The 57,671-nt window shown below is 31.7% G+C and carries 51 protein-coding genes and 2 tRNA genes (2 of these 53 running past the window's edge); 11 read left to right on the forward strand and 42 right to left on the reverse strand.

Annotated features, from left to right (window positions below; all coding sequences use genetic code 11):
• The 5 genes from ABNT22_RS16015 to ABNT22_RS16035 form a co-directional block, all read left to right on the forward strand.
• Nucleotides 1-332, forward strand: partial view of a hypothetical protein gene (locus ABNT22_RS16015; protein WP_348717666.1) — the end only. The gene continues 406 nt to the left of window position 1, outside the view; only the last 332 of its 738 coding nucleotides appear in the window; the start codon falls outside the window, past its left edge; it ends in the stop codon at nucleotides 330-332.
• Complete coding sequence (gene secG, locus ABNT22_RS16020) at nucleotides 333-674, forward strand: preprotein translocase subunit SecG (RefSeq protein ID WP_348717665.1); 342 nt, start codon at nucleotides 333-335, stop codon at nucleotides 672-674.
• 167 nt (nucleotides 675-841) lie between these two features.
• Nucleotides 842-1,117 carry a co-chaperone GroES gene (groES, locus tag ABNT22_RS16025; RefSeq protein ID WP_299107720.1) on the forward strand — a complete coding sequence of 92 codons (276 nt, stop codon included), beginning with the start codon at nucleotides 842-844 and terminating at the stop codon, nucleotides 1,115-1,117.
• A 35-nt stretch (nucleotides 1,118-1,152) separates the two neighbouring features.
• Nucleotides 1,153-2,790, forward strand: coding sequence for a chaperonin GroEL (gene groL, locus ABNT22_RS16030; protein ID WP_348717664.1), 1,638 nt, complete (start codon nucleotides 1,153-1,155; stop codon nucleotides 2,788-2,790).
• Nucleotides 2,791-2,886: 96 nt separating this feature from the next.
• Entirely contained in the window at nucleotides 2,887-5,205 is a 2,319-nt protein-coding gene (locus tag ABNT22_RS16035; protein WP_348717663.1) for a hypothetical protein, read from the forward strand.
• Between the two features lie 44 nt (nucleotides 5,206-5,249).
• Here the strand turns inward: ABNT22_RS16035 and ABNT22_RS16040 are convergent, their stop codons facing one another.
• From ABNT22_RS16040 to ABNT22_RS16050, 3 genes are all read right to left on the reverse strand, one after another.
• Nucleotides 5,250-6,356 (reverse strand): DUF3179 domain-containing protein, encoded by a 1,107-nt coding sequence (locus ABNT22_RS16040; protein WP_348717662.1) that lies wholly within the window; start codon nucleotides 6,354-6,356, stop codon nucleotides 5,250-5,252.
• Nucleotide 6,357: 1 nt separating this feature from the next.
• Complete coding sequence (locus ABNT22_RS16045; RefSeq protein WP_348717661.1) at nucleotides 6,358-7,209, reverse strand: hypothetical protein; 852 nt, start codon at nucleotides 7,207-7,209, stop codon at nucleotides 6,358-6,360.
• 152 nt (nucleotides 7,210-7,361) lie between these two features.
• Entirely contained in the window at nucleotides 7,362-8,339 is a 978-nt protein-coding gene (locus tag ABNT22_RS16050; protein ID WP_348717660.1) for a polyprenyl synthetase family protein, read from the reverse strand.
• Between the two features lie 59 nt (nucleotides 8,340-8,398).
• On the opposite strand from ABNT22_RS16050, the gene ABNT22_RS16055 reads away from it, so the two are divergent.
• Nucleotides 8,399-8,953, forward strand: a complete 555-nt coding sequence (locus tag ABNT22_RS16055) for a hypothetical protein (RefSeq protein WP_348717659.1) — start codon at nucleotides 8,399-8,401, stop codon at nucleotides 8,951-8,953.
• A 12-nt stretch (nucleotides 8,954-8,965) separates the two neighbouring features.
• Here the strand turns inward: ABNT22_RS16055 and rlmN are convergent, their stop codons facing one another.
• The 38 genes from rlmN to ABNT22_RS16245 form a co-directional block, all read right to left on the reverse strand.
• The gene (gene rlmN, locus ABNT22_RS16060; protein WP_348717658.1) at nucleotides 8,966-10,006 is read right to left on the reverse strand and encodes a 23S rRNA (adenine(2503)-C(2))-methyltransferase RlmN; all 1,041 of its coding nucleotides are present in this window, start codon (nucleotides 10,004-10,006) and stop codon (nucleotides 8,966-8,968) included.
• Between the two features lie 78 nt (nucleotides 10,007-10,084).
• Nucleotides 10,085-11,134 (reverse strand): tRNA preQ1(34) S-adenosylmethionine ribosyltransferase-isomerase QueA, encoded by a 1,050-nt coding sequence (gene queA, locus ABNT22_RS16065; RefSeq protein WP_348717657.1) that lies wholly within the window; start codon nucleotides 11,132-11,134, stop codon nucleotides 10,085-10,087.
• 66 nt (nucleotides 11,135-11,200) lie between these two features.
• Entirely contained in the window at nucleotides 11,201-12,430 is a 1,230-nt protein-coding gene (locus tag ABNT22_RS16070) for a 3-phosphoshikimate 1-carboxyvinyltransferase (protein ID WP_412766895.1), read from the reverse strand.
• A gap of 137 nt (nucleotides 12,431-12,567) precedes the next feature.
• On the reverse strand, nucleotides 12,568-13,116 hold the full coding sequence (gene rfbC / locus ABNT22_RS16075; RefSeq protein ID WP_348717655.1) for a dTDP-4-dehydrorhamnose 3,5-epimerase: 549 nt from the start codon (nucleotides 13,114-13,116) through the stop codon (nucleotides 12,568-12,570).
• Nucleotides 13,117-13,153: 37 nt separating this feature from the next.
• The gene (locus ABNT22_RS16080; RefSeq protein ID WP_348717654.1) at nucleotides 13,154-14,287 is read right to left on the reverse strand and encodes a DegT/DnrJ/EryC1/StrS family aminotransferase; all 1,134 of its coding nucleotides are present in this window, start codon (nucleotides 14,285-14,287) and stop codon (nucleotides 13,154-13,156) included.
• Nucleotides 14,280-14,912 carry an acetyltransferase gene (locus tag ABNT22_RS16085; protein ID WP_348717653.1) on the reverse strand — a complete coding sequence of 211 codons (633 nt, stop codon included), beginning with the start codon at nucleotides 14,910-14,912 and terminating at the stop codon, nucleotides 14,280-14,282. Before ABNT22_RS16085 ends, ABNT22_RS16080 begins: the two co-directional genes overlap by 8 nt.
• A complete protein-coding gene (locus tag ABNT22_RS16090) occupies nucleotides 14,905-15,510 on the reverse strand; it encodes a sugar transferase (protein WP_348717954.1) in 606 nt (201 codons plus the stop codon). Before ABNT22_RS16090 ends, ABNT22_RS16085 begins: the two co-directional genes overlap by 8 nt.
• Nucleotides 15,503-16,669, reverse strand: coding sequence for a glycosyltransferase family 4 protein (locus tag ABNT22_RS16095; RefSeq protein WP_348717652.1), 1,167 nt, complete (start codon nucleotides 16,667-16,669; stop codon nucleotides 15,503-15,505). The genes ABNT22_RS16090 and ABNT22_RS16095 overlap by 8 nt, the downstream gene beginning before the upstream one ends.
• Nucleotides 16,659-17,765, reverse strand: a complete 1,107-nt coding sequence (locus ABNT22_RS16100) for a glycosyltransferase (protein WP_348717651.1) — start codon at nucleotides 17,763-17,765, stop codon at nucleotides 16,659-16,661. The genes ABNT22_RS16095 and ABNT22_RS16100 overlap by 11 nt, the downstream gene beginning before the upstream one ends.
• Nucleotides 17,766-17,824: 59 nt before the next feature.
• Nucleotides 17,825-18,712: a glycosyltransferase family 2 protein gene (locus ABNT22_RS16105; protein WP_348717650.1), complete on the reverse strand. Its 888-nt coding sequence runs from the start codon at nucleotides 18,710-18,712 to the stop codon at nucleotides 17,825-17,827.
• Between the two features lies 1 nt (nucleotide 18,713).
• A complete protein-coding gene (locus ABNT22_RS16110) occupies nucleotides 18,714-19,823 on the reverse strand; it encodes an EpsG family protein (protein WP_348717649.1) in 1,110 nt (369 codons plus the stop codon).
• A gap of 2 nt (nucleotides 19,824-19,825) precedes the next feature.
• Nucleotides 19,826-20,926: a glycosyltransferase gene (locus tag ABNT22_RS16115; RefSeq protein ID WP_348717648.1), complete on the reverse strand. Its 1,101-nt coding sequence runs from the start codon at nucleotides 20,924-20,926 to the stop codon at nucleotides 19,826-19,828.
• Nucleotides 20,927-20,929: 3 nt separating this feature from the next.
• A complete protein-coding gene (locus tag ABNT22_RS16120; protein ID WP_348717647.1) occupies nucleotides 20,930-21,652 on the reverse strand; it encodes a glycosyltransferase family 32 protein in 723 nt (240 codons plus the stop codon).
• A gap of 1 nt (nucleotide 21,653) precedes the next feature.
• Entirely contained in the window at nucleotides 21,654-22,775 is a 1,122-nt protein-coding gene (wecB, locus tag ABNT22_RS16125; protein WP_348717646.1) for a non-hydrolyzing UDP-N-acetylglucosamine 2-epimerase, read from the reverse strand.
• A gap of 15 nt (nucleotides 22,776-22,790) precedes the next feature.
• Complete coding sequence (locus tag ABNT22_RS16130; protein WP_348717645.1) at nucleotides 22,791-23,780, reverse strand: nitroreductase family protein; 990 nt, start codon at nucleotides 23,778-23,780, stop codon at nucleotides 22,791-22,793.
• 6 nt (nucleotides 23,781-23,786) lie between these two features.
• Nucleotides 23,787-24,887, reverse strand: a complete 1,101-nt coding sequence (locus ABNT22_RS16135) for a polysaccharide pyruvyl transferase family protein (RefSeq protein WP_348717644.1) — start codon at nucleotides 24,885-24,887, stop codon at nucleotides 23,787-23,789.
• The gene (locus ABNT22_RS16140; protein WP_348717643.1) at nucleotides 24,884-26,383 is read right to left on the reverse strand and encodes a lipopolysaccharide biosynthesis protein; all 1,500 of its coding nucleotides are present in this window, start codon (nucleotides 26,381-26,383) and stop codon (nucleotides 24,884-24,886) included. Before ABNT22_RS16140 ends, ABNT22_RS16135 begins: the two co-directional genes overlap by 4 nt.
• Before the next feature lie 15 nt (nucleotides 26,384-26,398).
• Nucleotides 26,399-27,784: an ArnT family glycosyltransferase gene (locus ABNT22_RS16145; protein ID WP_348717642.1), complete on the reverse strand. Its 1,386-nt coding sequence runs from the start codon at nucleotides 27,782-27,784 to the stop codon at nucleotides 26,399-26,401.
• A gap of 14 nt (nucleotides 27,785-27,798) precedes the next feature.
• Nucleotides 27,799-28,923 (reverse strand): dTDP-4-amino-4,6-dideoxygalactose transaminase, encoded by a 1,125-nt coding sequence (gene rffA / locus ABNT22_RS16150; RefSeq protein ID WP_348717641.1) that lies wholly within the window; start codon nucleotides 28,921-28,923, stop codon nucleotides 27,799-27,801.
• Nucleotides 28,920-29,549, reverse strand: a complete 630-nt coding sequence (locus tag ABNT22_RS16155) for an acetyltransferase (RefSeq protein WP_348717640.1) — start codon at nucleotides 29,547-29,549, stop codon at nucleotides 28,920-28,922. Before ABNT22_RS16155 ends, rffA begins: the two co-directional genes overlap by 4 nt.
• A gap of 5 nt (nucleotides 29,550-29,554) precedes the next feature.
• Nucleotides 29,555-30,478, reverse strand: coding sequence for a glycosyltransferase family 2 protein (locus ABNT22_RS16160; RefSeq protein WP_348717639.1), 924 nt, complete (start codon nucleotides 30,476-30,478; stop codon nucleotides 29,555-29,557).
• Between the two features lie 6 nt (nucleotides 30,479-30,484).
• Nucleotides 30,485-31,609: an ATP-grasp domain-containing protein gene (locus ABNT22_RS16165; protein WP_348717638.1), complete on the reverse strand. Its 1,125-nt coding sequence runs from the start codon at nucleotides 31,607-31,609 to the stop codon at nucleotides 30,485-30,487.
• 3 nt (nucleotides 31,610-31,612) lie between these two features.
• The gene (locus ABNT22_RS16170) at nucleotides 31,613-32,740 is read right to left on the reverse strand and encodes an acyltransferase (RefSeq protein WP_348717637.1); all 1,128 of its coding nucleotides are present in this window, start codon (nucleotides 32,738-32,740) and stop codon (nucleotides 31,613-31,615) included.
• Between the two features lie 7 nt (nucleotides 32,741-32,747).
• The gene (rfbA, locus tag ABNT22_RS16175) at nucleotides 32,748-33,617 is read right to left on the reverse strand and encodes a glucose-1-phosphate thymidylyltransferase RfbA (protein WP_348717636.1); all 870 of its coding nucleotides are present in this window, start codon (nucleotides 33,615-33,617) and stop codon (nucleotides 32,748-32,750) included.
• Nucleotides 33,618-33,629: 12 nt separating this feature from the next.
• The gene (gene rfbB, locus ABNT22_RS16180) at nucleotides 33,630-34,688 is read right to left on the reverse strand and encodes a dTDP-glucose 4,6-dehydratase (protein WP_348717635.1); all 1,059 of its coding nucleotides are present in this window, start codon (nucleotides 34,686-34,688) and stop codon (nucleotides 33,630-33,632) included.
• 209 nt (nucleotides 34,689-34,897) lie between these two features.
• Complete coding sequence (locus tag ABNT22_RS16185) at nucleotides 34,898-35,329, reverse strand: adenylyltransferase/cytidyltransferase family protein (protein ID WP_348717634.1); 432 nt, start codon at nucleotides 35,327-35,329, stop codon at nucleotides 34,898-34,900.
• A 63-nt stretch (nucleotides 35,330-35,392) separates the two neighbouring features.
• Nucleotides 35,393-36,676 carry a nucleotide sugar dehydrogenase gene (locus tag ABNT22_RS16190; RefSeq protein ID WP_348717633.1) on the reverse strand — a complete coding sequence of 428 codons (1,284 nt, stop codon included), beginning with the start codon at nucleotides 36,674-36,676 and terminating at the stop codon, nucleotides 35,393-35,395.
• Between the two features lie 81 nt (nucleotides 36,677-36,757).
• Nucleotides 36,758-36,832, reverse strand: a tRNA-Val gene (locus tag ABNT22_RS16195).
• Nucleotides 36,833-36,858: 26 nt separating this feature from the next.
• Nucleotides 36,859-36,933: transfer RNA gene (locus tag ABNT22_RS16200), tRNA-Val, on the reverse strand.
• Between the two features lie 70 nt (nucleotides 36,934-37,003).
• Nucleotides 37,004-38,212, reverse strand: coding sequence for a folylpolyglutamate synthase/dihydrofolate synthase family protein (locus ABNT22_RS16205; protein WP_348717632.1), 1,209 nt, complete (start codon nucleotides 38,210-38,212; stop codon nucleotides 37,004-37,006).
• A gap of 4 nt (nucleotides 38,213-38,216) precedes the next feature.
• Entirely contained in the window at nucleotides 38,217-39,227 is a 1,011-nt protein-coding gene (locus ABNT22_RS16210; RefSeq protein WP_348717631.1) for an NAD-dependent epimerase, read from the reverse strand.
• A gap of 4 nt (nucleotides 39,228-39,231) precedes the next feature.
• Nucleotides 39,232-40,557: a UDP-glucose/GDP-mannose dehydrogenase family protein gene (locus ABNT22_RS16215; protein ID WP_348717630.1), complete on the reverse strand. Its 1,326-nt coding sequence runs from the start codon at nucleotides 40,555-40,557 to the stop codon at nucleotides 39,232-39,234.
• Between the two features lie 73 nt (nucleotides 40,558-40,630).
• The gene (locus tag ABNT22_RS16220; RefSeq protein WP_348717629.1) at nucleotides 40,631-41,458 is read right to left on the reverse strand and encodes an energy transducer TonB; all 828 of its coding nucleotides are present in this window, start codon (nucleotides 41,456-41,458) and stop codon (nucleotides 40,631-40,633) included.
• A gap of 1 nt (nucleotide 41,459) precedes the next feature.
• On the reverse strand, nucleotides 41,460-41,852 hold the full coding sequence (locus tag ABNT22_RS16225) for a biopolymer transporter ExbD (RefSeq protein ID WP_348717628.1): 393 nt from the start codon (nucleotides 41,850-41,852) through the stop codon (nucleotides 41,460-41,462).
• Nucleotides 41,852-42,535 carry a MotA/TolQ/ExbB proton channel family protein gene (locus ABNT22_RS16230; protein WP_348717627.1) on the reverse strand — a complete coding sequence of 228 codons (684 nt, stop codon included), beginning with the start codon at nucleotides 42,533-42,535 and terminating at the stop codon, nucleotides 41,852-41,854. The genes ABNT22_RS16225 and ABNT22_RS16230 overlap by 1 nt, the downstream gene beginning before the upstream one ends.
• Nucleotides 42,536-42,678: 143 nt before the next feature.
• Nucleotides 42,679-44,073 carry a sodium:proton antiporter NhaD gene (gene nhaD / locus ABNT22_RS16235; RefSeq protein WP_348717626.1) on the reverse strand — a complete coding sequence of 465 codons (1,395 nt, stop codon included), beginning with the start codon at nucleotides 44,071-44,073 and terminating at the stop codon, nucleotides 42,679-42,681.
• A gap of 4 nt (nucleotides 44,074-44,077) precedes the next feature.
• The gene (locus tag ABNT22_RS16240; RefSeq protein ID WP_348717625.1) at nucleotides 44,078-45,304 is read right to left on the reverse strand and encodes a Glu/Leu/Phe/Val dehydrogenase dimerization domain-containing protein; all 1,227 of its coding nucleotides are present in this window, start codon (nucleotides 45,302-45,304) and stop codon (nucleotides 44,078-44,080) included.
• 177 nt (nucleotides 45,305-45,481) lie between these two features.
• Nucleotides 45,482-46,546 (reverse strand): anhydro-N-acetylmuramic acid kinase, encoded by a 1,065-nt coding sequence (locus ABNT22_RS16245; protein WP_348717624.1) that lies wholly within the window; start codon nucleotides 46,544-46,546, stop codon nucleotides 45,482-45,484.
• A gap of 88 nt (nucleotides 46,547-46,634) precedes the next feature.
• On the opposite strand from ABNT22_RS16245, the gene ABNT22_RS16250 reads away from it, so the two are divergent.
• Nucleotides 46,635-47,777: an acyl-CoA dehydrogenase gene (locus ABNT22_RS16250; RefSeq protein WP_348717623.1), complete on the forward strand. Its 1,143-nt coding sequence runs from the start codon at nucleotides 46,635-46,637 to the stop codon at nucleotides 47,775-47,777.
• Nucleotides 47,778-47,893: 116 nt separating this feature from the next.
• Here the strand turns inward: ABNT22_RS16250 and ABNT22_RS16255 are convergent, their stop codons facing one another.
• Nucleotides 47,894-48,694: a tRNA pseudouridine(38-40) synthase TruA gene (locus ABNT22_RS16255; protein ID WP_348717622.1), complete on the reverse strand. Its 801-nt coding sequence runs from the start codon at nucleotides 48,692-48,694 to the stop codon at nucleotides 47,894-47,896.
• Nucleotides 48,695-49,149: 455 nt separating this feature from the next.
• Between ABNT22_RS16255 and ABNT22_RS16260 the strand changes: the two genes are divergently transcribed.
• The 4 genes from ABNT22_RS16260 to ABNT22_RS16275 form a co-directional block, all read left to right on the forward strand.
• Complete coding sequence (locus ABNT22_RS16260; protein ID WP_348717621.1) at nucleotides 49,150-50,427, forward strand: ammonium transporter; 1,278 nt, start codon at nucleotides 49,150-49,152, stop codon at nucleotides 50,425-50,427.
• An 85-nt stretch (nucleotides 50,428-50,512) separates the two neighbouring features.
• A complete protein-coding gene (gene gltB, locus ABNT22_RS16265; RefSeq protein ID WP_348717620.1) occupies nucleotides 50,513-55,024 on the forward strand; it encodes a glutamate synthase large subunit in 4,512 nt (1,503 codons plus the stop codon).
• Nucleotides 55,025-55,027: 3 nt separating this feature from the next.
• Nucleotides 55,028-56,485, forward strand: a complete 1,458-nt coding sequence (locus ABNT22_RS16270) for a glutamate synthase subunit beta (RefSeq protein WP_348717619.1) — start codon at nucleotides 55,028-55,030, stop codon at nucleotides 56,483-56,485.
• 91 nt (nucleotides 56,486-56,576) lie between these two features.
• Nucleotides 56,577-57,671: the beginning of a phosphoenolpyruvate carboxylase gene (locus tag ABNT22_RS16275; RefSeq protein ID WP_348717618.1), read on the forward strand. It continues 1,491 nt past the right edge of the window; the window shows 1,095 of its 2,586 coding nt (coding positions 1-1,095); its start codon is at nucleotides 56,577-56,579; its stop codon lies off the right edge, out of view.

Below are 57,671 nucleotides of genomic sequence, written 5' to 3' on the forward strand. Positions count from 1 at the left end.
AACCTATCAATAGAGATAACGTTTCAGAAGAAGCCACAGAAAATGAAGATGAGAAATCAAATGAGCAAGATGATATTATCAACCGTTTTATAGCAAACAGTCCGAAAATTCCTCGTCCTAATAAATCTACTCCTTTAGTTGAGATAAAAGCTAAAGAAACACAGGATTCTACTCAGTTAATGACAGAAACTTTAGCCAAAGTTTATCTCGAACAAAAGAAGTATGACAGTGCAATTCAAGCATATAAAATATTAAGTTTGAAATATCCAGAAAAAAGTGGTTTCTTTGCAGACCAGATTAAAAAAATACAAACATTACAAAATAATAAATAGATGACAACTTATACTTTACTTTTAGTACTTATCTTAATAGTTGCTATAGCTTTAATTTTAATCGTAATGGTTCAAAACCCTAAAGGTGGAGGATTATCTTCTTCTTTTGGAGGAGGAACTCAAAACATAGGAGGAGTACAAAACACAAATACATTTTTAGATCGTACTACTTGGACGTTGGCTATTACTATGTTTGCATTAATCTTATTAGCTAATTTTGCTATTCCTAGAGGAAATGCTTCAGATGCGCCTCAATTAGATAGTACTTTAGAAAATGTTGAAGCAACAACACCAGCTGAAACTCCAGCAACTACTGATACAACAAAAGACAGCGTTCAATAATTGAACCGAAAATATAATATTGAAAATGCCAGCGTAAATGACACGTTGGCATTTTTTTTTAATCAAAACATTCTTTGTTCGTAAATTTGACAGCATCCAAGTATTGGCACAATTTCTGACAAAATCAAACTGTAAAATTTAAAAATAAACTATACAAAACATATAAAATGGGATTAAACATTAAACCTTTAGCAGATAGAGTTCTTGTAGAACCTGCTGCAGCAGAAACTACTACAGCTTCAGGAATTATTATTCCAGACAACGCGAAAGAAAAACCACAAAAAGGAACTGTGGTAGCTGTTGGAAATGGTAAAAAAGATGAACCATTAACTGTAAAAGTTGGTGACACTGTTTTATACGGAAAATACTCTGGAACTGAATTAAAGTTAGAAGGAAAAGATTATTTAATGATGCGTGAGTCAGATATCATGGCAATCGTTTAATTCATTATTCATAAAAAATAAAAACATAGAATAACATGGCAAAAGATATAAAGTTTGATGTTGAAGCACGTGAAGGATTAAAACGTGGAGTAGATGCTTTAGCAAATGCGGTAAAAGTAACTTTAGGACCTAAAGGTCGTAACGTAATTATTTCTAAAGCATTTGGAGCACCACATGTAACAAAAGATGGTGTTTCTGTAGCAAAAGAAGTTGAGTTAGAAGACGAGTTAGAAAACATGGGAGCTCAAATGGTTAAAGAAGTAGCTTCTAAAACAAACGATTTAGCTGGTGATGGTACTACTACTGCAACTGTTTTAGCTCAAGCAATTGTAAAAGAAGGTTTAAAGAACGTTGCTGCCGGAGCTAACCCAATGGATTTAAAGCGTGGTATTGATAAAGCGGTTGCTGCGATTACTGAAGATTTAGCTAAACAAGCTAAAGAAGTTGGTGATTCTTCAGAAAAAATTAAACAAGTTGCTTCTATTTCTGCGAATAACGATGGTGTTATTGGTGATTTAATTGCTACTGCTTTTGGTAAAGTTGGTAAAGAAGGAGTTATTACTGTTGAAGAAGCTAAAGGAACTGATACCTATGTTGATGTTGTAGAAGGAATGCAATTTGACAGAGGGTATTTATCTCCTTACTTCGTTACAAACGCAGACAAAATGATTGCTGAATTAGAAAATCCATATATCTTATTATTTGATAAGAAGATTTCTAATTTACAAGAAATTTTACCAATCTTAGAACCAGTTGCTCAATCTGGTCGTCCTTTATTAATTATTGCAGAAGATGTAGATGGACAAGCCTTGGCTACTTTAGTAGTTAACAAGTTAAGAGGTGGTTTAAAAATTGCTGCTGTTAAAGCTCCTGGATTTGGAGATAGAAGGAAGGCAATGTTAGAAGATATTGCTATTTTAACAGGTGGTACTGTTATCTCTGAAGAAAGAGGTTTCTCTTTAGAAAATGCAACTTTAGATTTATTAGGAACTGCTGAAACTGTAACTATTGACAAAGACAATACTACTATTGTAAATGGTTCTGGTGATGAAGAGCAAATCAAAGCACGTGTAAACCAAATTAAAGCACAAATTGAAACGACTACTTCTGACTATGATCGTGAAAAGTTACAAGAGCGATTAGCTAAATTAGCTGGTGGTGTTGCTGTATTATATGTAGGTGCAGCTTCTGAAGTAGAAATGAAAGAAAAGAAAGATCGTGTTGATGACGCGTTACATGCTACTCGTGCAGCAGTAGAAGAAGGTATTGTTGCTGGTGGTGGTGTTGCTTTAGTTCGTGCGAAAAAAGTATTAGAGACAATTACTACTGATAACTTAGATGAAACTACTGGTATACAAATTGTAAATAGAGCTATTGAATCTCCATTAAGAACAATTGTAGAAAACGCAGGTGGAGAAGGATCTGTTGTTATTAACAAAGTTTTAGAGGGAGATAAAGATTTTGGATATGATGCTAAATCTGAAGCTTATGTAGACATGTTAGAAGCAGGAATTATTGATCCTAAGAAAGTAACTCGTGTTGCTTTAGAAAATGCAGCTTCTGTATCTGGAATGATTTTAACTACTGAATGTGCTTTAGTAGATATTAAAGAAGATACTCCTGCTGGTGGTGGAATGCCTCCAATGGGTGGTGGAATGCCAGGAATGATGTAATACTTATTTGGTATAACCATATATGAAATCCTTGAGAAAATTCTCGAGGATTTTTTTTGGCTTAATTCTTGATAAATTTTGAAGCTAAAAAACACTATGAAAAAAACTTTACTCTACTTAACAACACTGTTTATATTCTTTGCTGCTTACTCTCAAAATTCTTCCATAGAAAAGAATTATTCCAACTATTTCGAAAATATTAGAGAAGTTCCTTTTTTACATTTAAACAAAACTACATTCGTACAAGGGGAAGAACTTTGGTTTAAGGCTTATATATTAGAACAAAACTCAAACAACCTGAGTAAAAACACCACCAATTTATATTGTAGTATTTTTAAACAAGATGGAACTTTAAAAGAACAAAAATTACTTCGTGTTAAAAACGGAATGGCTATTGGAGACTTTAAAATTGACTCTACTTTTACAGATAACTCTTATTATCTCAAGGCTTCTACCAATTACATGAAGAACTTTAAAGAGGATCAATCTTTTATTCAAAAAATAACAATTGCTAATTATACCCCATCCAACAAAGCCTCTTCTTTAAAAAATAATTTAGATATTCAAATTTTACCCGAAGGAGGACATTTAGTGAGTAATACCATTAATTCTTTGGGTATTGTTTTAAAAAATGAAAACAACCATGGACTTCAATTTATAAAAGGAGCTATTATTGAAAATAATGAACCAATTACGTATTTCTCTACAAATCAATTAGGACTCGCTAAAATTAAGTTCTATATGGATTCTAACAAAAAATATGCTGTTCAATTCAACTTAAACAACACCTCAATTGTTAAACCACTCCAAAACATCAAACAAAACGGTATAACATTACAGGTAAATACTCATCATAAAGATTGGGTTGAGTTTGTTTTTTCAACAAACGATCAAACCTTAACGCAATTAATGGATCAGAAGTTTTACTTTCTCGTACATAATACAAGAAGCTATTTAAAAAGAAGTTTACTTTTCAAAAAAGGCGTAAAAAAAATTTCTTATCTTATTAACAAAAATGAGTTAAACAAAGGAACTAACATTATAACCTTATTTAGCCCCCAAAACAAACCTATTGCAGAAAGAGTATTTCTCAATTATAGTAAATCTTTATTTGCAAACCTTAGTGCTACTACTCAAATAAACAAAGATTCTTTAACACTAAACATTTTAAAAAAAGCTAAAGATTCAACGGCTTATTTTTTAAGTGCTTCTATTTTACCTTACGGTACTAAAAGCTACTCCCCTTCGGAGAGCATCATTTCTAAATATTTGTTAGCTCCTTATGTAAACGGAAATATTGAAAATCCGAACTATTATTTTATAGAAACTGACAATAAAAAATTATATAATTTAGATGTTTTATTACTTACACAAGGATGGTCTAGATATAAATGGTACGATATTTTTAATTCACCTCCTAAAGAACAATATAGTTTTGATAAAGGAATAACTATTAAAGGAAAAATACATTCCAAAACCTTTAAAGCACAAAATTTAATTTTTTTGACCTCTAATGAGAATGCACTTTATAAAGTACATCCTGTAAGTAATGGTTCTTTCGAAATCAACAACTTGTATTTAAAAGATAAGTCAGAATTTAATCTAGCCATTTTGAACTCGAAAAATAGGCTTAAAGCTCCTAAAACTTATATTTCCTATCACCCAAACAAGATTAATAGCACCTTAAAAAAACTCCCAACATTTAACCTATCTTATCATGTTAACAACAACCAACCAATTCTTTCACCCCTAATTTCGGAAGAGTATTCATTATTGAATGAAGTTCATATTAAGGGTAAAACCATCATGAAAAACATACCTTTACTTAAAGGAGGACTGAACGGGTTTGTTACGAAAAATTTAGCTCAAAAAAATCAAACAATTCTTGAATTCATTGGGTCAAGAGGTTTTATGGTGAACCAAACTCCTATAAACACTTCTATTATACGTAGTAGAGGAGGTTTCATAAGACAATCAATTATTGCAGATATTTTTCTTGATGATATTTCCATTCAATCTCAAAACTTCAACAACTTAAATCTCATTGCAGATTTAACTGTTAATGATTTTGAAGAAATTTATATTTCTAAAGGGCAAGCTCGTGTTTATTTATACTCAAAAAAAGATTCAGGAAACAAAAAACGTAAAAATAGCTTTGCTAAGTATACTTTACCTTTCGGATATTCGGTTGAAAAAGAATATTATCAACCTAAATATGTATCTACAGAAAGTACAACCTTTAGAGATTTTGGAACTGTTTTCTGGAAACCAAATATTGTGATAAACAATAAATCTGAAAGTTTAAAATTTAATCATTTAAACCAAAACAAAGTACTACTTGTGATTGAAGGAATTACGAATGAAGGTAAGCTCATTAGCTATAAGAAAGAACTTACTTTTAAAGAAGTATTATAAACTAAAAAGCCTCGATAAAATTATCGAGGCTTTTTAGTTTCATTTTAATCATCTAATATTGGTTCTGGAAAAAAGGCGGCCACAGCAAACCAAAAAGTCATTAATGATTTTTTGGGCCTTAAGATAGTTCCTTTTCGAGGCCCCTCTAGAGCTAATCCAAAAGGACTCCATTTATTTCCTTCATTATCTTTAAACATTACACCCTCTCCTTCCTCTGTATATTCAAAAACTAAATCTTCCTGACTTTCATTTAACTGAAAGCATGTGATTAAATCTTTATTTCCTACTATTAATAATTTCTCTCCTTTATACACATCTTTCTTTGCCAAACCTTCTCCAAATGATTCTCTTCTATAAACTTTAGAAGTAGCTCCAGTAATTACGGCAAAAACACGTTCTTTTTTTGGTAGACGGTCATTTATTGGAGAAACCGGAAACAACAATAAATCATCATCTTCCAAATACCCTCTATATGGGTATTTATCATATGGTTTACTAAACCCTTGTTCTTTACTCAAAACTTCTGAGTTTGGATAAAATTTTTTCCATTCTCCCAAAGTTGTTTCTATTACCTTTACACCAGTTGGTATTCTTCCTCTTAATTCTCCATTAGCACAAATTTCTCCCATTTGAAACCAATTACTATCAGTTTTTCTATCGTATAAAATTAAATTTGAATTATATAACAACCCCGAAACTCCAAAAGTGGTTACTTCTCCATTTATAATTCTACTCCAACCAAAAGACGTTCCTGTTAAGGGACAATGTGAAATAGTTAAATTACTACCTCCAACAATATCATTGACCACTTCATGATAGTTCAAAATTTTATACGGATAAGCTTTTGATTTTCCATTAATTGTAATACCTACAATTAAATCATCATCATTTAAATAAGACTGTGTATTGATATCTATAAACACAGGAGTATCTAACGAAGGAATACCATCTTTCCCAGGTCCGGCATCAATAATCTGGCTAACGGAAACAATCCATTGATTGGCCGTATTCCCAGAATTATTTCCTGAGTTGGTTCCAGATCCTGCTCCACTACCTGAGCCATTGTTCGAGTTATTATTCGGAGTAAATTCTTCATTGGAAGAAGAACAAGAACATATTAAAACTGTTAAAAACAATACTAAAAATCTCATATTATAATATTTTTTCTCTCTTTTTAAACTTATATATTATTCCAACATTAAATCGATATGTTGGAGTTAGTTGAATCCCTTTTAAATTAGCATATATTGGTACTTCAACACTTGAATTTAAAGCCATTCTATTTGTTAGCTCTAATGAAAACCTTGGAATTAAGAAAATCCAATCTCCTCCTGTATTTGGTATATCTCTACCATTGAGTAAATCTCTTTGTGCATTTCTATATTTGACACTTATACTTGGGTTAAAAATTTGCTTGAACAACAAAAACTGATCGGTAGCTCCTAAAAAAAACTGAAGTTCATTTCCAAATTTGTACCTATTCACTTCTTGATACTGATCATTTTCTCCTGTTACTCTATAAACAATCCTACTAAATACCGAAAAGCTTTCTCTGAAACTTGTTTTTAGATCTAAAGAAGACATCACTATATAGTCTAAAGTATTACTCCCTGGCTGAATATCAGCATTAAAAACAATACCATTAGAACTTGTAATATCTGATTTACCTGTGGGTAATTTTAAACCTATTCCTGAAGAAATGCTTAATGTCTTATTGTTTACAAACTTGTACCTACTTAAAACTACCCAATCTCCTATCCCAGTAGTTTCGCTTAAATTAACTCCAAAAGCAGAACTGATTTCTCTCTTTTGATTTACCCAGGTAAGTAAAACTTCGAAAGCCCAGTTATTTGTAATGTTATAGCTTAAATTTAAAAGGGCGGAATGGGTTATTCTTTTTCTAGTATTATCCCTTAAAGTATTGTTTCCTTCTTTTAAAGTATTTAAAAAATTGTAGTCATAACTAATTCCAAATTGGAAAACTCCTTTGTCTTCCATACTCATTCCTATGTTATTGGAAATAGGAACCCCACCCGAACAACATGTTTGAGAATAACACGTCTCAGAAAGAAAAACAATCAACAGTACTAAGAACCTTGTCGACATATAAACGTAATATTTATTACTATGTCGCTAAAATTCAATTTCCTTACAAATTAAATTTTTCTTTCAACCACATAATCAATCATTTGTAGTAAAGAACTCTTATATTCAGATTCTGGATAATTGTCTAAAATAGCCAATGCTTTATTCTTATAATCATGCATTTTCGTAACCGTATATTCCAGACCTCCATTAGCCTTTACAAAAGCTATCACTTCTTTCACCCTCTTTTTATTGGTATTATGTTTTTTAACAGAATTAATGAGCCAGCTCTTTTCTTTGGGTGAACAATTGTTTAATGTGTAGATTAAAGGAAGTGTCATTTTTTGTTCTTTAATGTCAATTCCCGTTGGTTTTCCGATTTTATCTTCTGTATAATCAAATAAATCGTCTTTTATTTGAAAAGCAATTCCAATATACTCTCCAAACTTTCTCATTTGTTGTACAGTTTCATTATTAGCTCCTACAGATGCCGCTCCAATACCACAACATGCAGCAATTAAGGTAGCCGTTTTTTGCCTAATAATTTCAAAATAAACTTCTTCCGTTATATCTAACTTACGAGCTTTTTCAATTTGTAACAGCTCTCCTTCACTCATTTCTCTTACCGCAATAGAAATAAGCTTTAGCAAGTCGAAATCTTCATTATCTATTGAAAGCAACAAACCTTTAGATAATAGAAAATCTCCAACTAACACTGCTATCTTATTTTTCCAAAGTGCATTAATTGAAAAAAAACCGCGACGCCTATTACTATCGTCTACGACATCATCATGTACTAAAGTAGCAGTATGAATTAATTCTACCACAGAAGCTCCTCTATAGGTACGCTCATCAAAGCCTCCATTAGAAACCATTTTTGCTACCAAAAACACAAACATTGGTCGCATTTGTTTTCCTTTACGGCGAACAATATAATAGGTTATTCTATTTAATAATGGAACTTTAGATAACATGGAATCCTTGAACTTTGTTTCAAAGAGTTCCATTTCTTTCGTTATGGGAAGTTTTATTTGCTCTACTGGCTTCATTTGAACATCAAAAGTAGAAAATAATTTTGGATTGGTTATATTTGAAAAAACAGTTTCTTATGAAAAATACAATCATTTTTTGCATTCTTTCAATTTTCTTCTTTATTGGATGTGAAACGACAACCAACTCTCATAAAAACGAACAAAAACCCACTGAAAAAGAACTGGTTTTCCCTGATGACTTTATAGGAGTTTATAAAGGATCTCTTCAAATAACAAACCCTAAAGGTTCTCAAGAAATTCCAATGGAATATCATTTACTAAAAACTGATTCCATACATAAATATGATTACAAATTAGTATACAATGGACAACCTAGAAATTATACACTAATAGTTAAAAATAAAGAGAAAGGTATTTTTGAAGTTGATGAAAACAATGGGATTATATTGCCTACTTTTTTAAATAACAACACGTTGCATAGTTTTTTTGAAGTACAAGGAAATCTACTAAGCTCAAGAGCACTATTTTCTCAAAACAAACTTGAATTTGAAATTTTATTCACTTCTTTAAAAAATAAGATTAAATCTGGAGGAACTTCTGAAGATATTCCAGAAGTTTTTGGGTATCCAATTACTGTTTTTCAAAAAGCTATTTTGGTTAAAGAAAACTAGCTTGAAGGAAGTTTAGCTTTTATTTGCTAATTGACCACAAGCTGCATCAATATCTTTCCCTCTAGAACGACGAACATTTACGGTTATATCGTGCATTTCTAAATTTGAAATGTAGTTATTTAAAGCACGTTCAGATGCCTGTTGAAACTCTCCATCATCAATAGGATTATATTCTATTAAATTTACTTTACAGGGTATGTAACCGCAAAACTTAATTAATGCATCTATGTCTTCTTTTCTATCATTAATACCATTCCATACCACATATTCATAAGTCACTTTTCTCTTGGTCTTTTCATACCAATACTCTAGTGCCTCCTTTAAATCTTCTAAAGGAAATGTAGCATTAAACGGCATAATAGATGTACGTACCTCATCTATTGCAGAATGCAAAGAAACTGCTAGATTAAAACGTACTTCATCATCGGCCATTTTCTTTATCATTTTAGGAACACCCGACGTAGACAATGTAATTCTTCGTGCTGCCATTCCTAAACCTTCTTCCGAAGTAATTTTTTCAATTGCTTTTATAACATTATTGTAGTTCATTAATGGCTCTCCCATTCCCATGAATACAATATTTGTTAATTTATGATTGTGATACAATCTACTTTGTTTATCTATTGCAACTACTTGATCATAGATTTCATCTGCATTTAAGTTACGCATTCTCTTTAAACGAGCTGTTGCACAAAACTTACAATCTAAACTACATCCTACTTGACTAGACACACAAGCTGTAGTCCTTTTTTCTGTTGGAATTAAAACAGATTCAACCACCAATCCATCATGCAATTTAATGGCATTTTTTATAGTACCATCATTACTTCTCTGCATGGTATCTACTTCAATATGATTGATTACAAAGTTTCTGTCTAACATTTCCCTTGTAGCCTTAGAAATATTAGTCATATCATCAAAAGAATGCGCCGCTTTATGCCAAAGCCACTCATACACTTGATTTCCTCTAAAAGCTTTATCACCATTATTCACAAAAAACTCTCGAAGTTGATCTTTAGTTAAAGCACGTATATCTTTTTTCTTTGTTGTCATCTGTTTCAAAAATACATAAAACCTCACAGCTTTAAAAAGCTAGTGAGGTTTGAGATTATTTATACTACAATTTTGTTCTTATAAGATCAGCATTGCATCACCGTAAGAATAAAATTTATATTTTTCTTTTACTGCTTCTTGGTAAGCTTCCATAATAAAATCATGTCCAGCAAATGCAGAAACCATCATTAATAATGTTGATTTAGGTGTATGGAAATTTGTTACCATACAATTTGCAATACTAAAGTCATATGGAGGGAAAATAAACTTGTTAGTCCATCCTTCATATGCATTTAATCTTTTAGAAGCGGATACTGAAGATTCTACCGTTCTCATTACTGTAGTTCCTACAGCACATACTTTACGTTTTGTTTCAATAGCGTTATTTACAACATCACATGAATTTTGCGGAATAACGATTTGCTCAGAATCCATTTTATGCTTTGATAAATCTTCTACTTCTACTGGATTAAAAGTTCCTAATCCTACGTGCAATGTCATTTCAGCAAAATCAATTCCTTTAATTTCTAAACGCTTCATTAAATGCTTAGAGAAATGTAATCCAGCTGTTGGAGCTGCTACTGCTCCTTCATTTTTAGCAAAAATCGTCTGATATCTTTGCTCATCTTCAGGTTCTACATCACGCTTGATATATTTTGGTAATGGAGTTTCTCCTAATTCTAATAATTTCTTACGAAACTCTTCATAAGACCCATCAAATAAGAAACGTAAAGTTCTACCTCTTGAAGTTGTATTATCAATTACCTCGGCTACTAGACTTTCGTCTTCTCCAAAGAATAATTTATTACCAATTCTAATTTTACGAGCAGGATCTACTAATACATCCCATAAACGATGTTCAGCATTTAATTCACGTAATAAAAATACTTCAATACGTGCTCCTGTTTTTTCTTTGTTACCAAACATTCTTGCAGGAAATACTTTCGTATTGTTTAACATCATTACATCTCCCTCATCAAAATAATTGATTAAATCTTTAAAAAGTTTATGCTCAATTTTTTGGGTATCTCTATGTAATACCATTAATCTCGCCTCATCTCTATGTTCTGATGGATACTCTGCCAATAACTCTGCTGGCAGTTCAAAATTAAAATTTGATAACTTCATGTTTTATTTTCTTAACGGTGGCAAATATACAATATCGGAATAGGGGTTGTCAAGCAATTGCGCTATTTATTTTACCTGCTCAATATTCATTCCTATCTTCTGCATATCATTCCAAAAGTTTCTATAAGATTTTGTTACTACCATTGCTTCTGAAATTCGAAGAGGCACTTTTAATGCTAGTGGAGCAAAAGCCATGGCCATTCTGTGATCTTCATAGGTTTTAACCGTTACATCTTTATTCATCTCATTAGAAGACTCCAAGTGTAAAGACTCATTTGTCACAGAAATTACTGCTCCAAATTTGGTTAACTCATCTTTTAATGCTTCTAACCTATCTGTCTCTTTAATTTTTAGAGTATGTAGTCCAAATAAATTACACGAAACTCCCAATCCAAAACAAGTAACTGCAATGGTTTGAGCAATATCTGGAGCATTCTTTAGATCTAACTCTAACGAAGTTGTTTTTACTTCTTTCTCTTTTGTAAGTATTATAGAATTCTCTTTAAAAGTGGTAGTTACCCCAAAATGCTCATAAATTGAAGCTAAACAACTATCTCCTTGTAAACTGTTTTGTTTATAAGCAGTTAATTCTATTGTAGAACCTAATTCACTCAATGCAACTAACGAATAAAAATAAGACGCAGAACTCCAATCTGATTCAACTATGATTGTTTTTTCTTCAAGCTCTTCTTTCGGATAAATACGAATCACATTACTTTCAAACGAATTTTTAACTCCTAACTCGTCTAGTAAACTAAGTGTCATATTTATATAAGGAACGGAAGTTATTTTCCCTATCAGTTCTATCTCCAACCCTTTATCTAAACTTGGCGCTACTAATGATAATGCCGATATATATTGACTACTTACATTTCCATTTATTTGAACCTTATTCTTTTTAAGCTTCTGTCCTGTAATCTTTAATGGTGGATACCCTTCTTTGGCTACATATTCTATAGTTGCTCCTAAACTTCTTAATGCATCAACTAGAATACCAATTGGTCTATTTTGCATTCTTTCAGAACCTGTTAACACAACTTCTTTACCTTCTTGACATGAAAAATAGGCCGTTAAAAACCGCATAGCTGTACCTGCATGACCAATATTAACTGTGTCATTATTAGACTGTAACGCTTCTAACAAATGATTTGAATCATCTGAATCAGATAGGTTTTCAATCTTTAAACTAGTAAATAGTTTTTGCAAAATCAGTAATCTATTCGACTCACTTTTTGAGCCTGAAATAGTAATATTTTCTTTTAAAGTTCTGTGTTGAGTAGTTAATTGTAAATCCACCTTAATAACGTTTTCTATGTTCATTTACATAATACGGTGCTAAGGTGGCGATTATTTTTTACAAGCAAAAGTTTTCCAGTACTCTTTATAGACAAATTATACGATTCTATGTCACAATTAAGTTCAGTCGTTTATTTCTAGAAAGGTGAATCGAATTCTTTTAGTGAACCTAAATTTTTATCCTTCTCTGATAAAATAATGTCCTTTTCTATTATTTTCCAATCTATATTCAAATCTGGATCATTCCATTGAATTCCTGTATCGTGCTTTGGTGCATACACGTTGTCTACTTTATAAGCAAAAAGGGCTTCCTCAGAAAGTACAATATAACCGTGAGCAAAACCTCTAGGAATGAAGACTTGTTTTTTGTTTTCTTCAGAAAGCAGCACTGAAACATACTTTCCATATGTAGGCGATTCCTTTCTCATATCTACTGCGACATCTAGAACTTCACCTTGAATACAGCGAACTAATTTTGCTTGTGTATAGGGTGGTTTTTGAAAGTGTAGCCCTCTTAAAACTCCTCTAGTTGATTTCGACTCATTGTCTTGAATAAAATCAACCCTCATTATATTTTCTTCGAAAATCTTTTGGTTAAATGACTCGAAAAAAAAACCACGTTCATCTTTAAAAACTCTTGGTTCTATAATGATAACATCAGGAATATCTGTTTTAACAAAATTCATTTATTTACGTTCTTAAATAAAATTGGACTATACTAGCTTATTTAGCCAATAGTTTACAAATTGCATCTTTAATTCTTTCTCTATCTGAATCGGTTAAGTTAGATCCAGAAGGCAAACATAATCCATCATTAAATAAATCTTCAGACACATTTCCTCCAAAATATTCACAATCTTTAAACACTGGTTGTAAATGCATCGGTTTCCATAAAGGACGAGACTCTATGTTATATTCTAACAAGGCTAGTCTCATATCTTCTCTTGAAAAACCAGTTACAGAACTATCTACCACAATAGAACTTAACCAATGGTTAGAGAAAAAGGTTTCGTTAGGCTCAGTAAATACTTTTATTCCTTGAACACCTTGAAAAAGTTCACTATAAAACTTATGGTTTGCTCTTCTTAATTCTATATGTTTATCTAACACTTCCATTTGTCCTCGACCAATACCTGCAACTATATTACTCATACGGTAATTATAACCTATTTGCGAGTGTTGATAATGTGGTGCATTATCTCTTGCTTGTGTTGCCAAGAAAATGGTTTTTTGTTTAGCTTCTTCTGTTTTGCAAACTAAAGCTCCTCCTCCAGAAGTTGTAATAATTTTATTTCCATTGAATGATAAAATACCAAAATCTCCAAAGGTTCCACACTTTTGTCCTTTGTATGTAGACCCAAGTGCTTCAGCAGCATCTTCAATAAGAGTTATTTCGTGTTTTTTACAAAGAGCCGAAATTTCATCCATCTTAGCAGGCATACCATATAAATGAACTACAATAACTGCTTTGGGTTTTTTATCTTTCGAGATTCCGTTTTCAATTGCTTTTTCTAAAGCTAAAGGGCACATATTCCATGTTTCCTTTTCACTATCTACAAAAATCGGCGTAGCTCCTTGATATTTTATTGGATTAGCCGATGCTGAAAAAGTCATGCTTTGACAAATTACCTCATCACCATTTTCAACATTTGCTAAAATCAATGCTAAATGTAAGGCTGATGTTCCAGAGGCCAAACATGCTACTTTAGCTTCTTCTCCAACATAGCTTTCTAAGTCTTGCTCAAAACCATTTACATTTGGTCCTAAAGGGGCCACCCAGTTCGTATCAAATGCTTCTTGTACATATTTCTGTTCACCTCCTCCCATGTGTGGTGAAGAAAGCCAAATTTTATCCATTTTCTATTTCTTTATATTTTATAACTCTTCCTGGGCAACCAACAACTACTGTATTATCAGGAACATCATTAATAACTACAGTCCCTGCTCCTATTGTAACATTTTCACCTATAACTACACCTTGAATAATACTTGCTCCAATTCCAATATGCGACATTGCTTTTACCTTTACATTTCCAGCTAAAGCAACATTGGGTGAAATATGCACAAAGTCTTCAATAACACAATCGTGATCAATACTTGCATTTGTATTAATTATACAGTGCTTTCCGATTGTTGTTTGAGCATTTACTACTGCTCCTCCCATTACAACTGTCCCTTCATCTATTGATGAACTTGGCGAAATTATAGATTTTTGATGAATTGCTTTTCCAAAAGAAACTTTTAATTCGTTCGATACTTTCTTTCTTATGATATTATTCCCTATTGAAATAATTATTGTATCATTTTGATCCCAATCATAAGTCAAAAACTTTCCCAGCACGGGAGTATTTAAAATACTATTTTGAACGCGCTCTCCATCATCAAAAAAACCTTCTACCTTTATATCTAAAGATTCAAGAATTTCTAAAATGACTTTACCATGTCCACTCGCTCCGTATAAAAAGTATTTTGATTTATTCATTCCCTGTAAAAGCTTCCATTGTTACACTTGTACCAGAAGAAATTCCTTCTGAAACAAAAACTTTTTTAATCGTTTTAAGTATTATTTTACAATCCAAAATAAAGCTCAGGTTTTGAACATACCATACATCATATTCAAACTTTTGCTGCCATGAAATTGTATTTCTTCCATTTATTTGTGCCCAACCAGTAATTCCTGGTCTTACATTATGTCTTTGCTTCTGCTCTTGATTATACAAAGGTAAATACTGCGGTAAAAGAGGTCTTGGACCAATCAAGCTCATATCTCCTTTAATAACGTTCAATAATTGAGGTATTTCATCTAGGGAAGTTTTTCTTACAAAATTTCCAACGGCCGTTAATCGATCTTTATCTGGTAACAATTGTCCTTCAGAATCTTTCTTATCATTCATCGTCTTGAACTTTATGATTTTAAAAATTCGTTCATTCTTTCCAGGTCTTGCTTGAAAGAAAAATGGTTTTCCTCCATTTACAATTGTTAAAAACAACGTTACTAAGATAAAAACCGGGCTTAAAATAATTAAAGCTACAAAAGATATGACAAAATCTATCACTCTCTTAATTCCTCTCTTATACAACATACTTATTCTTTTTTAACAAATCTTGATATTCATTTAGTAACGCATTCCAAACTACTTTTTGATCGTAACGACTTTCAATTAATACTCGAGTATTTTCTTTCAGTTTACAATATAGCTCATTATCACTATATAACTTCTGCATTGCTTCAAAAAGTACTTCTACTTCTTTTTTCTGAACAATCAAACCATTTTCTCTATTTATAATGATTTCATTAGCTCCATTTATATCTGTTACTATTGAAGGTAACCCCATTGCTCCGGCTTGAATCACAACATTTGGAAATCCTTCTCTATAACTAGGTAAAACCAACACGTTACTTATAGTCAAATAAGGGCGAATATCATTTTGATATCCAACACTAATAATTCTTTGGTTCCCCTTAATTATATCTAATGTTTCCTTCTTAAGAGGGTCAAGCTCAATCTCCATTGAACCTACTAACACCAATTTAACATTTGTATGCAGTAAACTTTGTTTATTAAAGGCTTCTACAAGTTCATTAACTCCTTTATCTTTAACAAGTCTCCCGACGAAAACAAAAACAAAATCACCTTCACCAATTTCTAATTGTTTTTTAAGGTTGTGTATTTCAGTTGAAGTTATCTTATTGGCATTGAAATGTTCTAAATCTACACCGTTGACATTTCCATTGGCCAACACTTTTAATTCTTTCTTAGTAATTTTACTTTTTACAAGATCATTCTTAACACCTTCTCCTTCAGGATATATATTTGTTGCACAAAAACACAATACTCTATCCATAAAAATAAGTATCCTTCTCAAAACACCTTCTTTTGAAGGGAAAATAAGCCCGGTAAATGTGTGCATTCTTATAGGGACTCTTGCCAAATAAGCTGCAATCATAGAAATTAGTCCTGCCTTTGGAGTAATTGAGTGTACAATTTGAGGTTTCTCTTTAATAAAAAGAATATACATTTTAATTAAAGACACTAAATCTTTGACCGGAGAAATGCTTCGTTCCATCGAAACAGTTTTAACCATTACTCCTTCTCTCTCCTTTACAATTTCAAGGTCTTTTCCTGGAGAAGAAACAGCAATTGTTTTAAACTTTTTATTTAAAAAATTCAACTGTCCTTTTAATAAAACATTTAAGGATATGGGTACTGTTGAAGTACGAATAAGCTTAACCTTCATATACCTTTTGATATAAATTTATATGCTTGTCCAACATCAATTTTATATCAAAATGCTTCGCTCTTTCTTGACATGATGTTGTTACTCTCTTATTCAAATCTTGGTTTTCAGTTAACTCTGATATTTTATCTACTAATTCTTGTACATTACCTCTTTCAAAAAGTACTCCGTAATTCTTCACTATTTCTCTTAATCCAGGCACATCAGAAGCTATAAATGGATTCCCTGAAGCTAATCCTTCAATAGAAGCTAAAGATAGTCCTTCGTAAAAACTAGACAACACTACTAAATCAGCACTTTTTAAAATCCTATTAACATCATCACGTTGTCCTAAAAAATAAACTCTTTCTTCTAGCTTCAATTCTTTCACTAAAGAAATATGTTCATCCATAGTTGTTCCGCCTCCAACAAGCAATAACTTGTACTTGTCATCTAATTCTTTAATGGCTTTTATCAATGTTTTTTGATCCTTTTGTGGTCTAAATGCTGAGACTTGAACAATTACCACATCTTCTTCTTTTAGTGATGTATTTAATTGATTCTTTTTTAAAGGAACAGCATTATAAATTCCTTCAAGATAAACACCATTATTAATCATGGCAATTTTATCTTCTTTAAAGCTCAAATATTCTTGATAAATATTTTTTATTTCATCACTAATACAAACCAATTTAACATACTTACTGTATATATACTTCTCTATTGATTTAAAAATTTTATTATTAATTCTTCGATTAGAAGTATTGTGCTCTGTAAAAATTAGTTTACACTTACTGCCCGTAAAAATATTAGCAAAAACTGTAAAATATTGAGCAGGAAAGAGGTGTACATGCGCTAAATCGTAGTTTTTTATAATCTTAGCAATTTTAAATATATTAAGCGGATTATATATAGACCTGGCGCTTTTGTTTTCATTAATTACGTAAACTTTACAGCAGTCAAGAGCTTTGAGTTTTTCTGTAAACATGCAATTATTGTCCCACAGTAAAAGGATGTCCATTTTTATCCCTCTTTCTACATACAAAGGAATGGTTTCTAACAACAATTTTTCTGCTCCTCCTGTATTTAATGAATTAATGATTTGTAAAACTCTCATCTTGTAACTTTATTAAATCCCTTTCTTTTATTCTTATTAAATCAACTGTAAAAGTAATATTAGCTTTTACTTATTTTCATTTTTATATAAAGATGAAAAAGCAGTCCTAGAGGCAAACAAATAAAAGTTAAAAACTTAGCTGGATTATCTTTAAAAAACTTATAATCTCCTATAAACAGTGTGGAAGAAATTAAGTGCAATGTTTTGATTATTCTTGCTTTTAAATTTTTTAAATATTTTAATTCAATTCTTCGAGAATATCTAAATCCTCTTGGATGTCGTTTATATTGTTTAAAAATATTTAAAGAAGAACCATCGGGCATATATTCTACAACACACAACGCTTCGTTTAAACAAGCCAGTTCATAATCTTGATCTATCATTAAATACAAAGTATGTAAGGGCACAAATCTTTCTTCTTTATAAATTGGATATTTTGGGTATTGATTTACAATCGCTGTTTTTAAAACTAACTTCTTATCTCCTTTTACATTGTATTTATAATACAAATCACTTAAAGTGGTACTTGTCAAGTTTTCAGGCAATTTTGTTCCTACCGTTTTATAATCTTTGTAAACATCATACCCTACAATACCAGCCAATCTTTCATCATCCTTTACTTCTGCCCATTTATCGATAATTAACTCTACCGCATTATCTGGCATAAAGTCATCTGAATCGATACACACATTAATTACAGTTTTAACGTTGGTGTAAGCTGTATTATGAGCACCATGCATACCCTGATTTTCTTGATAGATATACTCTAGATCAATAATATCATCTTCTTTCCATTGAGCAATTAATTCTTTCGTATTATCACTTGAACCATCATCTACTACAAGCCAACAAAAATCTTTTGATGTTTGCCTGCATAAACTTTCATAAATTTGGTGTAAGCAATATGCTCTGTTATATGTTGGTGTAAATACTGTTAATGTTTTCATATTAAGAAGTCATATAATAAGTAAAAGCAAAGTATAAAATTACTATAACTGCTAATCTTTTATTTTGATTGCGAAAAAATTTCTGTTTAAAGAATGGATAAAAAATAACAACTGCCATCATAAACCATGATAAGTAAGCAAATCTATTAGAAAAATTTGCTCTAATTACTAATATCCAAAAGGCATTAGCTACTGCATAAATGTTAAACAATTGATGATATACTTTATCATCAAATTTTTTCTTAAAAATAAAGTAATACCCTGCAAATATTGCGGAAAAACTATACAATACGAAATCCCATCTAAATCCTGTATACGCAAAATTTTCTCCGGTTATATTTCCCGCTGTTAAATAACTCAATCTCTTATCATTAAAACCTATAGATGCGAAAAGATTTTCCCAAAAGCTACCCAGCACGAGTGACAAAGGAATTGCTAAAAACCATCCATATAAATAATGTTTTGTTTTTTTATAAATAACCGATAATAAATATCCTCCAATTGGTATAATAACACTCATATGAGTCATTAGTCCTAAAGTAAAGCATAGGTATTTTTTTATCCAATTTTTATTACTATAAGAAAAACCTAGAAGCACTAACGACGTTGCTATCCCATTTCTAATCCCATTGGTTCCATAACTAAAAAAAGAAAAGGAAGCTATAAACATTAGAAAAGGAATATACATGTTTTCTTTAAACCATCTTTTACAAGCTATATAAATAGGAACTGTATAAATGATTGCGCATACTAGAAAAAAACTTGTAGAGGTCATAATTCCACTACAAAACTTCATAAACAAATGCCAAAAAACATCTTTTGTTTCGTAAACTCCTTCTCCTCTTGCATACTCTTCAAAACTAAAGTAATAATGTCCCATATCACCAAAGTGAACACTTAAAGGTCTAAACCCAATAAAAAGGAACAAAATTATTAATATTGTTATGGGTAATATATTCTTCTTTACCCTTGCATGATAAACTTGCTTTCTATTAGAAACTAGGTCTATTGAAACACCAACGGTTAAAAACAAAAGTACGTTATAAAAAACAACACCATAATATTGTGCAGGAATAACGCTATATAAAAAAAGACCTATTACATTTAACATAACTAAACTTTCTTTAACTTTTTATATAGGTCGACCCATTTGATCATCACTTTATCTTTCAAAAATTCTTTGCTCGTTTCAAATGCACCGATACTCAAATCTCCTCTCGCTTCTTCTTGTAAAATTATACTCTCTAGTTTTTGCGAAAAAGCTTTAATATTATCTCCTTGTACTAATATTCCCTCTTTTTGGCTACTTATAATATTTCTTGGTCCATTAGGACAATCGTAGCTTATAATAGGAACACCATTGGACATGGCTTCCAATAATACCATTGGAAAACATTCTGTTGAAGAAGTCATTGCATATAAAGAAGCTTTTTTCATTCTTTGATCTAAATCTGAAACAGCTCCTTTGAAATACAAGTTTTTAATTTCGTAATTCGACTGAATAGTTTGTAGTTGATTTTTTAATTCATCATCCCCCTCTCCGTAAATATGAATTTCCCATTCAGGAAATTTTTCAAAGATTAACTTCCACGCTTCTATCAAGTGATCAAATTGTTTTACAGGTGCAATTCTTCCTGCCGCAATAATAACCTTATCTCTATTAGAATAATCCGTAAATAACTCTTCCTCTCTTTTATCAATAAAATTAGGTATGATAAATGTATTTGGAAAAGGGTAATACTGTTGTTCGTCTTTATTTAATAAAACTAACGTTGTGTATTTTTTATATAAGTTAAACAACTTTCGTTTTAAGAAACCTAAATTTAGGCTCACTCCCGAGGAATGAAATTCTTTAATTTTAGGTGTCTTCTTTCTAATAAAGGGTAAAAAAAACTGATCTGGTGTTTGGCTAACTGATATAATTATATCTGGATCAATTTTTTTAAATGTACTTTTTAACTTAAAAAAATGCTGTATTGTTTTTAATAAGTTTACAGGATGGAAGAAACTTATTCCTTGAGTGTAATTTATATTAAGATCTAATTGATTTACTTTTGGCGATAAGGTATACACATTCTTTTTATTCCTTTGACCATTAGTAATCAAAAAAACATCATATCCAAAATCTTCAATCAATGAATTAATTTTTAATGAAACAATTTTTTCTGCTCCACCATGCAAATACATTTGATCCATTAAATAAACTACTCTCACCTTCTATTTCTTTATGAGGTCTATAACTTTTTGCACACGATGTGCCCCAAAAATATTCATTACTTTCATTTTGATAATGTTTCTCCATCTTCCCGTTGGAGATATCCAAGATTTAGCAAAATGATGAATACAGTATGAATTTTCAGTTAGCTCTATATTACCTGTTTTATAACTTTTAGGACAAAAGAAATCATTAGGATAAAATGCTATATAATCTTCAACTTCTTGAAAAGAATTATTCATAACAAATCCTTTTTCAATCATTAAATCAGTTATTATTTTAGTATTTGAAGTTGTATCTAATTCTCCATCTTCTTTTACAAAAGATCTTCCATCATAATATGCTAACATTTCAGTAACCCATACTCCATCTTTTTCACTTGCCATGATACCGGTAGGTACAAAATCATCATTTTCAAAACCAGAAAAAGCCTTCTTTTCTAAAAATGGATCTAAACCTCTTAAGACCTCAACATCAGTATCCATATAAACTCCTCCTATTTCTTTTAATGCATGTAATCGGCACACATCTGAAACAAAGGCAAACTTTCTATTTTCTAATGCTTCTTTAGCAAATGGATATTGTTCTAAATCAAAATTGCTTTCATTCCATTCAATTATTTCATATTCTGGAAGGTATTTCTTCCATGACGCTATACATTTAACAGCTAACGGCGGAAGAGGATTTCCTCCAAACCAACAATAATGAATTATCTTAGGTATCATTTTACAAATTTTCTTTTAAAAATTCTACAATCCTTTTGTTTGCCTTTCCATCTCCATAAGGGTTATGGGCTTTCGACATTGTATTATATAAGTTTTCGTCGTTTAGCAATTCAAAAGCACTTTCTGTTATCCTATCGTAGTTTGCTCCAACAAGCTTAACAGTACCCGCTTTTACTGCTTCCGGTCTTTCTGTTGTATCTCTCATTACCAAGACAGGTTTTCCTAAAGAAGGTGCTTCTTCTTGTACCCCTCCTGAATCTGTAATAATCAAGTGAGATTTTTTCATCATCCAAACAAACACAGGATAATCTAAAGGAGCAATTAAATGAATATTTTTATAGTTTGATAACAACTCATTTACTGGCTTTTGCACATTAGGATTTAAGTGCACAGGAAAAACAATCTCTACATCTTCACGTTCTGCTATAGTTACCATAGCTTTACAAATGTTTAAAAAACCATCTCCAAAGTTTTCTCTTCTATGGCCAGTTACTAAAATTACTTTTTTTGTAAAATCTATTTTCTCTTCTAAACTTGAAATTACCGAATTAGAATATCCTCCATCGATCTTATCTACCGTCCATAAAAGAGAATCTATTACTGTATTTCCAGTAATAGTTACATTATTTTCTTGTATCTTTTCTTCTAAAAGGTTTTGTTTAGATATCGTTGTTGGTGCAAAATGAAAATCTGCTATTCTACCTGTAATTTGTCTATTTAATTCTTCTGGAAAAGGAGAGAATTTATTGTGCGTTCTTAACCCTGCTTCAACATGTCCTACTTTAACTCCTTTATTAAAAGCTGCCCAACCACAAATACTTGAAGTAGTTGTATCTCCATGTACTAGCACCAAATCTGGATTGAAATCTGATATTATCGCATCCATTTTTAAAAAAATGCGTCCACTTAATTCATTCAATGTTTGATTAGCTTTCATGATATCTAAATCATAATCTGGGGTTACTTCAAAAAAATCAACTACTTGATCTAACATTTCTCTATGTTGAGCAGTAACACACACTTTAACATCATACAACGGTTCACTTTTCAATTCATGAACCAATGAACTCATTTTTATTGCTTCTGGTCTAGTACCAAAACAGACTAGTATCTTTTTTTTCATAAGATCTTTTTTATTCTATTTATGCTTAGTCTCTACTATATCTTTTGGCTGAATTCTATCTGATATAGCTACTTCAAAAGAGTCTTTATATTTCCCAATTCCAATCATCATGATTAACCTTTCTGAAGTTGGTATTTCTCCAACCATCTTCATCTTTTTTTCATCAACATAAGGTAAACATGTATTTAAACAACAAGAGGCGATTCCCAATGAATGTAATGATAAAAGTAGATTCATTGAAAACAATCCTCCATCCACAAAAACTTGGTTACTTTCAAGTTTTGTGAACTTCTTTGTATCTGTTGTAATAAGCAAAACTTTATTAATGGAATCGGTAAATCCATTATTTCCATTTTGCAATTTTAAAAGCTCCTTTTTTACTTTATCATCACTGTAAAAATGAACTTTCCAACTTTGTCTATTACAAACTGAAGGTGCGTATCTCGCCATTTCTACAGCCTGATAAATTTCATCTATTAAAACTTCCTCATCAGAAAAATTACGTACACTCGTTCTTGATTTAACAAATGAATCAAAATCAAAACTTGCAATATTATTTATATAATCTTTATCCAACTTCTTTAGACCTCCAATGTTATTTGAAGCAGAATTGGTACTGACAAAATTCTGTATTAAAACAAATAGTTCATTCTCCTCTTTCTCGAGATTTATATTCCTTTCTAAATATGAAGTTAACGTTTCTTTTATACCATCTATTAATCGATCAGAACCATATTGTTTAACATATTCATTCGCTTTTTCAATTAGCAAAATTATTTTTGGCTTTCCGAAATTTTGCCTTGGATTTGGCAATGCCAATCCTTTTTCGATAATATGGTATTGCTTTGTTAAAAAAGCGATATAATTCTCTTTGGTTTGAAGTTTATCTGTTCGAAAAGAATTTGACAAAAAGATCTTTAAATCATAGATTTTGTTTAAATACTCTCCAATATTCGTCTGCCAAAAGAAATAGGCATATAATTTTGCTTTTACTCTTCCTATCATCTTACATTATTCACTTAATGATTCTTTCAAAAACTTTTGAGACTCTAAGACTTTTACTCTTATTCTTTCTTTTACATCTGCATAATCTATTTCTAAATTATCAAATGATTTATATTCATGTTCTGCTAAATGAAAATCAGACAACCCTACATAGCTCATTATATCTCTCATCCTCGTGTTTATTTTTTCACTTCTATCTACCACAAAAAATGTTTTATTAAATAGTAATGAAAACGCAACTGCGTGAAACGAATTACTTATCACATATTCCGCTGAATTTATTAAAGACAAAAAGGTTTTTGGCCCTTCTAAATAGAAGTTCTTGTCTGAATACGTTACGTTGTCATTTACGGTAAAAATTTTAAGACCGTGTTTCTTAGCTGTGTATTCAGTAATTTTTTTAATATTTGGATTGCTATCGCAATCATAAACGAAAATATACTTTTCTTCAATTGGGGTTACAAAGCTTTCTTTCCATTCTTCTGGACTTAATAGAAAAACTGGATCCAAAACTTGCTGAGCATTTTTGACATCTAATCCTTCTAAAATTTTTAATCCTGAACTTTCCCTAACTGAAATATTATTTAAACGTTCTACATTTTCTTTAACGAATGGCTTTAAATCATCCTCAATCTCATCTATAGCAAAACTTGCAGCATAAGAAATTTTAAGTTTATTATCTGGGACAAAATTTAAATAAAATGCGGGATCTTTACCATTTTGAAAAAATGAATTCCAAATCTGATCACTTCCACAAATAAAAGCGTCTGCATCTGGCAAATCATTTTTTAATTCTGTATTATCTGTATAGTTTTTCTTTGTAAACGGAATGTATGTGTTTTCAAACTCGTCGAACGCCTTTTTTCTTTTTAACAATGTTAATCGCTGTGGTAACTTTGCTAATAAGTATAACCATTTGATCAAAAACTTGTCATACTTTGGGTTTGCAACATTGAAAAAATTATGATGATTACTTAAATAATCTGGTGTATAATCAATTGTTTCGGCATCATGCCCTAAACTTTTCAGATATTTCAACAAAGCATATTCTTGTAAACTTGCTCCGTGATTATATACTCTGTGACATGTTATTGTTTTAACTCTCATAATTTAATCTTAATCAGTTTTTCAACTATTAATTTCTCCTCTTTTTGCATTGCAAAGATGTAAAATAAACTTAAAAATGTTATGGCATATGCAAATATTTTACCACCAAAATTAATCCAGCCTTCTCCAGGTATTTTATCTATTAAAAAACCTAAGGCTAAAACTAGTACAAACACTAGCATATTTTTTAAAAAAACCTCTATTAAAAACTTCAATACATTAAGCTTAACAGCATAAACGTAATAAATATTAAGTATTAATTCACTTAGAAATCTTCCCAGCAAAATTCCAAAAATCATTCCCATTGCATTGTATTCTTTTGCTAAGAATGCTCCTAAAATCATTCCAATGGTTATAGCAGACAAAGCTATTATTGCTTTAAATTTAATCTTTTTAGAAGCTTCTAAAATACTATTAGCAAAACTTTGACTTAGAGGTATTGTTATGACAATCATAATAAACAAGGCTATTTTCCATGATAGTAAATAAGTTTCTCCTAACCATAGTTTTACAAACTGTTGCCCATATAAAATAAAACCTCCTAAAATTAAAAGTAAAATCATTAATGTTATTCTACCTATTCTAATAAACATGTTGTTTATTTCTTCATGCGAAGAGTTATTGTACAACATTTTTGTAGCTTTTGGTAATAACAAACTGGAAAACGCAGATGCAAAAGCTCCGTAATAGGTTCCTAGCATAACTCCTACAGCATAAATAGCAACGACGGTAGTTCCTTTTAATGCTCCTAAAACCAATTGACCAGATTGCCACTGAAATTGAGCTATAATAGCTAAAACAAAGATCCAAGTTGAATACGAAAATACTTCTGACAACAGTTCCTTATTTAAAGAATGTAATCTTATTTTTACTTTTAAGTTTCCAAGAACAAAAACACCATTTATCGCTATAAAAAGTACATTTACTACGGTATCTAACACTACAATTGAAACAGCATCTCCGCCTAAACTTAGTAATAACACTAAAAGTAACGAACGAACAATATACTTGATTAAAATTGTCATTCTAGGAAACACAAATCGCTCATAACCAGAACTTATAGCAATAAAGGCTCCTCCTGGAATAGTAATAGCTACGTTAAAAATTAAAATAACAAACATTATTTTTGCCTTATGAAGTTCTGATGGCGATAAGCTCTCTCCATAAATACTTGTTAGATTAAAATACATGATAATTCCCAATGCTACAATCAATAACGCAATGGCAAAATAAATTAACATTATAGTAGCTAGAAAATTTTCTTCTCCTTTCTTATCCTTTTGAGTACGGTATTTAGCAACAAATCTAATTACGGTATTATTCAACCCCAAATCCATCAATGAAAAATAGGCTATAAAGGACCCAACTAAAGTATATAATCCATACTCTGAATCACCCAATGATTTTACAATAAAAGGAGTTAGTAACAATCCTACAATATTGGTTACTAAGATATTTATATATGAAAGAATTGCTCCTTTTTTTAATTGACTCATTTAATTAATATCGTATTATTTCTGTCTTAGTATTACGTACTCCTTTCCTCCTAATACAACCTCTTTAACTAACTCTTCTTGCAATAAGTTTTCGTAGGTTTCTTGCTTTTTCTTAGGTGTTACTATATACGCTCCTGACTCCATATTACTAGCAATACTTTTCGGAAAAAAATAATCAGGAAAAACAAATGAAATTTTCTTCAAATTAATTGATTGAAAATCACATAAATAATACAAGGCAGGTGAAGGTCCATCTAAGTAGACCCTAGATTTTTTAGGTATATAAGTATTTAAAATTTTAATTTCTTCTTGTTGTTTACTTATATATGCTTGATTTCCATTTTTTAAAGTTAAACCAATATACAAGGTCCAAAAACAAAGAGATACTCCTAACAAAACGTAACTTAGCAAATTCACTTTTTTATTCTTGCTGACGCTGAATAAATAGGCGAATAACAACAACGAATAAGGCACAACATACAAAAAGTAGTGAAAATATGTTGCGAATTTAAGCACTGTTAAAGAGGATAAAAATAAAAGAATGTACAATACCTTTCTTGTATCCAAAACTTTGTAATAAAGTACCAAAAGCACAGGAATTATCAACAAATACAAATTGAATAAAATAAAATAAAGTAACTCTATAAAGTGAGAAATAGTACTTGCATTTATTGCTGTACCATTTCCATTATCAAACTCAGTCCCTTTTCCTAAAATAAATTTTATAAATTCTACCAAATTAACTCCGTAACTTGATAAATAACCAAAAAACAATATTAAAGGCAGTAACATACCCGAGCTTAACAACAAGATTGACTTTAATTTTTCTTTCTTATTTAAAATAAGATCGGCCGCAATAGGCAATAAAATAAACAACCCATATTGTTTAGATAAGAAAGCTAAACAAATAGTTACTCCTGATAAAAACAGGTTTTTAAACGTATTATATTCTCTAAAGTTTAAATAGAAGTAAAGGGCTAACAGCTGAAAAAAGACCGATAAAGGCTCTAACATCAAATGCCTTCCATCAAACACAAAACTCAACAGCACAAATGCTGATACGAAAAATAAGTTTCTAGATTTATTGTTGGATATTCGTTTTAACAAGTTATAGAAAATAAAAGATGATCCTATCGTAATTAAAACGTTCATTAATAAATGCCATTGATAACTTGGCATATCATCAAACAAAAATGGGATTCCGAAAGTAATAATTGATAATGGCGTGTACGCTATTCCTATCTCATGAAAATATACTTTTCCCGAATAAAACTCTCTACCTATTGCTAAATAAAACCCAGAATCAAGTCCTATCGTTGGACTAACCATAAAACTTATTAATAAAACAGCGCTTAACAAAAATGTAAGTCCTGTTAATATTTTAAAAACTTTATTCTCCATATGAAAAAGACTAATTAATCTATTAATTTTATGATTGATTCTATAGACTCATTTGATAATTCATAAAAAAATGGAAGTCTAATTAAATTACTAGTAAACTTATCTGAATTTTCAAGATCTCTTCCATCGTGCTTATCTATATAATAAGGGCTTGAATGCAGTGATATATAATGAAAAACTGCACTAAACCCATTTTCTTTAAGCTTTTTAATTACTCGTGTTCTATGTTCCAAATTCTCTGTTAGAATATAAAACATATGTGCATTATTAGTTGCATATTCAGGAACTTTAGGTAATACTATATGTTTCAACCCTCTACTTTTAAGACCATTATGGTAACGTTCCCAAATTTCTTTTCTCCTATTTTGAATTTTATCAAGGTTTTCGATTTGAGCCCATAAAAAAGCAGCTATAACTTCTGAAGGTAAGAAAGAAGAACCTGTATCTACCCAACCATATTTATTTACTTCTCCTCGAAAAAACTCTGCTCTATTTGTCCCTTTTTCCCAAATAATTTCGGATCTCTTAACAAATCGCTCATCGTTAATGGCCAACATTCCTCCTTCTCCAGAAATAATATTTTTCGTTTCATGAAAAGAAAAAGCAGACATATGACCAATACTTCCTAAAGCTTTCTTCTCTCCTTTTTTATTGGTATAAAAACTATCTATAGCCTGAGCCGCATCTTCTATAACGAGTAAATCATACTTATCAGCCAACTCCATTATTTTATCCATATCACATGCCACTCCAGCATAATGTACTGGTACAATAGCTTTTGTTTTTGAAGTAATTAATGCTTCAATTTTATCTGCATCAATATTAGGGTTATCTTTATAAGAATCAGCAAAAACAACTTTAGCTCCTTGTCTAATAAAAGCTATTGCAGTTGAAACAAATGTAAAACTAGGAATAATTACCTCATCTCCAGGTTCTATATTTGCCAACATTGCACACATTTCTAATGCATCGGTACATGAAGTTGTTAATAATACTTTTTTAAAACCGTAGTTTTCAGCAAAAAAGTTTTGACATTTTTTTGTAAAAATTCCATTACCAGAAATTTTCCCACTAGCTACGGCTTCTCTAATATATTCTGTTTCTTGACCTGTTAAATATGGCTTATTAAATGGTATCATCTAACTAATCTATGTGGGTTTCCTACATACAACCCTGATTTATCTATATTTTTTATAACAACTGTTCCTGCTCCAATTTGCGTTCTCTCCTTGACGAAAATATTATCTATAATCGTTGAATTTATTCCCAATATACATTGCTCTTCCACTTTAACAAATCCTGCAATTGCAACTCTTGGAGCTAAAAAACTATGCTTTTGAATTATTGAATCATGGGCAATTGTACATCCATTATTCAGTATTGTATTTTCTTCTATAACTGCATCAATATCAACACTACAATTAGGATAAATAACTGTACCTGACAACACCTTTGCAGATGGTGCTATCCAAGAAGTTGAATGCACAATTTTACCAAAAGGAATAGCTCCCTTAAACCTTATGTAAAGTTCTTTCTTTTTTTGCAGATGCTTGTATCCAATACCTATAATTAGCTCATCAAAGGCTCCTTTCTTGTACAGCTTTTCGATATCATTACTATTTCCAATAATAGGTATATTATATTTATAAGATTCATTCGAATAATCATCTATGAAAACAACTTTTTGATAATGACCATCTTCTAAAGCATAATTTGCAATCTGCCTCCCTAAATCTCCTGCACCAATAATAGCTAATGTTTTCATTGACTTTAATAAATTTTCCTAATTATCACGTTAGGTCTATTTTGAACTTGTTTAAAAATCTTAAACAAATAAATTCCAATTAGGCCTAAAAATGTTGAAATTACTCCTAAAATTAAAATATTAATAGCCACTAATGAAGTCCATCCTAATTGAATAGAATCTCCTAGAACTACTTTTTTAACGAGTAAAAAAACAATTGCTAATAAACTAAAAAAAGTTATACATATTCCTGTATAAAACAAGTACTCAAGAGGTTTACCAGAAAAAGAAGTTACTGCTTGTAGCATTAACTCTAATCTTTTTTTAGTACTATATGTACTTTTACCTTCTCTTAATCCTCTTGTCACAGGTATTCCTTTTTGATTATATCCTGCCCAATGCATCATACCTCCTAAAAAAAGGTTCGTATCTCCTAGAGAAAGTAAACTATTTAAATATGCTCTCTTCATTAACCTTTCAGTTGCAATATTTTTAGGAATCTTAACTTCTGAAAATTTGTTGATTGCCCACCAAAACAAGCGTCCTCCAAAATTTTCTATAAACCCTCCCTTTCTTTCTTCTTGATAACCAAATACAACATCTATCGTATCATCTTTATGAATTTCTCTATAACAATCTTTCAAAAAACTTGGAGGAGTTTCCAAATCATTATCAATTAAAAAGACCAAATCACCTTTTGCATGGAGTAAACCCGCTTGCATTGCATAATGATGCCCAAAATTTCTGGATAAATCAATTATCTTTATTTCAGAAACCTCCTTTTTCTTTTCCAACAAAAACTGTAAAGAATCATCTGGAGATCCATCATTTACAAAAACCAACTCATAATCATCAATCTTTAAATCATTTATTGCCGATACTATTTCTTTAATAAACGTATCTAAAAATGGTTTTGACATGTATAGTGTTGAGACTACTGATAAGGTCATTTTAGTTTATTTTTTATTTAAAACAATATTTGGAAACGATTTTGATGTTCCTAGTACATACCCCATTCTAAATTCACTCGACTGAATTTCGCTTTCATTAATTTCACCATAAATATTTTTATCTAAAATATTATAGGAACTTAAGTCATTTAACAATTCTTTATCTGCTTTATTAAGAATCCATTTAACAAATGAAAACTGAACTGGAACATTTTTCACTTTTTCGATTCCTATACCTAATGCTATTTTTATAGTATCTTCTAAATAATTATAACTATATGCGTTTTCTACCATCTCTGCTCGAAAATCACCTCCCATTCTTCCTGCAACTTCTATGATACAAAACTCATTGTTCTCATTAATTCTTAATTCTGTATGTGATGCTCCGTTTTCAAATTTTAGAGCAGTAAGAGTATCCTTTGTTAAATTTATAGCTTTTAATAATAGTTTTTCATCAATCCTTCCGGGTACCACATGAGCTTTCTCTACAAAGTAAGGTGGCCCTGTATAAAACTCTTCTGTAATACCAGCAAAATAATGTTTATTATTTTGACTTATCATTTCCATGCTATATTGTACTCCTTCAAAATACTCTTCAATAATAACTTTTTTATTCAGAGAAACCTCTAACGCTTCTTTAAAAGCAACTTTAGCTTCTTCTAAATTGTTTACTCGAGTAACACCTCTACTTCCAGATCTATCTGTTGCTTTGACCATAAAAGGATACTTCAAATCAGTTTTTTCTAAATCCTTTTCAGTTTTAATCAGTTGAAATTTTATAGAAGGAATTCCATTAGTTTTAAAACTACTTCTCATTAAGTGTTTATCTCTACAAATCATTGATGTATCCATAGAGTTACCAACTAATGAAAGTTTATCCGCAACATAGTTAACTGTATCTACAGCTATATCAGAACCAACAGTCAGAATTCCATCAATCTTTATTTCTAAACACTTCTCTAAAATTGCTTCTTTATCTAATGTAGAAATTGGATAACAATAATCTGCAATGTCTTTCACAATATTACCTTTATCCCAAGCAAACACGTGAGTTTCGATAGACATTCTCTTTGCCTGTTCTACCAAACGTCTCTGAGGAAAACTCGCTCCCAGAATTGCTATTTTTTTCATTTCTTATTTTTTTACGTTGTCACCACTTAATACTTTTGAGAATTTTACTTTCTTTTTTATAAAGTAGCTCTCAAAAAACTTATATGAAAATCCAGAAATAAGTATTGTTAATCCAATACTTAAAACATACTGCAACACAACATTTTCTATATTAAAAAACATTAAAGTTTTCAGAATTATAACAATTGCAAGCGGATGGAACATGTATAATCCGTATGACACTTTACCTAAGTAATTCAGAATACTATTTTCTAAATTAAATATTGTTTCTTTATTTGATGCTAAATTCAAAATAGCTATTCCAAAAAGCACTCCGTAAAACTCATAATGTATATGAGGTATTTTAACACCAAAACCTATTAATACAAACAATATTAAGTATACAAGATATTGTGTATATTTAGAGTATAACCATTTTAAAATGTTATTTTTCTCATATAACCAATAAGCCAAAACTCCTCCTATTGCCATACAATCGATGCTGAAACCTCCTACAAAACCATAAAGCAACGTTGTCCATTCAGTTACTCCAAACAATTTTGCATAAACATTGATTCCGAATTTCACCACAAAATACAACGCAATAACGCCAAACAACAACCTTAACTTATATTTTGATTTCTTCATAAGTAATGGCCATAACAAATAGAATTGTTCTTCTACTCCAACCGACCATGACTGTGATGCAAATGGCACTGGAGGGAAAGTTATTAAAGCCAAATTAGGCAAAAACAAAAAGAACAAAAGTACTTTTAGGTTATAAGAATCGAATAATTGACTTGTGTAGTCACCAACCTCTAAAAATGGGATAAAAGGAAGAATAAAAAAACTTAGTATTACTATTAAATAATACAATGGCCAAATTCTGAGTAATCTTCTTATATAAAAATCCTTTATAGAAATTGTTCCAGTTACTTCTTCTTCTGCTAACAATAAATAAGTAATTAGAAATCCACTTAACACAAAAAATAATATAACTCCCAACTTCCCTATTATAGGAATAAAAGGTAAATCATGATAAAAATTATCTAAATTAAATATATTTTTCAGCTGTTCAATATGATGAATAATAACCAGTAAAGCAGCAATAAATCTTAACCCATTAAGATTTGGAAAATAAACTTTTTTCATTTTCTACCTACTTCAAAATTCGTTTTAAATATTCGAAATACTCTCCTTTTAAATCTTTTATACTATTGAACAATTTCTCTTTTTCAACATAGTGCATTCTAAATGCAATTTCTTCAAGACAAGCTATTTTTAAACCTGTTCTCTTTTCTACTGCCTTTACAAATTCTGTCGCCTCCGTGAGTGCTTCATGAGTACCTGTATCTAACCAAGCATATCCTCTACTCAATATTTTCATCTTCAATTTTTCATTCTCTAAATAATCTTGATTAATTGAAGTTATCTCTAGCTCTCCTCTATCAGAAGGTTTTACATTTTTTGCTTTTTCTACTACAGAATTAGGATAAAAATACAATCCTACTACGGCATAATTAGATTTAGGAGTCGCTGGCTTTTCTTCAATACTAATTACATTCCCTTCTTCATCAAACTCAGCTACACCATATCTTTCAGGGTCATTTACATAATTACCAAAAACTACTGCTTTCTTTTCTTCCTTTACGGTATCAATAGCTTCATAAAGTAGTTTTTGAAGTCCTCCACCGTAAAAAATATTATCCCCTAAAATCAAACTAACATCATCATCACCAATAAACTCTTCACCAATAATAAAAGCTTGTGCTAAACCATCTGGAGATGGCTGTTCTGCATACTCTAATTGAATTCCAAATTTACTTCCATCTCCTAATAATCTTTTAAAATTAGGCAAATCATGCGGTGTTGAAATGATAAGAATTTCCTTAATTCCTGCTAACATTAAAACCGAAAGCGGATAATAAATCATTGGTTTATCATAAATCGGAAGTAACTGTTTACTCACAGTTAATGTTAATGGATGTAATCTTGTTCCTGAACCTCCCGCTAAGATAATTCCTTTCATAGTTTCTGTTTTTTAGTTAGCCTTATCAGCGTACATTTTTTCGTAATAATTCTGATATTCTTTAGAAGTTACATTATGTAGCCACTCTTTATTTTCTAGATACCAATCAATTGTCTTAGATAAACCTTCTTCAAACGTTACTGACGGATTCCAACCCAATTCCTTTTCAATTTTCGATGCATCAATAGCATATCGTAAATCGTGTCCAGGTCTATCTTTTACATACGTGATCAATTTTTCAGAAGTTCCTTTATCTCTACCTAACTTCTCATCCATTTGACTACATAAGACTTTAATTAAATCGATGTTTTGCCATTCGTTAAAACCTCCAATATTATATGTTTCTCCATTTATTCCTTTATGAAAGACTAAATCGATTGCAACAGCATGATCTACAACATATAACCAATCTCTAGTATATTTACCATCACCATAAACTGGTAATGATTTATGTTGTATAATATTATTAATAAATAAAGGTATTAGTTTCTCAGGAAACTGATTTGCTCCGTAGTTATTTGAACAATTACTTACTACATAAGGCATTTTATAAGTCTCTCCATACGCTCTTACAAAATGATCCGAACTAGCTTTTGATGCAGAATATGGAGAGTTTGGATCATATGGTGTAGTTTCTTCGAACAACCCTGTTTCTCCTAAAGTTCCATATACCTCATCTGTACTTACATGATAAAACCTCTTATTATCCCAATCATTTTGGTTAATAGCTTTAAAAGCATTAAGCAAAATCATGGTTCCTAAAATATTGGTTTTTGCGAAGGCCAATGGATCTGTAATAGATCTATCTACATGAGACTCTGCTGCTAAATGAATAACCGCATCAAATTTAAATTCTTCAAACAAGTTATTAATAAAATCTTCATCTGTGATATCTCCTTTGATGAATTTATAATTCTCAGCAGATTCAACATCTTTTAGATTCTCTAAGTTCCCTGCATATGTTAGAGCATCTAAATTATAGATCATATAGTTAGTGTATTTATTTACAAAAAGTCTTACTACATGTGACCCTATAAAACCTGCTCCTCCGGTAATTAATATTTTTTTCATTTACTTTTTCTAACTACTTAATTTACAAATACAAAAAAACGAAACTTACATTTCCACCACTCTGTATTCTTCTATAATTTCAACTGCCAAAGATATAGAAACTAAATTAAAATGTACTTTCATAATTACATACTATAACTTATTAATCATTTCATAACATTTGTACAAAATCAAATCAAAGTTAAATCGTTAAAAACTCAAGTTATTTCTTAATTATCTTTTGTTTTTAAGCTCTCCTTTTGATGAACTTCTCTTCTTAAACCACTGCTAGAAAACCTATGTTCCCTTTTATTGAAGTACAGTTTTATACCTTTTTTCTCGCAATAATCTCTTCCTGTAAATTGCTTATTTGCATATTCTTCTCCAATCACTCGAACATCTACCTTAAAAGAACGTAATATATCTTCTAAATCTTGCTCTGTAGCATATGGAACAATTTCATCTACATATTTGCATCCTTTTAATTGAATATACCTTTCCACTACAGATTGTACTGGACGATTCTTATCAGGTCTATCTATTGTTGGATCTGTTTGCAAACCACAAATCAAATAATCACATTGACGTTTAGCATCTTCTAACATTTTTATATGACCAGCATGCAACAAATCAAAAGCACTAAAAGTTATTCCTATTTTCATTTCCAATAATTTTAAAATTATATTTTTTCTACATATTGAGTTTTCCTTAAAACTAAACAATAGTTATAAACTTTTATCTACCATTTCTCTTGGCAATAAACCTTTTACATCATAAACTATTGCCTCTTTAGCTTTAAGAGACTCTATATTCAGTTTTTTAAATTCATCATGAGCAACTACTAATACAATTGCATTGTAATAGTTTTCTTCGAGCTTATCAATTAACTCTAAATTATATTCTTTTTCAACTTCTTCTTTGCTAGCCCAAGGATCGTAAACAAAAACATTTGTTCCATATTCTTTCAAAGAATGAATAACATCTATCACTTTCGTATTTCTAACATCAGGACAATTCTCTTTAAAAGTAATACCTAAAATCAACACTTTAGCATTTTTAATTTTCAGGTCTCTTTCAATCATCAATTTAATCACTTGAGAAGCCACATAATCTCCCATACTATCATTCAATCTTCTTCCAGCTAGTATAACCCCAGGATGATACCCTAACTCTTCTGCTCTTTGCACCAAATAATAAGGATCTACTCCAATACAATGACCACCAACTAAACCAGGTTTAAATGGTAAAAAGTTCCATTTTGTTCCAGCTGCCTCAAGAACCTCTTGAGTATCGATATTCATAAAACCGAAAATTTTAGCCAGTTCATTTACAAAGGCAATATTAATATCTCTTTGTGAGTTCTCTATCACTTTTGACGCCTCTGCTACTTTTATACTCGAAACCTTATGAGTTCCAGCTTTTATTATTGAACCATAAAGATTATCAACCATATTAGCAACTTCTTCGGTCGAACCTGAAGTTACTTTTAAAATACTCTCTAAAGTATTCTTTTTATCTCCAGGGTTAATTCTTTCAGGCGAGTAGCCAACAAAAAAGTCTTTATTAAATTTCAATTCAGATGTACTCTCTAACACTGGAACACACTCTTCTTCTGTTACACCAGGATATACGGTAGATTCATATATAACAATATCATTACTACTCAAAACCGCACCTACTAACTTACTTGCATCTATTAGCGGATCTAAAACCGCCCTATTATTTTTATCTACTGGAGTTGGAACTGTTACAATATAAATTGTGCAGTCTCTAATATCATCTAGAAGTGAACTACAAAAGAGTCCATTTTGATTTGTGTTCTGTTTTTTTAAAACTACGTGTAGCTCTTCTTTTTCAATTTCAAAGGTTGCGTCATAGCCTTTATTTAATTGAGACACTCTCTCTTCATTAATATCAAATCCTACTACAGCGTACTTTGTTGCAAATAACCTTGCCAATGGTAAACCAACATACCCTAAACCTATTACCGCTATTTTTACGTCATTCATAAAGCTATTCTTCAGTTCTCGAAACTACAAAAAACATTATAAAATAAAAAAGTCTCATCAAATATTTGATGAGACTTTTTGTGGGCGCGAAGGGATTCGAACCCCTGACCCCTTGGGTGTAAACCAAGTGCTCTGAACCAACTGAGCTACGCGCCCGTTTGCAATTTAACGTTTAAGAGTTGTGGGCGCGAAGGGATTCGAACCCCTGACCCCTTGGGTGTAAACCAAGTGCTCTGAACCAACTGAGCTACGCGCCCTTAATTGTCAATTGCGGGTGCAAATATATAACTCTTTTAGATATCTACAATAACTTTTTTTACTTTTTTTCTATAAAATTTCGGCTACTACGAAGGTACTCCCCCCAACATAAACAACATCCTCCTTCAAACTATTTTCTAAAGAACTGATATATGCTTCTTTAACCGAACCATAAGCTTCTCCTTCCAATTGATACCTCTCACACATTTTTTTTAATTTTTCTACTTCCAATCCTCTTGGAATATTTGGTTTACAAAAATAATAGGTCGCTTTTTCAGGAAATAAAGGTAGTACTTCCTCCAATTTCTTATCGGAAACCACTCCTAATATTATGTGTAAATTTTGATAGTTTTCTTTTTGCAATTGCTCTAATGTATATTTCAAGCCTTCTTTATTATGAGCAGTATCACAAATTACTTTGGGATGTTCTTGTAAAATTTGCCAACGGCCCTTTAAATTTGTATTCTTTACTACATTCAATAATCCGCGTTTAATATCTTTTTGAGCTATAAAAAAGTTTTGCAACTGTGAAATTGCTTCAATCGCCGTTTTTACATTCGATTTCTGGTAAGTTCCCATCAAATCAGTTTCAAAATCACTTACATTATCCGATCCGAAAGTTATATCAGCCCCACATGCTTCTGCCTTTTTTAAAAACACCTCTTTAACTTCTTCTTGTTCCTCTCCAATTACCACCGGAACATTAGCTTTGATTATTCCAGCTTTTTCAAAAGCTATTTCTGGTAAAGTCTCTCCAAGAAACTGTGTATGATCTAAACCTATATTGGTAATTACAGCAACTTCAGGTTTTATAATATTGGTTGAATCCAATCGTCCTCCAAGACCAACTTCAATAATTGCTATATCAACTTCTTCTTTTGCAAAATATTGAAAAGCCATTCCAACAGTCATTTCAAAAAAAGACAACCCTTGTTTTTCCAAAAACTCTTTGTTATTTCGTATAAATTCAACTACACCTTCTTTCGCTATCTCTTTTCCATTAATACGAATTCGTTCTGTAAAGTTTTTTAAATGTGGTGAAGTGTATAGGCCAACCTTATAACCTGCTTCTTGAAGTATAGAAGCTAACATGTGACTTGTAGAACCTTTACCATTGGTTCCTCCTACATGAATTGATTTAAACTTCTTTTCAGGATTATTTAAATGCTTTGCTAATGCAATAATATTGGTCAAATCTTTTTTGAATGCCGTTTTACCTTGGCGTTGATACATTGGCAATTGGGCGAACATCCAATCTAAAGTTTCTTGATAAGTCATTAAATTATTTATGATATTTTGTATACCAATCAACAAATTTCTTTACCCCTTCCTTAATCTTTACTGAAGGTTGATAGTTATATTCTTTTTTTAATTCATCGATACTTGCCCATGTTCTTTTTACATCTCCCATTTGCATTGGCATCAAATTCTTTACAGCTTCCTTTCCAAGACTCACCTCCATTTCTTGAATGAAATCCATTAACTTTATAGAATCATTGTTTCCTATATTGTAAATTTTATACAACTCTCTAGATTCAACTTTCTTTTCGATTACTCTTTTAACACCTTCTACAATATCATCGATATAAGTAAAATCTCGCTCCATATTTCCATTATTGAAAACTTTAATAGGGCGATCATTTGAAATTGCATCTGCAAACAATATAGGAGACATATCTGGTCTTCCCCAAGGTCCATAAACTGTAAAAAATCGTAATCCTGTTGTTGGTATTTTATATAAGTGACTATAGGTATGAGCCATTAACTCATTACTTTTCTTTGTAGCTGCGTATAAACTAACAGGAGTATCAACCTTATCCTTTTCTTCAAAAGGAACTTTAGTATTTGCCCCATAAACACTTGAGCTACTTGCATACACCAAATGCTTAATAGAAAATTGTCTAGATGCTTCTAAAATATTTAAATAACCTACTATATTACTTTGTATATATACATCAGGGTTTTCAATACTATATCGCACTCCAGCTTGGGCTGCCAAATTACATACAACCTCAAACTTTTCCTTTTCAAACAACGAGAACAGCTCTTGTTTATCCTCTAAATTTAAACGTACAAACTTAAAGTTACTAAATCTATTACTGGTACATTCATTATAAAACTCAGTCGCTTCAACCTCATTTACTCCTAACTCTTTTAAGCGAGCATATTTAAGATTTACATCATAATAATCGTTTATATTATCAATCCCAACAATTTCATGACCTCCATTTAAAAGAATTTTACTTAAATGAAAACCTATAAAACCTGCTGCTCCTGTGACTAATATTTTCATTAGTTTAATTTTTCCCTATTTGATAATACTCAAATCCTTTTTCTTCAAGATTAAATACGTTGTATTGATTTCTTCCGTCAAAAATTATTGATTGTTTTAATCTTTGTTCAATTTCCTCAAAGTCCGGAGATCTGAATTCTTTCCATTCTGTAAGTAATATCAACGCTTCTGCATCTTCTAAAACATCATACTTTGATTTTTTATAAGAAACCCCATTTATATCTTTTAAGTAAAAATGTTGTGCTTCTTCCATTGCTTTAGGATCATAAGCATTCACTCTAGCTCCTCTCTTGACTAATTCTTTAATAACATAAATTGCAGGTGCTTCACGCATATCATCAGTCCCTGGTTTAAAAGCTAAGCCCCAAAGCCCAAAAGTTTTCCCTGATAAATCCTCTCCAAACCTTCTTACTATCTTTTCTGCAATTACAAATTTTTGCCTATTATTTACGTCTTCTACTGAGGTTATTAACTGGGCATTATACCCATTCTCCTCCGCTATTTTTTTAAGTGCTTTTACATCTTTGGGAAAACAAGACCCTCCATATCCTGCTCCTGGATAAATAAAACTATAACCAATTCTAGAATCGGATCCAATTCCAATACGAACATTATTAATATCTGCTCCAACTCTTTCACAAATATTAGACATTTCATTCATAAAAGAAATTTTAGTAGCCAACATAGCATTTGCCGCGTATTTAGTCATTTCAGCAGATCTTATATCCATAGCAATAAAACGATCATGTGACATTGTAAAAGGTGCATATAATTGCCTCATCTTTTCAAAAGCATACTCTGATTCTGCTCCAATCACTACTCTATCTGGCTTCATAAAATCATTGATTGCATCACCTTCTTTTAAAAACTCTGGATTAGAAACTACATCAAATGCAATTGTTTCTCCTCTTTTATCTAATTCTGCTTGAATTGCTTCTTTTACTTTATCGGCTGTTCCAACTGGTACAGTTGATTTATCAACTACAACTAGTTTTCTCTTCATTTTCTGACCAATCTCTTTAGCTACCGCTAAAACATATTGTAAATCGGCCGACCCATCTTCTCCCATAGGAGTTCCTACAGCAATAAAAACTATTTCTGCTTCTTCTATTGCTTCTTCTAATTTTGTAGTAAAAAACAGATTCTCATTTTCAACATTTTTAAGAACCATTTTTTCCAGTCCTGGCTCATAAATTGGAATAATTCCTTTATGAAGTTTATTTATTTTTTCCTGATCAATATCTACACATGTTACTTTGTTTCCCATTTCAGAAAAACATGTACCCGATACTAATCCAACATATCCCGTACCTATTACAGCTAATTTCATTAAATTTTATTTGAAATATATTCTATTACTAAATAATCTTTAGCAAAGATATACTATTTTAAGAGTGTACTTATTACTGAGACAAAGAAAACCTGTAGATTATTGTTCCTCTTTGTTTTGATGGTGCATTGCCATCAGCATTCCATTTAGTTCTTAAGGCTGCTTGTTTAGCCGGTTCAAGTAAACATGGCGCTGTATTAGTAGACCCTTTTACTCCTGGAACTGCTTTAATCACTTTTCCATTTTGATCTACTTCAATACTTACAACTACTGTCCCTTCTTCCTGGCAATCAGGCTTTTTTATAGGCTTAGAAAGTGCTTTTCTTCCCGCTAAATTATAATTCCCACCAGAACCACTTCCCGAACCTCCATAGTATTTATTCGAGTTTGGATCTCCATTTTCATTTCCTTTTAAGCCTGCCTGATCATCATCTCCTTCGCCTGCGTTTGCCCCATCCTTAGATGTTCCATTTAACAAACTATTTAAAGCATCAGTAGTTTCTTTTGAAGGTTTTGGCTTTGGTTTTTCTTTCGGCTTCTCTTCTTTTGGAGCCTCTTTTACCTCTTCTTTTTTCTCTTTTCGTTTTTCTACTACAGGAACATTCTCAGCAGCTTCATTTGTTATCACCTCCTCCTGAATAGTTTCTTGTGGTGTTTCTTCTACTTCTTCCTGAATCTCTTCTACAACTTCCTCTTGCTCCGGTGTAGCTTGAGCTTTTGTTTTTTCAACAGGTTCTCCACTACCTACTTCAGAGTTTCCAAAATTAATTGCCAAACCATATTCAATAGGAGGATCAAGATACTTCATTCCGTAATTAAATATTCCCAATAACAATAATATCAGAATAATTGCGGTAATTACCGCCGATTTACGTTTATGTTTTGTATCGAAAACTGTCATACTATTTCCCTTTTACAGCCAATATCATTTTTAACTTATTCTTATTAGCTATATCTATAACCCTCATTACGTTTTTATATGGTACGTTTTGATCTCCTCTAATAACAACTGTCTTCTTCTTATCCGCTCCTACTTTTAACAGTATTTCTCTCTCCAAATTATTTGAATTTACTTTAGTCTTATCAATATAGAATGAAGAGTTTTTTGTTATTGTAACTGCCACTGAAGTTTGATTTTCTGTTTTCCCTCCAGCTTTTGGTAATAAAACATCAATAGCACTAACTGTTACTAGTGTAGACGTTAACATGAAAAAAATCAACAATAAAAAAACAATATCTGTCATTGACGACATATTGAAACTTGGATCAACCTTATTTCTACCTCTTAAATTCATTATACAGGTTCATTTAATAAATCTAAAAACTCTACAGATTTTGCCTCCATTTGGTACACTACCTTATCTGTACGAACCACCAAGTGATTATAAGCAATATATGCTATAATCCCTACAATAAGTCCTGCAACAGTTGTTGTCATTGCAGTATATAATCCATCAGAAAGCATCTTAATATCTATTTGCCCACCAGAGTTTGCTATTTCATGAATTGCAACAATCATTCCAATTACAGTACCTAAAAACCCAATCATAGGAGCAGCACCGGCAATAGTTGCCAACACTGAAACATTTCTCTCTAACTGATATACTTCTAATTTTCCAGCATTTTCAATTGCTGTGTTAATATCATCTAATGGTTTTCCAATTCGAGAAATTCCTTTACCAATTAACCTTGCAGTTGGAGTAGATGTATTGTCACATAAAGCTTTGGCACTTTCAATTTTACCATTAGTCACATGATCTCTAATTTGATTCATAAAGTTTTTATCTACTTGAGAAGCTGCCTTTATAGCAAAAAAACGTTCAAAATAAATATACAAGGCCACAGCTAAAAGGACAAATAATAATGCAATAATAATTTGTCCTCCTACACCACCATCCATAATTAACTTATAAATGGATAATGTTTTTTCTTCAGATACTTCTTCTGCTAATTGTTGAGCTTCTTGAAATAATAACATAAAATAACTATGAATTAGAGTTAATGTTTTAATTACCTAACGGTTTGTTTTCTCTTAAATTGTTTTACAATACAAGTATAAAAAAGTCTTCCTCAATAATCACAATTGAAGAAGACTTTTTCTAATATATTTTTATACGACTCTTAAAGTAGTGTTCTCATTACCATAAATGCTAATGAACCAACTACAAAACCTATCAAAGCAAGCCATGAAATTTTCTTTAAATACCAAAAGAAATCTATTTTTTCCATTCCCATTGCTACAACACCTGCTGCCGAACCTATAATTAACATAGACCCTCCAGTTCCTGCTGCAAACGCAATAAAATGCCACAATTCATTATCTAATGGCTCAGAGAACATTCCTAAAGACGCTGCCACTAATGGAACATTATCAATTACAGCAGACCCTACACCAAGTAACATTACTACTAAATCAGATACTTTAGTTCCTTCTAATTCAGTTCCCATTAATGGAATAGAGTTCTTTAATGAATCTGCAAAATTAAATAAGATACCTAATGACTCTAATGCCGCTACTGCCATTAAAATCCCTAAGAAGAATAAAATACTAGGCATTTCAATCTTAGACAAGGAATGGTGAACTGGACTATGATGTGCATGTGAATCCAATTCTTCACTATCAAAATCTGTTAAAGAGAATTTTGTTCTAGAATATATTTCTGCAAATGTCGCCACTACACCTAATGACAACATCATACCTACGTAAGGTGGTAAATGCGTAACGGTTTTAAAAATTGGCACAAATACAATTGCTCCTAAACCTAAGTACAACATCGTTGCACTATACTTATTTGGCTTACTATTTTCCTCCCTCTCTTCAACTTCAATATCTCCTTTAAAGGCTGGTAAAAAAGTTGCAATAAAAGAAGGAACGGCCATACATAATACAGATGGAATAAATAGGTATAAAAACAACATTGGTGTTGTAACTTTCTTACCAATCCATAACATTGTAGTTGTTACATCTCCAATAGGAGACCAAGCCCCTCCAGCGTTAGCAGCGATGATAATTAATCCTGCAAACCAAATACGATCTTCTCTCTTCTTTACAATTTTTTGAAGAATCGAAATCAATACGATGGTTGCTGTTAAGTTGTCAATTATAGCTGATAAAATAAAAGCTAATATCGAAAATAACCATAAGATTTTTTTCTTACTCTTAGTTTTTACATATCCTTTAATCGTAGAAAAACCATCGAAATAATCTATAATCTCAACAATGGTCATTGCTCCTAAAAGAAAAACTAAAATCTCTGCTGTTTTACCTAAATGGTGCAACAAAGTTTCTTCCATTAAATGCATTTTATCTTCATGAGCCAATCCTGGAAAACCTTCAACTAAAGCATGCTTTCCTGAATCAAACCAATTTGAAAAACTATCTACTCCTAATGCTACCATTGCCCAACACAATGCCATCATTACTAATGCAGGTATTAATTTATCTATTTTTAAATTGTGTTCTAAAGTAATCCCCAGATACCCTAAAACGAAAATTAAAATAATCGCTGATTCCATATATTTATATTAATTCTTTTAATGCTATTTCAAAAGCAGTTTCACTTATTCTTGTCTTAGATGCGCTTTTTGCAAAAGTTCTTTGCAATGCTTTTTTGATAATACTAGAAGTATCATCAAAGATAGCCTCATCCGTCATTTCTACTCGGCGTTCCATAAAGTATGCAAATACTCTAGCCATACCGCAGTTAGATATAAAATCAGGAATTAAACTAACTTTTTTATCAGTATCTTCCATAATAGGACCAAAGAAGATTTCTTTATCAGCAAAAGGTACATTTGCTCCACAAGAAATAACCTCTAATCCAGAGTTAATCATTTGATTAATTTGTTCTTGAGTTACTAACCTTGATGCTGCACAAGGAGCAAAAACTTCACATGGTAATTTCCAAATTCTCTCATTCATTTCTTCAAATGGAATCATGTGTTCAGAAACTAACGTATTTCCATCTTTGTTTAAGAACATTTCTTTAATTTCCTCAAAAGAAAATCCTTCTTCATTGATAACTCCTCCGACACGATCAATAATACCAACAACTTTAGCTCCCATTTGAGCTAAATAATATGCTGCAGCAGATCCTACGTTTCCAAAACCTTGAACTACGGCTCTCTTTCCTACAACACTACCTCCGTAAATATCATAATAATGTCTAACAGCTTCTGCAACACCGTATCCTGTAATCATATCTGCCACAGTATACTTTCTTAGTACACTTGGAGACAAATTTTCATCCTCTAAAACTTTAATTACCCCATGACGTAATTGTCCAATACGGTTAATCTTGTCAGCTTCGGTAGGTTTAAAGTGTCCATTAAACACTCCTTCTTGTGGATGCCATACACCACTATCTTCGGTAATTGGAATAACCTCATGAATTTCATCAACATTCAAATCTCCTCCAGTACCATAATAATTTTTCAATAACGGAGCTACGGCTTTATACCAACGTTCTAATACGCCTTTTTTTCTTGGGTCTCTTGGATCAAAATTAATTCCAGATTTAGCCCCACCAATTGCCGGGCCAGAAACTGTAAATTTCACCTCCATTGTTTTTGCTAAGGACATTACTTCATATTTATCAAGTCCTTTACGCATTCTTGTACCACCTCCAGCGGCACCACCTCTTAGTGAATTTATAACCGTCCAACCTTCTGCTTCTGTTTCAGGGTCTTTCCAATTAAACACTATTTCTGGTTGCTTTTCTTCGTATTGTTTAAGTAATTCTTTCATTGTTAATTTAAATGGGTAATTCAACTTTAATTAATTTCTTTTTCATGATCTAGTATCTTACATTTTTATATTCTTCCCAAAGGGAAGCTAAAGTTGACTCATTTTGTGTAGACTTTTAGTTGTTTTGTAATTCGAACAAATTTACCATAAAAAAACCAGTACTCAAATAGTTTAATTTTATTTCTCTGGAATAAAAATCACCCCAGATGAATGGTCTTCTCTCGCCCCCGTTACAGACTTCAGGCAATTTACTTCATTCTTTAATTTTAACACACCTAAAAAAGCAAAAATTAACGCTTCTTTATAATTAATGAGCATATTTTCTGGAACTGTAACGCTTTTTCCCACTAAAACTTCTATTCTCTGTAATAAAAACTTATTAAAAGCTCCACCACCAGTAACCAAAACTAACGAATCAACCAATAGAATATTGCTTATTTGAATAGCTATATGCTCTATAAATGTTCTTAAAATTGTTGGTACATTAGATTCCTTCTCATCAATTAAAGGAAATATAGATGACTGAACCCATTCCAAGCCTAACGATTTTGGATGTTTCTTTTTATAAAACTCTAAACTATTCAAACATTCTAGTAGCTCATAATTGATATTTCCATTAGCCGCTATCTTTCCTTCATCATCATACTCCAAATTCAATTTTCTACAATAATGATTCAATACAATGTTTACAGGACATACATCATAAGCAACCCTTTGATTATTCTCCTTAAAAGAAATATTAGCAAAACCACCCAAGTTGATGCAATAACCATAATTTGAAAATAATAATTGATCTCCTATAGGAACTAAAGGAGCTCCCTGACCTCCTAACTTGACATCCTGCGTTCTAAAATCACAAACTACTCTTTGCTTGGTAATATTAGCAATCTCTTGACCATTTCCAATTTGTAGTGTAATTCCTTTATCTGGCTGATGAAAAATGGTATGACCATGTGAAGCTATAAAGTCTATATTCTCAATTGCAAACTTTTCAATAAAATTCGCAATTTCATTTCCAAGCAATTTTCCATATTCAATATCTAAACCTATCAACTCATCTTTCGAAAAACGAATAGCATTTCTTAAATTATCCATCCATTTATAATTATATGGAATCGTTATAGCTTCAATAATAGCAAAGTCTGTATAATCATTAGAGTTAATTCGAACGTACGCAACATCCAATCCATCTAAAGAAGTACCAGACATAACTCCTAAACAGAAAATATCTTTGTTTTGCATCTGGTAAAAATAACAAGTCTATTGAAAAATTCATATTAAAAAAGTATCTTTGAGCTCATTTTTTACGAATTTAACAAAAACACATATAATGGATTTTAATCTTACAGAAGAGCACCTAATGATTCGTGATGCTGCTCGTGATTTTGCACAAACCGAATTATTACCTGGAGTTATAGAAAGAGACGAGAAACAAGAGTTCCCTCAGGAACTAGTTCGCAAAATGGGTGAATTAGGATTTATGGGAATAATGGTAGATCCAAAATATGGAGGAAGTGGAATGGATTCTGTTTCTTATGTGTTGATCATGGAAGAGCTTTCTAAGATTGATGCTTCAGCTTCAGTAATGGTTTCTGTAAACAACTCATTAGTATGTTATGGTTTAGAAGCATATGGAACTGAAGAGCAAAAACAAAAGTATTTGACAAAATTAGCTACTGGTGAAGTAATTGGAGCTTTTTGTTTAAGTGAACCAGAGGCTGGATCAGATGCTACCTCACAAGCCACTACTGCAGTAGACAAAGGAGATCACTATTTATTAAACGGAACTAAAAACTGGATTACTAATGGTGGACGTTCTGATGTTTACTTAGTTATTGCACAAACCGACAGAGATAAAGGACATAGAGGAATTAATGCTTTTATCGTTGAAAAAGGTATGGAAGGATTTCACATTGGACCAAAAGAAGACAAGCTAGGAATTCGTGGTTCTGACACTCATACATTACAATTCAATGATGTAAAAGTTCCAAAAGAAAACAGAATTGGAGAAGATGGATTTGGGTTCAAGTTTGCCATGAAAACTTTATCAGGGGGTCGTATTGGTATTGCTGCACAAGCTTTAGGAATTGCTTCTGGAGCTTATGAATTAGCTTTAAAATACTCTAAAGAACGTAAAGCTTTCGGAACAGAGATTTGTAATCATCAAGCAATCGCATTCAAATTAGCTGATATGTATACAGAAATTACTGCTGCTCGTCATTTAGTAATGGCTGCTGCATGTAAGAAGGATGCTGGTGAGAATTATGACCGAGAAGGGGCAATGGCAAAGTTATATGCTTCTAAAGTAGCAATGGAACATACTGTTGAGGCTGTACAAATTCACGGAGGTAATGGATTTGTTAAAGAATATCATGTTGAACGTTTAATGCGTGATGCAAAAATTACTCAGATCTATGAAGGAACATCTGAAATTCAAAAAATAGTAATTTCTAGAAGCTTAATAAGAGGTTAATATTTTTATCTCTTACTGAATAAATATCAAGTCCACTTTTTTTAAAGTGGACTTTTCTTTTTTATGGCGTGTCCACTTTCGTGGTCGGGCTATAGGCGTTACATCGTAACGAGCTTCTATCCCTTACGCAAATCATTTTCAAAATTAATCTTATGCAAATGTAATCCAGATGCAGGTGCAACAACCTTATCCATTTCAATAGTATTTCCTACTTCTAAACTCTTTCGTATAAATTCTAAATCATAAACTCCACTTCCTACTCTTTCTAAAGCGCCCATAATTAAACGAATTTGATTACGCATAAAACCACTACCTTTTACTACCAACACATAGCTTACTTTAGGAAAAAAAGAAGCTGTAAGTTCATTATTTTCAATTATTTCACATGAATTAATTGTTCGAATAACTTTAGTTGCTTCATTGGGTCTTTTACAATAGTGTGTAAAATCATGTTCTCCCTCAAAAAGCTTCGCTGCTAATTGCATTTTTTCAATATCCAAATTACTCAAATAGCCCACCAAAAAAGGGGCACTATAAGGATGATTCTTTACTCCATGAGAGAAATAATAACGATATTCTTTCTCTTTAGGGTGCTGAATAATATTAAAATTAGCATTTTCTACCTTTTCTATAGATACCGCTTTAACATCAGCAGGAGAATTCAAATTAAACAATTCTATAAAATCATTTAAATCAAGGGTATCATCTAAAAATAGTTGAAAGGCAAAATCAGTAGAAGACACTTTTGCATCCGTTCTACCTACACCGATAGTCTTAAAGCGAATACCTTTATATATAAACTTAACTGTTTTATCTACAAACAAATGAATCGTTTTTAAGTTAGGTTGTTTTTGCCAACCATGAACTCTAAAACCTAAATACTGTAATCTAATTAAATAAGAATGCCTATAATTCATGCTTCAAATCTACAACCATTTTCAATTTTATCCTTATTTTGAATCACCTTATATAAATTATTGATAATTCAATAAAACAATGTTTTCGATAAAAAAAAAACTAACAAAAACGTTTTTTTAACCAAAACTACACATCTAAAAAACATTTTTTTATTAAAAAATTGCATTTTTATTAAATTCTCTTTTTTTGCAGTTTTATTTGAATACTTCTCATTTTACACATAGTTAAGTTTCCTCATTTTATCATATTAAAATTTTTACCCCCATTTTTTTATCACCCTAACCACTCACGAAAACGTTTTCAACACCTAACAACCTACATATCATTTGTTTATATCTTAATAAATTTCAAAATTAGTACCTCATTTAATCAAGAAATTCAAATAATAATAGTCCAAAAACAACAAAAAAAAGGTTATCGACTATGTACTCTTTTGAACAAAAAATCATCTATTATGAGTTTAATTCTTCCTCTAATTCAAGATAATACTGCAGATGTATTAACAGAAGTCGCTAAAATCAAAAAAGACATGGGAATGCTATGGATGCTTCTTTCAGCAATTTTAGTATTCTTCATGCAAGCTGGATTTACCTTAGTTGAATCTGGAATGACACGTTCTAAAAATGCAGTAAACATTGCTATGAAAAATTTACTCGACATCTGTGTAGGTTCTTTAACCTACTGGATGATAGGTTATTCATTAATGTATGGAAGTACTTCAAATGGATGGTTCTTCTGGAGTGGTTTATTTCAAGGAAAAGGAGCTGATCTTCTTTTTCAAACCATGTTTGCTGCAACCGCTGCTACCATCGTATCAGGAGCTATTGCAGGTAGAACCAAATACTCTACTTATGTTATATTTTCAGTTATTATGACCTCTTTAATTTACCCAATAGCTGGTGGTTGGCAATGGCAAGGCGAAGGTTGGTTAACAAAAATGGGATTCATCGATTTTGCAGGCTCTTCAATTGTACATTCAGTCGGAGGATGGGCTGCCCTTGTTGCTGCTATTCTAGTGGGACCTAGAATCGGAAAATTTGTAGATGGTAAAGTAATTCCCATTCCTGGACACAATCAAATATTAGCCACCTTAGGTGTTTTCATCTTATGGTTAGGATGGTTCGGATTTAATGGAGGATCACAATTAGCTTGGGGAGGTGATGATGCAATTGCGGCATCTAATATAGTGTTACTTACAAATATTTCTGCTGCTGCAGGAGGTTTAGGAGCACTTATCACTACATGGATTTGGTATGGAAAACCTCATTTAGCACAAACCTTAAATGGCGCTTTGGCTGGTTTAGTAAGCATTACAGCAGGTTGTGGAAACATGACTGATATCGGTGCAGCTTTAGCCGGATTAATCGGAGGTATTTTAGTTGTATTCTCCATAGAATTTATTGAAAAAAAATTAAAAATAGACGATGCCATTGGTGCTGCGTCTGTTCATGGAGTTGTTGGTGTATGGGGAACCTTAGTTATTGGACTTTGGGGTGTTACCGGTGATAAAGGAATTGGGCTTCTCAATGGTGGAGGATTCTCTCAATTAGGAATTCAGGCTATTGGAGCTTTTGCTTATGCAATATGGGCAATTGTGCTAGCATTCGCGGTTCTATTCACATTAAAGAAAACAATTGGATTAAGAGTTTCTAGAGAAATTGAAGAAAAAGGATTGGATTTAGCTGAACACGGTACCATTGCATACCCTGGAAAAAGAGATAGAGGTGAATAGTTTTTACAACTATCTTCCTTAAGCATACTGAGCTAACTGAAATTGTTAGTTGTGTTAAACTTTAATTATTGTAAAACAGCATAAAATGAAACAACAAGGATTATATTACCCAGAGTTTGAGAGAGACAATTGTGGTGCTGGATTCATTTGTAATTTAAATGGAGAAAAATCAAACACTATTATCCATAATGCCCTTGAAATTCTGGTAAAATTAGAACATAGAGGAGCTGTAAGTTCAGATGGAAGAACAGGTGATGGTGCTGGTATTCTTATTGACATTCCTCACGAATTCTTTAAACGTGTTTGCTCGTTTACAATCCCTTCCCCAAAAGAATATGCTGTCGGAATGGTATTCCTTCCAAAAAGCTCTAACCAATCCAATTATTGTATTTCAATTCTTGAAGAAGAAATTAACAAACAAGGGTTAAGAGTTATAGGTTGGAGAGATGTTCCTGTTGATACTTCATTTATCGGTAAAATAGCTTCTAAAACCGAACCTAAAATAAAGCAAATTTTCATAGACAAAAACAACAAAGAACTTAGTGACTTAGCCTTTAATGCTAAACTATTTGCAGCAAGAAAAATCGCTGAACATACTATTGCCAAATCAAAACTTTCTCAAGCAGAATACTTCTATTTGCCAAGTCTATCTACGACAACATTAATTTATAAAGGGCTTTTGATTCCTGAAGATATTGGTAGGTATTATAAAGATTTAAAGGAAAAAGACGTAGTCACAAGGTTGGCTCTTGTACATCAACGTTTTTCTACCAATACATTTCCGGCATGGAGTTTAGCACAACCTTTCCGCTATATGTGTCACAATGGTGAAATAAACACATTAAGAGGAAATGTAAGTAGAATGAGAGCTAGAGAAGAACTTATGAAAAGCAACTTGTTTGGTGAAGATATTCAAAAGTTATTTCCTATTGTAAGAGATGGTAAGTCTGATTCTGCTTCAATGGATTTGGTGGTAGAACTTTTATTAATGACCGGTAGATCTTTACCAGAAGTAATGATGATTATGGTTCCTGAAGCTTGGGAAAAACATCAAACAATGTCTAAAGATAAAAAAGCGTTCTATGAGTACAACTCTTGTATTATGGAACCATGGGATGGGCCTGCTTCAATTCCTTTTACAGATGGAAATTATATTGGAGCTCTTTTAGATAGGAACGGACTAAGACCCTCAAGATATACGGTTACCAAAGACGGATTTGTTATTATGTCTTCTGAAATTGGAGTAGTTCAAGTTGATCCAGAAAACGTAGAAAGACATGGTCGATTAGAACCTGGTAAAATGTTCTTGGTTGATATGAATGCTGGAAGAATTATTGAAGATGACGAAATTAAATCTGAAATTGTTTCTAAAAAACCTTACGAAGAGTGGGTGAAAGAGCATACACTTCCTTTAGCAAAAGTTCCTTATACAAATAACATGTGTCCTATTGAAGCAACCAATTATAAAACTAGGTTGCGTGTTTTTGGATATACTCTGGAAGAAATAAACACTGTAATTATTCCAATGGCTACGAAAGCCAAAGAGGCTATCGGGTCAATGGGGAATGATACTCCATTAGCTGTCTTATCCAACAAACCTCAATTATTATATAATTACTTCAAACAATTGTTTGCTCAAGTTACCAATCCACCTTTAGACGGAATTAGAGAAGAACTCATTACAGATATCAGTCTTGCTATTGGAGGAGATCGTAATATTTTTGATATTATTCCAGAGCAAGCTAAAAAACTTAGAATTCAGAATCCAGTAATCTCTAATGGGGATTTAGATAAGATAAAAAATATAGATCATCCCGATTTTAAAGCAGTATCAATTCCTATTTTATACCCTATCGATAAAGGGGTTAATGGTTTAGAAAAAGCATTGGATGATTTACTCATTGCAGTGGAAAAAGCTGTTTTTGAAGGAACTAACATTATCATTCTTTCCGATAGAAATGTAGATAAAGAATATGCACCAATCCCAGCATTGTTAGCCTGTTCTTATGTACATCATTCATTAAACAATAAACAGAAGCGTTCTAAATTTGGAATTGTAATTGAAACTGCCGAAGCTAGAGAACCACATCATTTCGCCACATTATTCGGATATGGCGCAAGTGCTATTAATCCGTATTTAGTAAATGAAATAATTCGTGAGCAAGTAAAAACCAATGTTATTAAGAACCTGGATGAGGAAACTGCTGTAGAGAATTTTAACAAGGCAATTGGTAAGGGACTATTGAAAATAATGAACAAAATTGGAATCTCTACCCTACATTCTTACAGAGCATCACAAATATTTGAAGCCTTAGGTTTAAAAAAAACTTTTGCTAGTAAGTATTTCCCTTATACTCCTTCAAGAATTGGAGGAATTGGTTTGGTTGTTCTTGAAAAAGACATTCAAACAAGATTTGACAAAGCATTCAAACTTGAAAATTATAAATCTGTTCTTGATCTAGAAATAGGAGGAGATTACAGATGGAGAAGAAATGGAGAAAAGCATATGTTTAACCCAACTACAGTAGCCAAACTACAACAAGCTGTTCGTAGTAAATCTAAAGAAAGTTATCAAACCTATGCCGATAAAATTAACAAGCAAAGTGAAAACTTAATGACCTTAAGAGGATTGTTTGAATTTAACAATCTTGATCCCATTTCAATTGATGAAGTTGAGCCATGGACCGAAATTGTAAAAAGGTTCAAAACTGGAGCTATGTCTTACGGTTCTATTAGTGAGGAAGCACATGAGAATTTGGCCATAGCCATGAATAGAATTGGAGGTAAAAGTAACTCTGGTGAAGGTGGTGAAAATAAATTAAGGTTTAAAAAAGAATCTAATGGCGACTGGAAAAACAGTGCGATTAAACAAGTTGCTTCTGGACGATTTGGTGTTTCGAGTAATTACCTTACCAATGCTAAAGAGATTCAAATAAAAATGGCGCAAGGAGCAAAACCAGGAGAAGGTGGACAATTACCTGGCGAAAAAGTACTTCCTTGGATTGCTGATGTTAGAAACTCAACACCATATGTTGGGTTAATTTCTCCTCCACCACACCACGATATTTATTCTATTGAAGATTTAGCTCAGTTAATATTTGATCTTAAAAATGCCAATAGAGAAGCTAGAATTAATGTCAAATTAGTTTCAAAAGTTGGTGTTGGTACTATAGCAGCTGGAGTTGCAAAAGCAAAAGCAGACGTGATTTTAATTTCAGGTTATGATGGAGGTACTGGAGCCTCTCCTTTAACCTCATTAAAACATGCTGGTTTACCTTGGGAATTAGGGCTAGCCGAAGCACAGCAAACACTTGTTTTAAATGGATTAAGAAACAGAGTTGTGTTAGAAGCAGATGGACAATTAAAAACCGGTAGAGATGTTGCTGTTGCCGCCTTATTAGGAGCCGAAGAATTCGGTTTTGCAACTGCTCCATTAGTAGCTTCAGGATGTATTATGATGCGAGCTTGCCATTTAAATACGTGTCCTGTTGGAATTGCTACTCAAAATCCTGAACTACGTAAAAACTTTAAAGGAACACCAGAGCATGTTATTAACTTCATGTACTTCGTTGCGGAGGAGTTAAGACAAATTATGGCACAATTAGGATTCAGAACTATCAATGAAATGATTGGTCAAAGTCATAAGCTAAATACTAATAAGGCTATAAATCATTATAAAGCCAAAGGTGTAGATCTTTCTGCAATTCTTTATCAACCGCTACAGGAAAAAGAAACAATCCTATACAATACAGAAAAACAAAACCACAATTTAGACAATGTTCTAGATTTTAAAATTTTAAACGATGCAAAATCAGCAATTATCAATTCAAAAGAAACAAATCTGCAATACTCAATTCAAAACACAGATAGGGCCGTTGGTGCTATTCTCAGCAACGAAATCTCTAAAAAACACGGAGAGAAAGGACTTCCAGAAAACACACTTAATCTAACTTTTAAAGGTTCAGCTGGACAAAGTTTTGGAGCTTTTTCAACTAAAGGGCTTACACTTACTGTTGAAGGAGAAACAAACGATTATCTCGGAAAAGGTCTATCGGGAGCTACCTTGATTGTAAAAAAACCCGATGTTGCAACTTTCAAAGCAGCTGATAATATCATCACAGGAAATGTAAGTTTCTACGGAGGCATAAAAGGAAAAGCTTTTATCAATGGAATCGCAGGAGAGCGTTTTGCCGTGAGAAATTCTGGAGTTACTGCAGTTGTAGAGGGTGTTGGTGATCACGGTTGTGAATATATGACTGGTGGTAAAGTAATTATTCTAGGTAAAACAGGTAGAAATTTTGCTGCTGGTATGAGCGGAGGAATTGCCTACGTATTTGATGAAGAGAACCAGTTTGTAAACAATTTATGTAATAAAGAAATGGTCGATTTAGATCCTCTAGATGACAATGATTTCTTTGAACTTAAAACTCTTATAGAAGTTCATTACAATTACACTGATAGTGAACTTGCAAGACAACAACTCGATAACTGGAACACTGTAAAGAGTAAATATGTAAAGGTATTCCCTAAAGACTACAAAAAAGCTTTAAAAAGACTATCTGAAGAAAAAATAGTATTAAAAAAAATCACAGCATAAGTTATGGGTAAAATTGGAGGATTTATAGATATTGGGAGGCAAGATGAAACCAATATCAAAGTAGAGGAAAGATTAAAAAACTATGAAGAGTTTACAATTGCCCTAAAAGAAGCTGAAATAAAAAAGCAAGGTGCTAGATGCATGGACTGTGGAATTCCTTTTTGTCATAGTGGTTGTCCGTTAGGAAATTTAATTCCTGATTTTAACGATATGGTGTATAAAGGAGAATGGCAAAAAGCAGCAGAAATATTACACGCAACAAATAACTTTCCTGAATTTACAGGAAGGTTATGTCCCGCTCCATGCGAAAAATCATGTGTTTTAGGATTGGTTAACAATCCTGTTGCTATCGAAAACATAGAAAAAAATATTGTTGAACGAGCATTTGCCAATGGTTGGATTCAACCAAACCCTCCGAAAGTGAGGACGGGAAAAACGGTAAGTGTAATTGGTTCTGGTCCTACTGGACTAGCAGCTGCTCAACAACTCAATAGGGCAGGTCATAATGTTACTGTTTTTGAAAGAGATGATGAAGTTGGTGGTTTATTAAGATATGGTATTCCTAATTTTAAACTTGAAAAAGAAATCATCGATAGACGTGTAAAAATACTAGAAAAAGAAGGAGTTATCTTTAAAACAAATGTCAATGTTGGAGTAAATTACGATATTAAAAATCTAGATTATTTTGATGCCATATTATTATGTGGAGGTGCTACACAAAGAAGAAGTATTCCAGTAAAAGGAATTGAATCAAAAGGAGTGCACCAAGCAATGGATTTCTTGACACAACAGACAAAATTAGTATTTAACAAAGAAATTGAAGGTGAGTACATTTCCGCAGAAGGAAAGAATGTTATCGTCATTGGAGGTGGCGATACTGGTTCAGATTGTGTAGGCACATCCAATAGACAAGGCGCAAAATCGGTTACTAACTTTGAAATTATGCCAAAGCCACCTGCACTTAGAAGTGCAAAAACTCCTTGGCCTTATTGGCCACTGCAATTGAAAACAAGCACTTCTCACGAAGAAGGTTGTGATAGAAATTGGTTAATTAACACTAAGGAATTTATTACCGATAGCGATGGGAATCTAACCGCTCTTAAAACTGTTGAAGTAAAATGGGAAATTGTTCCAGGTGAACGTCCTAAACTTATTGAGAAGCCTCATACTGAAAAAATTTGGCCTTGTGATTTAGCTCTTTTAGCTCTTGGTTTTACAGGCCCTGAAACTACTTTAAGTGATCAGTTAGGTTTAACATTAGATAATAGAAATAACTATAAAGCAAATAACTATCAAACCAATATTCCGCATATTTTCACTGCCGGAGATATGAGAAGAGGTCAATCTTTAATTGTTTGGGCGATTTCTGAAGGAAGAGAAGCTGCTATTAGCATTGACAAATACTTAACCAGCGTAAGCTATTTAGCCACTAAAGGAAACGGTGATCTTCCTGGTATATAAGCAATTAGATTAAAACGTTTTCATAGAATTTTCATTTTATATGAGAATTCTTGCAAAACGTTTTTTAATTTTCAGTATTAAAAAAAATACAATGTCCAAACTACCTAAAATAAAAAGATTTGAAGAGAGTGTAGAGGCTAAATATAAAATATACAATAGTATTTTTATGACGCTGCCATTTAGCAGCATTACAAAAACAGGTGTACTCCTACCTCTATTTCACGAAACCTGTAAGAAAGGATATAGTCAAGGAGATGATCCCACTACTATTGTAAAAACATTTTTTGAAAAATATCAAGCTCGAAGAGATGAAAAAAGTCAAATAAATTTACTTTTCCGATTTATTCAATATATCGAAAGACAAGTCGTTTTATTTGACGCTATTGAGGATGCCGCATTTCCTATTGTAAATAACATGGACGGAATAGGTACTTTGAGAAATTTAAAAGAATTTGCTTCCTCTAATAACAAAATGGAGCAATTAAAAGATTTTTTACAAGACTTTAAAGTAAGAATTGTTTTAACTGCACATCCAACACAGTTTTACCCAGGATCTGTTCTTGGTATTATTACAGCTTTATCAGAGGCTATAAAAAACAATGATTTACAACAAATTACTCAGCTCTTGGCTCAGTTAGGAAAAACACCATTTTTCAGACAAAGTAAACCTACTCCTTATGATGAAGCAATTAGTCTAATCTGGTACTTAGAAAATGTATTTTATCATTCTTTTGGAAACATCTATGACTATATAAAAGAAAACATTTTTTCAGAGTCTGAAGATTTAAAAAATGACGTTATCAACATAGGATTCTGGCCTGGAGGAGATAGAGACGGAAATCCCTTTGTTACGCCAGAAACCACCTTAAAAGTCTCTGAGAAACTCAAAGAAGCTATTATTAAAAATTATTATCGTGATATTAGACTTCTCAAAAGAAAATTAACTTTTGCTGGTATAGAAGATCGCATCATTAGTTTAGAAAGAAAATTGTACGAGATCATTCTGAAAAAAGATACTAATTCAATTTCATTAAAATCTTTAGAACAAGAACTTCTTAATATTAAGGATATCCTAATTAATGAACATCAATCACTATATCTAAAAGAAGTAAAAAGTCTCTTAAATAAAATAAAACTTTTCGGATTCCATTTTGCTAATCTGGATATAAGACAAGATAGTAGACAA

This window comes from Tenacibaculum sp. 190130A14a (genome assembly GCF_964048965.1).
Taxonomy (GTDB): domain Bacteria; phylum Bacteroidota; class Bacteroidia; order Flavobacteriales; family Flavobacteriaceae; genus Polaribacter; species Polaribacter polynesiense.

Bases quoted from the DNA above. Each gene is read 5' to 3' on its own strand.
- ABNT22_RS16105 (WP_348717650.1), bottom strand. From the start codon at position 18,712: ATGAAAACATTAACAGTATTTACACCAACATATAACAGAGCATATTGC.
- rffA (WP_348717641.1), bottom strand. From the start codon at position 28,923: ATGATACCATTTAATAAGCCATATTTAACAGGTCAAGAAACAGAATAT.
- gltB (WP_348717620.1), top strand. From the start codon at position 50,513: ATGAAACAACAAGGATTATATTACCCAGAGTTTGAGAGAGACAATTGT.
- ABNT22_RS16135 (WP_348717644.1), bottom strand. From the start codon at position 24,887: ATGAGAGTTAAAACAATAACATGTCACAGAGTATATAATCACGGAGCA.
- ABNT22_RS16080 (WP_348717654.1), bottom strand. From the start codon at position 14,287: ATGGATAAAATTTGGCTTTCTTCACCACACATGGGAGGAGGTGAACAG.
- ABNT22_RS16165 (WP_348717638.1), bottom strand. From the start codon at position 31,609: ATGAAAAAAATAGCAATTCTGGGAGCGAGTTTTCCTCAGAGACGTTTG.
- ABNT22_RS16230 (WP_348717627.1), bottom strand. From the start codon at position 42,535: ATGTTATTATTTCAAGAAGCTCAACAATTAGCAGAAGAAGTATCTGAA.
- ABNT22_RS16155 (WP_348717640.1), bottom strand. From the start codon at position 29,549: ATGAAAACATTAGCTATTATTGGTGCAGGAGATTTAGGGAGGCAGATT.
- ABNT22_RS16100 (WP_348717651.1), bottom strand. From the start codon at position 17,765: ATGAGAGTTTTACAAATCATTAATTCATTAAATACAGGAGGAGCAGAA.
- groES (WP_299107720.1), top strand. From the start codon at position 842: ATGGGATTAAACATTAAACCTTTAGCAGATAGAGTTCTTGTAGAACCT.
- rfbC (WP_348717655.1), bottom strand. From the start codon at position 13,116: ATGAATTTTGTTAAAACAGATATTCCTGATGTTATCATTATAGAACCA.
- queA (WP_348717657.1), bottom strand. From the start codon at position 11,134: ATGAAGTTATCAAATTTTAATTTTGAACTGCCAGCAGAGTTATTGGCA.
- ABNT22_RS16170 (WP_348717637.1), bottom strand. From the start codon at position 32,740: ATGAAAAAAGTTTATTTTCCAAATCTTAATGGGTTAAGATTTATTGCT.
- ABNT22_RS16240 (WP_348717625.1), bottom strand. From the start codon at position 45,304: ATGAAAGAATTACTTAAACAATACGAAGAAAAGCAACCAGAAATAGTG.
- nhaD (WP_348717626.1), bottom strand. From the start codon at position 44,073: ATGGAATCAGCGATTATTTTAATTTTCGTTTTAGGGTATCTGGGGATT.
- ABNT22_RS16245 (WP_348717624.1), bottom strand. From the start codon at position 46,546: ATGCAAAACAAAGATATTTTCTGTTTAGGAGTTATGTCTGGTACTTCT.
- ABNT22_RS16160 (WP_348717639.1), bottom strand. From the start codon at position 30,478: ATGACCTTATCAGTAGTCTCAACACTATACATGTCAAAACCATTTTTA.
- ABNT22_RS16185 (WP_348717634.1), bottom strand. From the start codon at position 35,329: ATGAAAATAGGAATAACTTTTAGTGCTTTTGATTTGTTGCATGCTGGT.
- ABNT22_RS16120 (WP_348717647.1), bottom strand. From the start codon at position 21,652: ATGATACCTAAGATAATTCATTATTGTTGGTTTGGAGGAAATCCTCTT.
- rfbB (WP_348717635.1), bottom strand. From the start codon at position 34,688: ATGAAAAAAATATTAATTACCGGAGGAGCAGGTTTTATAGGGTCACAT.
- ABNT22_RS16260 (WP_348717621.1), top strand. From the start codon at position 49,150: ATGAGTTTAATTCTTCCTCTAATTCAAGATAATACTGCAGATGTATTA.
- groL (WP_348717664.1), top strand. From the start codon at position 1,153: ATGGCAAAAGATATAAAGTTTGATGTTGAAGCACGTGAAGGATTAAAA.
- ABNT22_RS16055 (WP_348717659.1), top strand. From the start codon at position 8,399: ATGAAAAATACAATCATTTTTTGCATTCTTTCAATTTTCTTCTTTATT.
- ABNT22_RS16040 (WP_348717662.1), bottom strand. From the start codon at position 6,356: ATGAGATTTTTAGTATTGTTTTTAACAGTTTTAATATGTTCTTGTTCT.
- ABNT22_RS16130 (WP_348717645.1), bottom strand. From the start codon at position 23,780: ATGATAGGAAGAGTAAAAGCAAAATTATATGCCTATTTCTTTTGGCAG.
- ABNT22_RS16205 (WP_348717632.1), bottom strand. From the start codon at position 38,212: ATGACTTATCAAGAAACTTTAGATTGGATGTTCGCCCAATTGCCAATG.
- ABNT22_RS16050 (WP_348717660.1), bottom strand. From the start codon at position 8,339: ATGAAGCCAGTAGAGCAAATAAAACTTCCCATAACGAAAGAAATGGAA.
- ABNT22_RS16095 (WP_348717652.1), bottom strand. From the start codon at position 16,669: ATGAAGGTTAAGCTTATTCGTACTTCAACAGTACCCATATCCTTAAAT.
- rlmN (WP_348717658.1), bottom strand. From the start codon at position 10,006: ATGACAACAAAGAAAAAAGATATACGTGCTTTAACTAAAGATCAACTT.
- ABNT22_RS16270 (WP_348717619.1), top strand. From the start codon at position 55,028: ATGGGTAAAATTGGAGGATTTATAGATATTGGGAGGCAAGATGAAACC.
- ABNT22_RS16140 (WP_348717643.1), bottom strand. From the start codon at position 26,383: ATGAGTCAATTAAAAAAAGGAGCAATTCTTTCATATATAAATATCTTA.
- ABNT22_RS16085 (WP_348717653.1), bottom strand. From the start codon at position 14,912: ATGAATAAATCAAAATACTTTTTATACGGAGCGAGTGGACATGGTAAA.
- wecB (WP_348717646.1), bottom strand. From the start codon at position 22,775: ATGAAAAAAAAGATACTAGTCTGTTTTGGTACTAGACCAGAAGCAATA.
- secG (WP_348717665.1), top strand. From the start codon at position 333: ATGACAACTTATACTTTACTTTTAGTACTTATCTTAATAGTTGCTATA.
- ABNT22_RS16190 (WP_348717633.1), bottom strand. From the start codon at position 36,676: ATGAATGACGTAAAAATAGCGGTAATAGGTTTAGGGTATGTTGGTTTA.
- ABNT22_RS16210 (WP_348717631.1), bottom strand. From the start codon at position 39,227: ATGAAAATATTAGTCACAGGAGCAGCAGGTTTTATAGGTTTTCATTTA.
- ABNT22_RS16145 (WP_348717642.1), bottom strand. From the start codon at position 27,784: ATGGAGAATAAAGTTTTTAAAATATTAACAGGACTTACATTTTTGTTA.
- ABNT22_RS16225 (WP_348717628.1), bottom strand. From the start codon at position 41,852: ATGAATTTAAGAGGTAGAAATAAGGTTGATCCAAGTTTCAATATGTCG.
- rfbA (WP_348717636.1), bottom strand. From the start codon at position 33,617: ATGAAAGGAATTATCTTAGCGGGAGGTTCAGGAACAAGATTACATCCA.
- ABNT22_RS16255 (WP_348717622.1), bottom strand. From the start codon at position 48,694: ATGAATTATAGGCATTCTTATTTAATTAGATTACAGTATTTAGGTTTT.
- ABNT22_RS16215 (WP_348717630.1), bottom strand. From the start codon at position 40,557: ATGAAATTAGCTGTAATAGGTACGGGATATGTTGGATTAGTATCGGGT.
- ABNT22_RS16035 (WP_348717663.1), top strand. From the start codon at position 2,887: ATGAAAAAAACTTTACTCTACTTAACAACACTGTTTATATTCTTTGCT.
- ABNT22_RS16250 (WP_348717623.1), top strand. From the start codon at position 46,635: ATGGATTTTAATCTTACAGAAGAGCACCTAATGATTCGTGATGCTGCT.
- ABNT22_RS16045 (WP_348717661.1), bottom strand. From the start codon at position 7,209: ATGAGTATGGAAGACAAAGGAGTTTTCCAATTTGGAATTAGTTATGAC.
- ABNT22_RS16110 (WP_348717649.1), bottom strand. From the start codon at position 19,823: ATGTTAAATGTAATAGGTCTTTTTTTATATAGCGTTATTCCTGCACAA.
- ABNT22_RS16220 (WP_348717629.1), bottom strand. From the start codon at position 41,458: ATGACAGTTTTCGATACAAAACATAAACGTAAATCGGCGGTAATTACC.